At 66.1% G+C, this 55,929-nt stretch carries 52 protein-coding genes (2 of these 52 running past the window's edge); 28 read left to right on the forward strand and 24 right to left on the reverse strand.

The annotated features are described in order from the left end of the window. On the reverse strand, positions 1 to 290 hold the 5' portion of the coding sequence (locus ACTIF6_RS15640; RefSeq protein ID WP_439588843.1) for an MFS transporter. It extends 955 nt beyond the left edge of the window; the window shows 290 of its 1,245 coding nt (coding positions 1–290); the start codon lies at positions 288 to 290; its stop codon lies off the left edge, out of view. 161 nt (positions 291 to 451) lie between these two features. On the opposite strand from ACTIF6_RS15640, the gene ACTIF6_RS15645 reads away from it, so the two are divergent. Genes ACTIF6_RS15645 through ACTIF6_RS15660 form a run of 4 tightly spaced genes read left to right on the forward strand, consistent with a single transcriptional unit; the run spans position 452 to position 6,076 of the window. Then, entirely contained in the window at positions 452 to 2,422 is a 1,971-nt protein-coding gene (locus ACTIF6_RS15645; protein ID WP_439588844.1) for a DNA topoisomerase IV subunit B, read from the forward strand. Between the two features lie 12 nt (positions 2,423 to 2,434). Continuing rightward, entirely contained in the window at positions 2,435 to 4,789 is a 2,355-nt protein-coding gene (parC, locus tag ACTIF6_RS15650; protein ID WP_439588845.1) for a DNA topoisomerase IV subunit A, read from the forward strand. Between the two features lie 4 nt (positions 4,790 to 4,793). Further along, on the forward strand, positions 4,794 to 5,894 hold the full coding sequence (locus ACTIF6_RS15655; RefSeq protein WP_439588846.1) for a DNA glycosylase AlkZ-like family protein: 1,101 nt from the start codon (positions 4,794 to 4,796) through the stop codon (positions 5,892 to 5,894). Positions 5,895 to 5,896: 2 nt separating this feature from the next. Then, positions 5,897 to 6,076 (forward strand): hypothetical protein, encoded by a 180-nt coding sequence (locus ACTIF6_RS15660; RefSeq protein WP_439588847.1) that lies wholly within the window; start codon positions 5,897 to 5,899, stop codon positions 6,074 to 6,076. Positions 6,077 to 6,091: 15 nt separating this feature from the next. On the opposite strand, the gene ACTIF6_RS15665 is transcribed toward ACTIF6_RS15660, so the two are convergent. From ACTIF6_RS15665 to ACTIF6_RS15680, 4 genes are all read right to left on the reverse strand, one after another. Next, positions 6,092 to 6,559, reverse strand: coding sequence for a RidA family protein (locus tag ACTIF6_RS15665; protein ID WP_439588848.1), 468 nt, complete (start codon positions 6,557 to 6,559; stop codon positions 6,092 to 6,094). 51 nt (positions 6,560 to 6,610) lie between these two features. Continuing rightward, positions 6,611 to 7,573 carry a transglutaminase family protein gene (locus ACTIF6_RS15670; RefSeq protein WP_439588849.1) on the reverse strand — a complete coding sequence of 321 codons (963 nt, stop codon included), beginning with the start codon at positions 7,571 to 7,573 and terminating at the stop codon, positions 6,611 to 6,613. Between the two features lie 91 nt (positions 7,574 to 7,664). Continuing rightward, on the reverse strand, positions 7,665 to 10,265 hold the full coding sequence (locus tag ACTIF6_RS15675; protein ID WP_439588850.1) for a circularly permuted type 2 ATP-grasp protein: 2,601 nt from the start codon (positions 10,263 to 10,265) through the stop codon (positions 7,665 to 7,667). 91 nt (positions 10,266 to 10,356) lie between these two features. After that, entirely contained in the window at positions 10,357 to 13,863 is a 3,507-nt protein-coding gene (locus ACTIF6_RS15680; RefSeq protein ID WP_439588851.1) for a DUF2126 domain-containing protein, read from the reverse strand. Between the two features lie 33 nt (positions 13,864 to 13,896). On the opposite strand from ACTIF6_RS15680, the gene ACTIF6_RS15685 reads away from it, so the two are divergent. From ACTIF6_RS15685 to ACTIF6_RS15695, 3 genes are all read left to right on the forward strand, one after another. After that, positions 13,897 to 16,407: a DNA internalization-related competence protein ComEC/Rec2 gene (locus ACTIF6_RS15685; RefSeq protein ID WP_439588852.1), complete on the forward strand. Its 2,511-nt coding sequence runs from the start codon at positions 13,897 to 13,899 to the stop codon at positions 16,405 to 16,407. A 64-nt stretch (positions 16,408 to 16,471) separates the two neighbouring features. After that, positions 16,472 to 17,911, forward strand: a complete 1,440-nt coding sequence (locus ACTIF6_RS15690; RefSeq protein ID WP_439588853.1) for a circularly permuted type 2 ATP-grasp protein — start codon at positions 16,472 to 16,474, stop codon at positions 17,909 to 17,911. A 15-nt stretch (positions 17,912 to 17,926) separates the two neighbouring features. Further along, positions 17,927 to 18,886, forward strand: coding sequence for an alpha-E domain-containing protein (locus tag ACTIF6_RS15695; protein ID WP_439588854.1), 960 nt, complete (start codon positions 17,927 to 17,929; stop codon positions 18,884 to 18,886). On the opposite strand, the gene ACTIF6_RS15700 is transcribed toward ACTIF6_RS15695, so the two are convergent. Continuing rightward, positions 18,855 to 19,733, reverse strand: coding sequence for a LysR family transcriptional regulator (locus ACTIF6_RS15700; RefSeq protein WP_439588907.1), 879 nt, complete (start codon positions 19,731 to 19,733; stop codon positions 18,855 to 18,857). The two genes, ACTIF6_RS15695 and ACTIF6_RS15700, sit on opposite strands and share 32 nt — an antisense overlap. Before the next feature lie 89 nt (positions 19,734 to 19,822). On the opposite strand from ACTIF6_RS15700, the gene ACTIF6_RS15705 reads away from it, so the two are divergent. The 4 genes from ACTIF6_RS15705 to ACTIF6_RS15720 all read left to right on the forward strand — a co-directional run bounded on the left by ACTIF6_RS15705 (position 19,823) and on the right by ACTIF6_RS15720 (position 22,858). Next, entirely contained in the window at positions 19,823 to 20,752 is a 930-nt protein-coding gene (locus ACTIF6_RS15705; RefSeq protein WP_439588855.1) for a DMT family transporter, read from the forward strand. Positions 20,753 to 20,803: 51 nt separating this feature from the next. After that, positions 20,804 to 21,511, forward strand: a complete 708-nt coding sequence (locus tag ACTIF6_RS15710) for an AzlC family ABC transporter permease (protein WP_439588856.1) — start codon at positions 20,804 to 20,806, stop codon at positions 21,509 to 21,511. A gap of 4 nt (positions 21,512 to 21,515) precedes the next feature. After that, positions 21,516 to 21,827 carry an AzlD domain-containing protein gene (locus ACTIF6_RS15715; RefSeq protein WP_439588857.1) on the forward strand — a complete coding sequence of 104 codons (312 nt, stop codon included), beginning with the start codon at positions 21,516 to 21,518 and terminating at the stop codon, positions 21,825 to 21,827. Between the two features lie 161 nt (positions 21,828 to 21,988). Next, on the forward strand, positions 21,989 to 22,858 hold the full coding sequence (locus ACTIF6_RS15720) for a hypothetical protein (RefSeq protein ID WP_439588858.1): 870 nt from the start codon (positions 21,989 to 21,991) through the stop codon (positions 22,856 to 22,858). Positions 22,859 to 22,898: 40 nt separating this feature from the next. On the opposite strand, the gene ACTIF6_RS15725 is transcribed toward ACTIF6_RS15720, so the two are convergent. After that, on the reverse strand, positions 22,899 to 23,825 hold the full coding sequence (locus ACTIF6_RS15725; protein ID WP_439588859.1) for a 3-keto-5-aminohexanoate cleavage protein: 927 nt from the start codon (positions 23,823 to 23,825) through the stop codon (positions 22,899 to 22,901). Positions 23,826 to 23,917: 92 nt separating this feature from the next. Here ACTIF6_RS15725 and ACTIF6_RS15730 point away from each other — a divergent pair, with 92 nt between their 5' ends. From ACTIF6_RS15730 to ACTIF6_RS15760, 7 genes are all read left to right on the forward strand, one after another. Beyond that, positions 23,918 to 24,814: an MOSC domain-containing protein gene (locus tag ACTIF6_RS15730; RefSeq protein ID WP_439588860.1), complete on the forward strand. Its 897-nt coding sequence runs from the start codon at positions 23,918 to 23,920 to the stop codon at positions 24,812 to 24,814. Between the two features lie 173 nt (positions 24,815 to 24,987). Next, positions 24,988 to 25,773 carry a flavin reductase family protein gene (locus ACTIF6_RS15735; RefSeq protein WP_439588861.1) on the forward strand — a complete coding sequence of 262 codons (786 nt, stop codon included), beginning with the start codon at positions 24,988 to 24,990 and terminating at the stop codon, positions 25,771 to 25,773. A 43-nt stretch (positions 25,774 to 25,816) separates the two neighbouring features. Beyond that, complete coding sequence (locus tag ACTIF6_RS15740; RefSeq protein WP_439588862.1) at positions 25,817 to 26,803, forward strand: Bug family tripartite tricarboxylate transporter substrate binding protein; 987 nt, start codon at positions 25,817 to 25,819, stop codon at positions 26,801 to 26,803. Between the two features lie 5 nt (positions 26,804 to 26,808). Beyond that, a complete protein-coding gene (locus ACTIF6_RS15745) occupies positions 26,809 to 27,225 on the forward strand; it encodes a RidA family protein (RefSeq protein WP_439588863.1) in 417 nt (138 codons plus the stop codon). A 47-nt stretch (positions 27,226 to 27,272) separates the two neighbouring features. Continuing rightward, positions 27,273 to 28,001, forward strand: coding sequence for a Crp/Fnr family transcriptional regulator (locus ACTIF6_RS15750; protein ID WP_439588864.1), 729 nt, complete (start codon positions 27,273 to 27,275; stop codon positions 27,999 to 28,001). Between the two features lie 411 nt (positions 28,002 to 28,412). Beyond that, positions 28,413 to 28,742, forward strand: a complete 330-nt coding sequence (locus tag ACTIF6_RS15755) for a hypothetical protein (protein WP_439588865.1) — start codon at positions 28,413 to 28,415, stop codon at positions 28,740 to 28,742. Between the two features lie 43 nt (positions 28,743 to 28,785). Next, positions 28,786 to 29,595: a phosphatase PAP2 family protein gene (locus ACTIF6_RS15760; RefSeq protein ID WP_439588866.1), complete on the forward strand. Its 810-nt coding sequence runs from the start codon at positions 28,786 to 28,788 to the stop codon at positions 29,593 to 29,595. 11 nt (positions 29,596 to 29,606) lie between these two features. Here the strand turns inward: ACTIF6_RS15760 and ACTIF6_RS15765 are convergent, their stop codons facing one another. Then, entirely contained in the window at positions 29,607 to 30,155 is a 549-nt protein-coding gene (locus ACTIF6_RS15765) for a nucleotidyltransferase family protein (RefSeq protein WP_439588908.1), read from the reverse strand. Positions 30,156 to 30,219: 64 nt separating this feature from the next. On the opposite strand from ACTIF6_RS15765, the gene ACTIF6_RS15770 reads away from it, so the two are divergent. Then, positions 30,220 to 31,242, forward strand: a complete 1,023-nt coding sequence (locus tag ACTIF6_RS15770) for a pilin (RefSeq protein ID WP_439588867.1) — start codon at positions 30,220 to 30,222, stop codon at positions 31,240 to 31,242. 55 nt (positions 31,243 to 31,297) lie between these two features. Here ACTIF6_RS15770 and ACTIF6_RS15775 read toward each other — a convergent pair whose 3' ends face one another. From ACTIF6_RS15775 to ACTIF6_RS15785, 3 genes are all read right to left on the reverse strand, one after another. After that, positions 31,298 to 31,984 (reverse strand): hypothetical protein, encoded by a 687-nt coding sequence (locus ACTIF6_RS15775; protein WP_439588868.1) that lies wholly within the window; start codon positions 31,982 to 31,984, stop codon positions 31,298 to 31,300. A 17-nt stretch (positions 31,985 to 32,001) separates the two neighbouring features. Further along, complete coding sequence (locus ACTIF6_RS15780) at positions 32,002 to 32,646, reverse strand: hypothetical protein (protein WP_439588869.1); 645 nt, start codon at positions 32,644 to 32,646, stop codon at positions 32,002 to 32,004. 176 nt (positions 32,647 to 32,822) lie between these two features. Next, positions 32,823 to 33,839, reverse strand: a complete 1,017-nt coding sequence (locus ACTIF6_RS15785; protein WP_439588870.1) for a 1-aminocyclopropane-1-carboxylate deaminase — start codon at positions 33,837 to 33,839, stop codon at positions 32,823 to 32,825. Between the two features lie 202 nt (positions 33,840 to 34,041). On the opposite strand from ACTIF6_RS15785, the gene ACTIF6_RS15790 reads away from it, so the two are divergent. Genes ACTIF6_RS15790 through ACTIF6_RS15800 form a run of 3 tightly spaced genes read left to right on the forward strand, consistent with a single transcriptional unit; the run spans position 34,042 to position 36,267 of the window. Further along, entirely contained in the window at positions 34,042 to 34,554 is a 513-nt protein-coding gene (locus tag ACTIF6_RS15790) for an Lrp/AsnC family transcriptional regulator (protein WP_439588871.1), read from the forward strand. A gap of 4 nt (positions 34,555 to 34,558) precedes the next feature. Then, on the forward strand, positions 34,559 to 35,515 hold the full coding sequence (locus tag ACTIF6_RS15795) for an arsenic resistance protein (protein ID WP_439588872.1): 957 nt from the start codon (positions 34,559 to 34,561) through the stop codon (positions 35,513 to 35,515). A 47-nt stretch (positions 35,516 to 35,562) separates the two neighbouring features. After that, a complete protein-coding gene (locus tag ACTIF6_RS15800; RefSeq protein WP_439588873.1) occupies positions 35,563 to 36,267 on the forward strand; it encodes a hypothetical protein in 705 nt (234 codons plus the stop codon). On the opposite strand, the gene ACTIF6_RS15805 is transcribed toward ACTIF6_RS15800, so the two are convergent. From ACTIF6_RS15805 to ACTIF6_RS15840, 8 genes are all read right to left on the reverse strand, one after another. Continuing rightward, complete coding sequence (locus ACTIF6_RS15805) at positions 36,264 to 36,665, reverse strand: hypothetical protein (protein WP_439588874.1); 402 nt, start codon at positions 36,663 to 36,665, stop codon at positions 36,264 to 36,266. The two genes, ACTIF6_RS15800 and ACTIF6_RS15805, sit on opposite strands and share 4 nt — an antisense overlap. Before the next feature lie 80 nt (positions 36,666 to 36,745). Next, the gene (locus ACTIF6_RS15810; RefSeq protein WP_439588875.1) at positions 36,746 to 37,540 is read right to left on the reverse strand and encodes an SDR family NAD(P)-dependent oxidoreductase; all 795 of its coding nucleotides are present in this window, start codon (positions 37,538 to 37,540) and stop codon (positions 36,746 to 36,748) included. A gap of 4 nt (positions 37,541 to 37,544) precedes the next feature. Continuing rightward, positions 37,545 to 38,561 carry a ketol-acid reductoisomerase gene (gene ilvC, locus ACTIF6_RS15815; protein ID WP_439587308.1) on the reverse strand — a complete coding sequence of 339 codons (1,017 nt, stop codon included), beginning with the start codon at positions 38,559 to 38,561 and terminating at the stop codon, positions 37,545 to 37,547. A 13-nt stretch (positions 38,562 to 38,574) separates the two neighbouring features. Next, the gene (locus ACTIF6_RS15820) at positions 38,575 to 39,591 is read right to left on the reverse strand and encodes an alpha-ketoacid dehydrogenase subunit beta (protein WP_439588876.1); all 1,017 of its coding nucleotides are present in this window, start codon (positions 39,589 to 39,591) and stop codon (positions 38,575 to 38,577) included. Next, a complete protein-coding gene (locus ACTIF6_RS15825) occupies positions 39,582 to 40,574 on the reverse strand; it encodes a thiamine pyrophosphate-dependent dehydrogenase E1 component subunit alpha (RefSeq protein WP_439588877.1) in 993 nt (330 codons plus the stop codon). Before ACTIF6_RS15825 ends, ACTIF6_RS15820 begins: the two co-directional genes overlap by 10 nt. Positions 40,575 to 40,585: 11 nt before the next feature. Continuing rightward, positions 40,586 to 42,466 (reverse strand): TRAP transporter large permease, encoded by a 1,881-nt coding sequence (locus ACTIF6_RS15830; RefSeq protein ID WP_439588878.1) that lies wholly within the window; start codon positions 42,464 to 42,466, stop codon positions 40,586 to 40,588. Between the two features lie 54 nt (positions 42,467 to 42,520). Further along, positions 42,521 to 43,537, reverse strand: a complete 1,017-nt coding sequence (locus ACTIF6_RS15835) for a TRAP transporter substrate-binding protein (RefSeq protein WP_439588879.1) — start codon at positions 43,535 to 43,537, stop codon at positions 42,521 to 42,523. 57 nt (positions 43,538 to 43,594) lie between these two features. Then, on the reverse strand, positions 43,595 to 44,416 hold the full coding sequence (locus tag ACTIF6_RS15840; protein ID WP_439588880.1) for an SDR family NAD(P)-dependent oxidoreductase: 822 nt from the start codon (positions 44,414 to 44,416) through the stop codon (positions 43,595 to 43,597). A gap of 147 nt (positions 44,417 to 44,563) precedes the next feature. Here ACTIF6_RS15840 and ACTIF6_RS15845 point away from each other — a divergent pair, with 147 nt between their 5' ends. Beyond that, positions 44,564 to 45,364, forward strand: a complete 801-nt coding sequence (locus tag ACTIF6_RS15845) for an IclR family transcriptional regulator (protein WP_439588881.1) — start codon at positions 44,564 to 44,566, stop codon at positions 45,362 to 45,364. Between the two features lie 6 nt (positions 45,365 to 45,370). On the opposite strand, the gene ACTIF6_RS15850 is transcribed toward ACTIF6_RS15845, so the two are convergent. Continuing rightward, positions 45,371 to 46,336: a LysR family transcriptional regulator gene (locus ACTIF6_RS15850; protein ID WP_439588882.1), complete on the reverse strand. Its 966-nt coding sequence runs from the start codon at positions 46,334 to 46,336 to the stop codon at positions 45,371 to 45,373. 125 nt (positions 46,337 to 46,461) lie between these two features. Between ACTIF6_RS15850 and ACTIF6_RS15855 the strand changes: the two genes are divergently transcribed. From ACTIF6_RS15855 to ACTIF6_RS15875, 5 genes are read left to right on the forward strand one after another with little or no spacing between them, the layout of a single operon-like run. Continuing rightward, the gene (locus tag ACTIF6_RS15855; protein ID WP_439588883.1) at positions 46,462 to 47,157 is read left to right on the forward strand and encodes a 2-hydroxychromene-2-carboxylate isomerase; all 696 of its coding nucleotides are present in this window, start codon (positions 46,462 to 46,464) and stop codon (positions 47,155 to 47,157) included. After that, complete coding sequence (locus ACTIF6_RS15860; protein WP_439588884.1) at positions 47,154 to 48,626, forward strand: NAD-dependent succinate-semialdehyde dehydrogenase; 1,473 nt, start codon at positions 47,154 to 47,156, stop codon at positions 48,624 to 48,626. The genes ACTIF6_RS15855 and ACTIF6_RS15860 overlap by 4 nt, the downstream gene beginning before the upstream one ends. 28 nt (positions 48,627 to 48,654) lie before the next feature. Continuing rightward, positions 48,655 to 49,632 (forward strand): Bug family tripartite tricarboxylate transporter substrate binding protein, encoded by a 978-nt coding sequence (locus ACTIF6_RS15865; RefSeq protein WP_439588885.1) that lies wholly within the window; start codon positions 48,655 to 48,657, stop codon positions 49,630 to 49,632. A 15-nt stretch (positions 49,633 to 49,647) separates the two neighbouring features. Further along, on the forward strand, positions 49,648 to 51,186 hold the full coding sequence (gene betC, locus ACTIF6_RS15870) for a choline-sulfatase (protein ID WP_439588886.1): 1,539 nt from the start codon (positions 49,648 to 49,650) through the stop codon (positions 51,184 to 51,186). Positions 51,187 to 51,210: 24 nt separating this feature from the next. Further along, positions 51,211 to 51,537, forward strand: coding sequence for an NIPSNAP family protein (locus ACTIF6_RS15875; protein ID WP_439588887.1), 327 nt, complete (start codon positions 51,211 to 51,213; stop codon positions 51,535 to 51,537). An 18-nt stretch (positions 51,538 to 51,555) separates the two neighbouring features. Here the strand turns inward: ACTIF6_RS15875 and mltB are convergent, their stop codons facing one another. The 4 genes in view from mltB to ACTIF6_RS15895 are tightly spaced (at most 2 nt apart) and all read right to left on the reverse strand, a layout consistent with a single transcriptional unit that may run on beyond the window. Continuing rightward, complete coding sequence (gene mltB / locus ACTIF6_RS15880; protein ID WP_439588888.1) at positions 51,556 to 52,674, reverse strand: lytic murein transglycosylase B; 1,119 nt, start codon at positions 52,672 to 52,674, stop codon at positions 51,556 to 51,558. Further along, positions 52,641 to 54,662, reverse strand: a complete 2,022-nt coding sequence (locus ACTIF6_RS15885; protein WP_439588889.1) for a transglutaminaseTgpA domain-containing protein — start codon at positions 54,660 to 54,662, stop codon at positions 52,641 to 52,643. Before ACTIF6_RS15885 ends, mltB begins: the two co-directional genes overlap by 34 nt. Beyond that, positions 54,659 to 55,642: a DUF58 domain-containing protein gene (locus ACTIF6_RS15890; protein ID WP_439588890.1), complete on the reverse strand. Its 984-nt coding sequence runs from the start codon at positions 55,640 to 55,642 to the stop codon at positions 54,659 to 54,661. The genes ACTIF6_RS15885 and ACTIF6_RS15890 overlap by 4 nt, the downstream gene beginning before the upstream one ends. A gap of 2 nt (positions 55,643 to 55,644) precedes the next feature. Beyond that, positions 55,645 to 55,929, reverse strand: partial view of an AAA family ATPase gene (locus ACTIF6_RS15895; protein WP_439588891.1) — the 3' end only. Its footprint extends 636 nt past the window's final position; only the last 285 of its 921 coding nucleotides appear in the window; the start codon falls outside the window, past its right edge — the gene reads right to left on this strand; the stop codon is at positions 55,645 to 55,647.

Here is a 55,929-nt window from a genome sequence, read left to right on the forward strand (position 1 = left end):
GCGAGCCCCAGGGCATATGCCACCGCGCCGCCGATCAGCACCCGGAAGGCGCCGAAACGGTCGGCCGCCATGCCGGCAAAGATGCCGAACACGCCCCAGGAGAGGTTCTGGATCGCCAGCGCGAACGAGAAGGTCTCACGCGTCCAGCCCTGGGCCTGGGTGATGGGTTGCAACCACAGGCCGAAACCATGGCGGATGCCCATGGACAGGGTGACGATCAGGGCGCCGCAGGCCAGCACCTGCAGGGCGGAGAGGCGGGGCGGGCTGGCAAGGGTGGGGGTGGAGGACATCCGGGAACTGTAGCGAAGAAGGATGGGCTTTGCCTGTCGCGGCCATGGCTCCGGGGCTTGAAATTTTGCCCCGCCACTGATGAATCCCGTGCATCGCCTGGCCCCTTGCTGACGAAAAGTCTGTATTTGCATACAGTTTTCGGGGCATACAATCCGCCCCCATGGCGACCCAAACACCCAACGAATACTCCGAAGGCTCGATCCGCGTCCTCAAGGGGCTGGAGCCGGTCAAGCAGCGGCCGGGCATGTACACCCGCACCGACAACCCGCTGCACATCATCCAGGAAGTGCTGGACAACGCGGCCGACGAGGCCCTGGCCGGGCACGGCAAGAAGATCAAGGTCACGCTGCACATCGACCACTCGGTGAGCGTGGAAGACGACGGGCGCGGCATCCCGTTCGGCCTGCACCCCGAGGAAAAGGCCCCGGTGGTCGAACTCGTGTTCACCCGGCTGCATGCCGGCGGCAAGTTCGACAAGGGCAAGGGCGGCGCTTACAGCTTCTCGGGCGGCCTGCACGGCGTGGGCGTGAGCGTGACCAACGCGCTTTCCACCCGGCTGGAGGTGACCAGCTTCCGCGAAGGCCAGGTGGCGAAGCTGGCGTTCTCCGCCGGTGACGTGATCGAACCGCTGGTGATCAACCCCAAGGGCGCGGACGACCGCAAGCAGGGCACCACCGTGCGTGCCTGGCCGGACGCGAAGTATTTCGAATCCGCCGCGCTGCCCATGGCCGAACTCACCCACCTGCTGCGCAGCAAGGCGGTGCTGATGCCCGGTGTCAGCGTGACGCTGGTCAACGAGAAAACGAAGGACACGCAGACCTGGCTCTACAAGGGCGGCCTGCGCGACTACCTGCAGCAGACGCTCAACGGCGACCCCGTGATTCCCCTGTTCGAAGGCGAAGGTTTCGCCGACAGCGGGCACGACAGCTTTGCCGAAGGCGAAGGCGCGGCCTGGTGCGTCGGCTTCACCGAAGACGGCCAGCCGGTGCGCGAGAGCTACGTCAACCTGATCCCCACCAGCGCGGGTGGCACACACGACAGCGGTCTGCGCGACGGCCTGTTCCAGGCCGTCAAGAGCTTCATCGAGCTGCACGCATTGCTGCCCAAGGGCGTGAAGCTGTTGCCCGAAGACGTGTTCGCGCGTGCCAGCTACGTGCTGAGCGCCAAGGTGCTGGACCCCCAATTCCAGGGCCAGATCAAGGAGCGCCTGAACTCGCGCGACGCGGTGCGCCTCGTGGGCAGCTTCGTGCGCCCTGCGCTGGAGCTCTGGCTCAACCAGCACGTGGACTACGGCAAGAAGCTGGCGGAGCTCGCCATCAAGGCCGCGCAGTCGCGCCAGAAGGCGGGCCAGAAGGTCGAGAAGCGCAAGGGCTCGGGTGTGGCCGTGCTGCCCGGCAAGCTGACCGACTGCGAAAGCCGCGACCTGTCGCACAACGAGGTGTTCCTGGTCGAGGGCGACTCCGCCGGCGGCAGCGCCAAGATGGGCCGCGACAAGGAAAGCCAGGCCGTGCTGCCGCTGCGCGGCAAGGTGCTCAACACCTGGGAAGTCGAGCGCGACCGCCTGTTTGCCAACACCGAAATCCACGACATCTCGGTCGCCATCGGCGTTGATCCGCACGGCCCGAACGACACGCCCGACCTGAGCGGCCTGCGCTACGGCAAGGTCTGCATCCTGTCGGACGCCGACGTCGACGGCTCGCACATCCAGGTGCTGCTGCTCACGCTGTTCTTCCGCCACTTCCCCAAGCTCATTGAAACCGGCCACGTGTTCGTGGCGCGCCCGCCGCTGTTCCGCGTGGACATTCCCGCGCGCGGCAAGAAGCCGGCGGTCAAGCAGTACGCGCTGGACGAAGGCGAGTTGCACGCCATTCTGGACAAGAGCGCCAAGGACGGCGTGGCGCCTGAGAAGTGCCAGATCAGCCGCTTCAAGGGCCTGGGCGAGATGAGCGCCGAACAGCTGTGGGACACCACCCTCAACCCCGACACGCGCCGGCTCATGCCCGTGGTGCTCGGCGCCATCGACTTCGCCGACACCGAGGCCCTCATCACCAAGCTCATGGGCAAGGGCGAAGCCGCCTCGCGCCGCGAGCTGATGGAGTTACACGGCGACTCGGTCGAAATCGATATCTGAATCTGAACATCCATGTCCGATCTGAACACCCCTGAACTGCCGCTGTCCGAGCCGGACGACGACGGCATGAACCTCGCGAACTACGCGCAGCGTGCCTATCTTGAATACGCGCTCTCGGTCGTGAAAGGCCGTGCGCTGCCCGACGTGTGCGACGGCCAGAAACCGGTGCAGCGCCGCATCCTCTACAGCATGGACCGCATGGGTCTGGGCTTCAGCGGGCCGAACCGCAACACCGCGGCGCGCCCCGTGAAGAGCGCGCGGGTGGTGGGTGACGTGCTGGGCCGCTTCCACCCGCACGGCGACCAGGCCGCCTACGACGCGCTGGTGCGCATGGCGCAGGATTTCGCGCAGCGCTATCCGTTGATCGATGGCCAGGGCAACTTCGGTTCGCGCGATGGCGACGGCGCCGCGGCCATGCGCTACACCGAGGCGCGGCTGGCGAAGATCACCACGCTGCTGCTGGACGAGATCGACGAAGGCACGGTCGACTTCGTGCCCAACTACGACGGCTCCACCGTCGAGCCGAAACAGCTGCCGGCGCGCCTTCCGTTCAACCTGCTCAACGGCGCCAGCGGCATTGCCGTGGGCCTGGCCACCGAAATCCCCAGCCACAACCTGCGCGAGGTGGCCGACGCCTGCGTGGCGCTGGTGAAGAACCCGAAGCTGGCCGACGACGAACTGTTCGCGATGCTGCCCGGGCCCGACTACCCGGGTGGTGGCCAGATCATCAGCCCGGCGGGCGACATTGCCGACGCCTACCGCACCGGCCGCGGCAGCCTCAAGGTGCGCGCGCGCTGGAAGATCGAGGAGCTCGCGCGCGGCCAGTGGCAGCTGGTGGTGACCGAGCTGCCGCCGGGGGTGAGCACGCAGCGCGTGCTCGAGGAAATCGAGGAAATCACCAACCCCAAGGTGAAGACCGGCAAGAAGGCGCTCACGCAGGAGCAGACGCAGCTCAAGGCCAGCATCCTGATGGTGCTGGATGGCGTGCGCGACGAGTCGAGCAAGGACGCGCCGGTGCGCCTGCTGTTCGAGCCGAAGAGCAGCCGCATCGAGCAGCAGGAACTCATCACCGCGCTGCTGGCCCACACCAGCCTGGAAACCTCGGCGCCGATCAACCTCACCATGGTCGGCCTGGACGGCCGGCCGACGCAGAAGTCGCTGCGGCAGATGCTCACCGAGTGGATCGAATTCCGCCAGGGCACCATCACCCGCCGTTCGCAGCACCGCCTGAACAAGGTGCTCGACCGCATCCACATCCTCGAAGGCCGGCAGCTGGTGCTGCTCAACATCGACGAGGTGATCCGCATCATCCGCAACAGCGACGAGCCCAAGGCCGCGCTGATCGAGCGCTTCAAGCTCAGCGACCGGCAGGCCGAGGACATCCTCGAAATCCGCCTGCGCCAGCTCGCGCGGCTCGAAGCGATCAAGATCGAGCAGGAGCTCAAGGAACTGCGTGAAGAGCAGGGCAAGCTGGAAGACATCCTGGCCAACCCCGGCAGCCTCAAGCGCCTGATGGTGAAAGAGATCGAGGCCGACGCGAAGACCTTCGCCGACCCTCGCCGCACGCTGATCCAGGCCGAGAAGAAGGCCGTGGTCGAGATCAAGGTGGTGGACGAACCGGTGACGGTGGTGATCTCCAGCAAAGGCTGGGTGCGTGCGCGCACCGGCCATGGGCACGAGGCGGGCAGCTTCGCGTTCAAGGCCGGCGACGGCCTGTACGGCACCTTCGAATGCCGCACGGTGGACACGCTCATCACCTTCGGCAGCAACGGCCGCGTGTACTCGGTGCCGGTGGCCAGCCTGCCCGGCGCGCGCGGCGACGGCCAGCCCATCACCACGCTGATCGAACTGGAAAGCGGCACGCAGCCGCTGCACTACTTCGCCGGCCCGGCCAACGCCGCTTTGTTGATGAGCAGCTCGGGCGGCTATGGCTTCCTCGCGACGGTGGAGAACATGGTCTCGCGCCAGCGTGGCGGCAAGACCTTCCTCAACCTGGGCGAGGGCGAAACGCCCTGTGCGCCGTCGCACGCGGCCTTCACTTCCGGTGGCCTGCCGCTGGTGCCGGCCACGCACGTCTGTTGCGCGTCCACGGGCGGGCGCATCCTCACCTTCGAGATCGGCGAACTCAAGTTGATGGAGAAGGGCGGTCGTGGCCTGATGCTGATCGACCTCGAGCCCAAAGACACGCTGGCCGGTGCCGCTGCCTACACGCGCAGCGTGAAGATCGAGGGCATCGGTCGCGGTGGCAAGGAGCGAGACGAGACGCTGGAGATCCGCAGCCTGAACAACGCGCGCGCCGCACGCGCCCGCAAAGGCAAGGCAGCGGACCTTGGCTTCAAGCCGAACCGCATCACACGGGTGGAGTGAAACGATGGCGCGTTCGCCCACGCTGGACGAGCTGCGCCGCTACGCCATCGCGCGCAGCCTGTTCAAGCCCGTGACCTTGCCGGCGGCCATCCGCCGACTCGGCTTTGTGCAGGCCGATCCCATGCGTGCACCGGCCCGCGCGCAGGATCTCATCCTCTTCCATCGCGTGCGCGACTACCGGGCGGGCGAACTGGAGCGGCGCTACGAGCGCCTGGGCATTGAGGAAGACGCCTTCGTCAACTACGGCTTCATGCAGCGCGAGATGCTGGCCTTGTTGCACCCACGCACGCCGCGCAAGCCCTGGGACGCCGCCACGATGGAGCGCGCCAGGGAAGTGCTGGCCTTTGTGCAGGAGAGGGGCGCGGTGCATCCCCGCGAAGTGGGCGAAACCTTTGTTCATCACGGCCGCGTGGCCGGTTACTGGGGCGGTGAACTCAACGCCAGCACCCGCCTGCTAGAGCACATGCACCACCATGGCTGGCTGCGTGTGCGCCGACGTGAAGCGGGTACCCGTGTGTATGAGGCGATGAGCCACGTCGAGCAGGACGAGAGCCCGTCGGCGCGCCGGGCGCGTGCCGAGGCGCTGGTCGACGTCATCGTGGCGCTGTACGCACCTATCCCTTCGGCCAGCCTGGGGTACCTGGTGACATTGTTGCGGTACGGGGCTCCGCATCTGTCGGTAGAGACCCGTGCGGTCTTGAAGGCAGCCCGCGCACGGTATGGCCATGCCATGGTCGATGGCACCACCTGGTTCTGGCCGGCAGACGAGAACCCGGCTTCGCGCCGCCACCAGCCCGACGAGGGCGTGCGGCTGCTCGCCCCGTTCGATCCCGTGGTGTGGGACCGGCGGCGCTTCGAAATGCTCTGGAGCTGGGCCTATCGGTTCGAGGCGTATGTGCCCGCTCCGAAGCGCACCATGGGCCACTACGCCTTGCCCGTGCTGTGGGGCGAACAGATGGTGGGTTGGGCCAACCTGCGCATGGAGCGCGGGAGGCTCAGTCACGAGTTGGGGTTTGCGGTCACGCGCCCGCGCGATGCGGGTTTCCGGCGCGCACTGGACGAGGAGCTAGCACGCTTCGAGGTCTTCCTGAAACAAGAGAACTGAACATGGACAACGTCGAATGGACCGGGTTGGTGATCGCGGCGGCAGTGGCGGCGCTGTCTTTCGGTATCGCGCGCTTTGTCGTGCGCCACTTCGCAAGGCGCCGAGCGGCCAAAGAGGAAACCGTCGCCCTGGCAACCCAGAGCCGCCAGGTGCGGCGCGCTAGCGAACGCCGCAAGCGCTGACGTCTCAAGCGGGCGTCAGGCCAGCTCTGCGATCAGCTCGATTTCCACACAGGCCCCCATCGGCAACTGCGCCACACCAAAAGCACTTCTTGCATGCGCGCCCACCGGCCCGAACACCTGGCCGATGAGTTCGCTGCAGCCGTTGGTGACGAGGTGCTGTTCGGTGTAGGTTGGGGTGGAGTTGACCAGGCTGAGCACCTTCACGATGCGCTTGACGTCGTCCAGCGTCTTGCCAGCGGCGAGACACGCGGCCGACAGCGTGCCCATGAGGTCGATGGCCACGGCGCGCGCGGCGGCCTTGCCTTCGTCGGTGGTCATGGTCAGGCCGAGCTGGCCGACCCAGGGCTTGCCGTCCTGTCGGGCGATGTGGCCGCTGAGAAAGATCAGATGGCCTGTCTGCACGAAGGGCACGTAGGCCGCGGCGGGCACGGAGACGGGAGGCAATGTGATGCCGAGGCTTTTGAGCTTTTCGTGAACGGACATGGGAGACTCCTGAAGAATGAGCGGGCCATTCTATCGGCGCAGGCCCGGGCCTCAGGCCGGCGTGACTGAAGCGAGCTCGGCCAGTTCGTCAGGGGGCGCCACCGTCACCGCGACCGACAGCGTGTGGCGAGCGCCGCTCTGGATCACGCCACGCATGGGTGAGATGTCGCCGAAGTCCCGTCCGGTGGCCAGCGTCACGTAGTCCTCGCCCGGGCTGCCCCAGCCGCAGCGGTTGTTGGTGGGATCGAAGTCGAACCACGCACCGGCAGTGGCGGTGTTTTCGTCGCCCCCGGCAGTCAAAGGCACATAGACCGATACCCAGGCATGCGACGCATCCGCACCAATCAGACGGGGCCGGCCGGGTGGTGGGCGCGTGAGCAGATAGCCGCTCACGTAGCGCGCGGGCAAACCCATGCTGCGCAGGCAGCAGATCATGATGTGCGCGAAGTCCTGGCACACACCCTTGCGCTGTTCCAGGGCTTCGAGCGCCGGCGTGTTCACTTCGGTGCTGTCGGCCTCGTAAGTCAGCTCGGTGTGGATGTGTTCCATCAGCGCGCGTGCTGCTTCCAGCGCGGGCAGGCCCGGCTTGAAGACGGGGCGCGCGAAGTCCGCAAAGCGGTCGTCGCGTGGCGCATACGGCGACGGAAACAGGAATTCACTCGCGGGGTCGAACGGCGCCAGGGCGCGGTAGCGGAAATGCTCGCGAACGCGCTCCCAGCTCATGCCGCGCCAGGGCTGCCCGAGCGGCAGCGGCTCGGGTGCGTGCGTGCTCACCAGACTGTCGGCTTCCACCGTCAGCATCGAGTGATGCGCCTGCAGCGAGAAAAAGGTGCGCTGGTTGCTGAACACGTCGGTGGTGTCGCTGCGTGCGGCCGGCTCGGGGTCGATGCGCAGTTCGTGCTGCAACACCTGCTGGGTGGGCGTGTCCACCGGGCGCAGGTGCACCATGTGCTGCGCCAGGTCGATGGCGGCGTGGTAGCGGTAGCGCGTGCGGTGGACGATGCGCAGGAGCATCTCAGGCCCTCCGCCGGGCCGCCCCAAGGCGGGCCTGCACCCCCTTGGGGGGCAGCGACGACACGAAGTGCGGAGCGTGGGGGCTCATGTCTCAGGCTCCGAGGGATTGGTTGCGCTGGTCGGCATGACTGAAATGCAGGCGTGTCAATTCGTTCGACAACTCCACCGCTGCGGCCTCGCACTCTTCGAGCAAGGTCGCCAGATCGCTCCACGTGCGCAAGCCGTCGGGGCTGCGCTGCCAGTTGCTCAGATCGGGCAGCACCCAGGTGTCGGGATTGGGCAGGCTGCGCGCCAGCACCGCGTCTTGCGGCGTGGCGCTGTTGGCCAGCTTGGCCAGGCGCGAACGCAGCGTCTGCACCACCCAGGCCAGAGAGCGCGGGTTGTCGCGGTCCATCACCAACAGGTCGATCAGCGCCACCATGTCGCGCCGCTGCTGGTACTGCGCGTGGAAGGTGATGGTGCTGTCGAACAGGGCGATCACCGCTTCGAAGCCTGCCGCATCGTGCACGCAGCGGTGCTCCAGTCCCAGCGCCAGCGCGCGCGAGAGCGTGATCAGCCGTTCAATGTGCCGGCCCATGGAGAGCATGCGCCAGCCGTCGTCGCGCACCATGCGGTCGGTCTGCGAGCCGGTGATGGCGGCCAGCAGTTCGCTGGCGTTCTGCAGCGCGGTCAGCGCCTCGGCGGTGGCGTACTCGGCGTCGGTGGAGAGCGCGGCGCAATCGTGCGCAAAGGCGGCATCCACCCGCTCGATGAGGTTCCAGTGCTCTTGCGACAGCCGCTCGCGCACCTGAGAGGCCGATAGCTTGAGGGCGCGCAGGTTGAAGCCGACGCTGAGCGCCTGCAACTCCATGGGCGTGTCGGGATGGGGCGAGAGCGAGGCGATCAGGCTGCGTGCGAACACGCGCGGCGAGAGTGTGGCCGCGGGTACGTCGGGCAGCACCAGCGCGTTCTCGCGCGCCGTGTCGGACAACCACGCCATGAGCGGGCGCGAGCTGGGTTCCTCGCCGCCCAGGTGCGTCAAGGCGATCTGCGCCAGGCGGATGCTGTTTTCAGCGCGCTCGGTGTAGCGGCCCAGCCAGAACAGGTTCTCGGCCGCGCGGCTGGTCACCGGCTGTTTCTGCAACGCCATCGACAGGGTGGTGGGCGCCGCCTGCAGCAGGCTGGTGTGATCAACCGTGCCGTTGGTGACGACCCAGCAGTCGGCGCTGCTGCCGCCGCGCTGCATGGCCGCAATGAGTTCGCCGCGCGGCGCCAGCCTCACCAGACCGCCCGGCAGCACGCACCACGATTGGGGACCGTTGGCCAGCGCGAACACGCGCAACATCGCCGAGCGCGGGATCAGGCGCTCGCCCGACCACGTGGGTGTCTGCGAGAGCGGCAACCAGGACTGCACGGTGTAGTTGTCGGGGTGGCGCGCCATGCGGCCCGACCACTCATCCAGCTGGCGTTCGCCCAGGCTCTGGCCCATCACGGTTTCGAGTTCCGAGCGCGGGTAAGTGGGCTTGATCACACTGTCCTTGAGCAGCGGCAGGACTTCGCGCAGCGCCGCGTCTTCTCCGCACCACCAGGTGGCCAGCGAAGGCATGCTCAGTTCCTCGCCGAGCAGGTGGCGGCTGATGGCCGGCAGGAAACCCAGCAGCGCACTGGACTCCAGCGGCGCCGAACCCGGTGCGTTGGCCAGCAGCAGGTTGCCCGCACGCAGCACCTGCAGCAGGCCTGGCACACCGAGGCGCGAGTCCGAACGCAGTTCCAGCGGATCCAGCCACTCGTCGTCCAGGCGTTTGATGAGCGCGTGCACCGGCTCCAGGCCACCCAGGGTCTTCAGGAACAGGCGCTGGTCGCGCACCGTGAGGTCGTTGCCCTCCACCAGCGTGAGGCCGAGGTAGCGCGCCAGGTAGGCATGTTCGAAATAGGTTTCGTTGTACGGGCCGGGCGTGAGCAAGGCGATGCGCGCGTTCTCGCCTTCGGGCGCCATGCGCTTGATGCCGTCCATGAGCGCTCGGTAGCTGGCGGCCAGGCGTTGCACCTTCATGCCCGCGAAGGCCTTGGGGAACTGGCGCGAGATCGCGATGCGGTTCTCCAGCAGATAGCCCAGGCCCGAAGGCGCCTGCGTGCGCTGGCCCACCACCCACCACTGGCCGTCCGGGCCCTGCGCCAGGTCGAAGCCCACGATGTGCAGCCAGGTGTCGCCCGGCGGGCGCATGCCCTGCATGGCACGCAGGTAGCCGGGGTGGCCCTGCACCAGCGCGGCGGGCAGCAGCGCGCGCTTGAGCAGTTCGCGCTCGCCGTACAGGTCGGCCATCATGGCGTTGAGCAGACGGGTGCGCTGCAGCACGCCCACTTCGATGCGCGCCCAGTCCTGCGGGTCGATGATCTTGGGGAACAGGTCCAGCGCCCAGGGCCGTTCCAGGCCGCGCGCCTTGTCGGCGTAGACGTTGTAGGTCACGCCGTTGTCGCGGATCTGGCGTTGCAGGTTCTCGCTGCGGCGGTTCAAATCGGCGAAGCCGTCGGTGCCGATGTGGTCGAAGAAGTTGGCCCAGGTGGGCGCAAGTGCCGAGGCATCGGCCGCACCGTTCGCGCGCAACTCGTCGCGGTGACCGGCGTCGGCTGGCACCGCGAGCGAGAGCGCCAGGTCGCCAGGGGCGTCGGGGCGCAGTCCGTCAAAGAGGGATTCGGTCGGTTCGGGGTTCACTGGGCTTGAGTATGCCCGTGCAGGCGCTCGAGGCCCGGGGCCGTCGGAGTCGCCTTGTTGCATCCTTCACACAGCCCGGGTTTGCCCGGACTCAGGCACGCAGGTCGAGCGTGCAGGGGAATTCGCGGCTGCTGAATGCCGGTTCCACCACCATGCGCCCGGGCGTGTGGCCCATCTGGAAGAAGCGCGACAGACGGCGGCTCTCGGCCTCGTAGGCGTTGATCGGGAAGGTGTCGTAGTTGCGCCCACCCGGATGCGCCACGTGGTACTGGCAGCCGCCCAGCGAACGCTGCAGCCAGGTGTCGACGATGTCGAAGGTCAGTGGCGCGTGCGCGGGAATCGACGGGTGCAGCGCCGACGGCGGGCTCCAGGCCTTGTAGCGCACGCCGGCCACGTATTCGGACACGGTGCCGGTGCTCATCAGGGGCAGGGCACGGCCATTGCAGGTGACCACGTGCCGGCTTTCGTTCAGGCCCTTCACCCGCACCTCCACACGCTCCAGCGACGAGTCCACATACCGAACCGTGCCGCCCGGTGCGCCTTCCTCGCCCATCACGTGCCAGGGTTCCAGCGCACTGCGGATGGTGAGTTCGATGCCGCGCGCAGCCACTTCACCCACCAGCGGGAAACGGAACTCGAAGTGCGGCTCGAACCACGCCATGTCGAAGGGGTAGCCGATGTCGGCCATGTCGGCCAGCACGTCCTCGAAGTCCATGCGCACGAAGGTCGGCAGCAGGTAACGGTCGTGCAGTTCGGTGCCCCAGCGCGTCAGGCGGCCGTTCCATGGCTGCTTCCAGAAGCGCGCGATCATGGCGCGGAGCAAGAGTTGCTGCGCAATGCTCATGCGAGCGTGCGGCGGCATTTCGAACGCGCGCAACTCCAGCAGGCCCAGGCGGCCGGTGGGCGAATCGGGCGAATACAGCTTGTCGATGCAGAACTCGCTGCGGTGCGTGTTGCCCGTCACGTCGATCAGGATGTTGCGCAGCGTGCGGTCCACCATCCACGGCGGCATGTCTTCGCCGTAGGTCTGTCGGTTCTTCTCGATCTGCGCGAGCGCGATTTCCAGCTCGTACAACTGATCGTTGCGCGCCTCGTCCACGCGCGGCGCCTGGCTGGTCGGGCCGATGAAGAGGCCACTGAACAGGTACGACAGCGAAGGGTGGTTGTGCCAGTAGGCCAGCAGGCTGCCCAGCAGCTCGGGCTTGCGCAGGAAGGGCGAGTCTGCGGGCGTTGCGCCGCCCAGCACGAAGTGGTTGCCGCCGCCGGTGCCGGTGTGGCGGCCGTCGGTCATGAACTTCTCGGCGCACAGGCGCGTCTGGTGCGCGGCTTCGTACAGGAACTCGGTGTGCTCCACCAGTTCGCCCCAGTTGTGGGCGGGGTGGATGTTGACTTCGATCACGCCGGGGTCGGGCGTGACCTGCAGCATCTTCAGGCGCGGGTCGCGCGGCGGCGGATAGCCTTCCAGCACGATCGCCATGCCCAGCTTTTCTGTCGTGGCTTCCACGGCAGCGAGCAGATCCAGATAGTCCTCCAGCTGCACCATGGGTGGCATGAACACGTAGAGGTGATGGCTCGTGCCGCCGCCGGCCTTCTCGGCCTTGGGGCCATTGGCGCGGTGCGGATCGCGTGCTTCCACGCACAGCGCGGTGCGCGTGAGCCAGGCGGCCGATTCAGCGCGCTGCGGAAAACGCGACGACAGCGCCTGCGAGGGCGCCGAGCCCGGCCCGGGCTGACCAGGGCGCAGGCCTTCCACGGTTTCGGCATCGGGGTCGTAGTCCATGCCCTGCATCGACACGGTGCCGCCCTCTGCAAACCCCCCACCCACCTGATGAGGCGAAACCTGGTGCTTCACCGCCGCGCCGCGCGGCAGCGGGTCGCGCGCGGAATGGGGGTCCTGTTCGATGTGGTAGGGGTAGTCGCCCGCCGACACCCAGGGCAGCGAGTCCAGCGGCAGGCGGTAGCCCATGGGCGAATCGCCCGGAATCAGGTACATGCGCTCGTCGCGGAAGAACCAGGGGCCGGTGGACCACACCGTGCCCGAGATGCGCGGGTAGCTGGCTTTCCCGTTGCTGGAGAGCGCGCCGCTGGGTCCCGAGGCCTGCAGTGGCAGCACGTAGCCCACGGTGGCATCGAGCCCCTGCGTGAACACGCGGCGCAGGCGCGCGCGTTCCAGCTCGTCGTCGAGCTTGCTGTCGAACGGGTCCACGTTCACCGGCAGGCGGCGCTCGCGCCAGAGGTAGTACCAGGTGTCCTCGTAGCCCGGGGTGATGTACTGCGTGGACAGGCCCAGCTTGCGCGCGAGCGCCTGTGTGAAGCGGCGCGCGTCGTCGGCGGTGTAGTGGGCTTCGTCGCGCTCATCGGCGAGCAGGGCGGGGTTTTGCCAGATGGTCTCGCCATCGGCGCGCCAGAACATCGAGAGCGCCCAGCGCGGCAACTGCTCGCCGGGGTACCACTTGCCCTGGCCCATGTGCACGAAGCCACCCGCGCCGTACTGCTCGCGCAGCCGGCCGAGCAGTTCGGTGGCGTAGCCGCGTTTGGTGGGACCGAGCGCGTCGGTGTTCCACTCGGCGGCGTCGCGGTCTGCCGTGGCCACGTAGGTGGGTTCGCCTCCCATGGTCAGCCGCACGTCGTTCTTTTCCAGATCGGCATCCACCTTCTCGCCCAGCGCCAGCACACCGGCCCACTGGTCGTCGGTGTAGGGCAGGGTCACCCGCGGCGATTCGTAGATGCGCGTCACGCCCATGTGATGGCTGAAGGTCACCTCGCATTTGTCCACGGCGCCTTCCACCGGCGCGGCGCTCGAAGGTTGCGGCGTGCAGGCCAGCGGCACGTGGCCCTCACCGGCCAGCAGGCCCGAGGTCGGGTCCAGCCCGATCCAGCCGGCGCCGGGCAGGAACACCTCGCACCAGGCGTGCAGGTCGGTGAAGTCCTTTTCGGGGCCGTTCGGGCCGTCGACCGATTTCACATCGGACGTGAGCTGAATCAGATAGCCCGAGACGAAACGCGCCGCCAGGCCCATGTGGCGCAGGATCTGCACCAGCAGCCAGCCGCTGTCGCGGCAGGAACCGCTCTTGATCTTCAGCGTCTCCTCTGGCGCCTGCACGCCCGGCTCCATGCGGATGGTGTAGGCAATGTCGCGCTGCAGCCGCTGGTTGATGTCGACCAGGAAATCAATGGTGCGGCGCTCGCTGCGGTCCACCGCGTCCACGTAGGCCTTGAGCAACGGCGTCATGGGCGCGGTGGCGAGGTAGGGTGCGAGTTCCTGCAACTGGCTCGCGTCGTACTCGAACGGGAAGTTCTCGGCCGAGGGTTCCAGGAAGAAATCGAACGGGTTGTAGACCGCCATTTCCACCACCAGGTCGATGGTGACCTTGAACTCGGTGGTGGGCTCGGGAAACACCAGGCGGGCCTGGTAGTTGGCAAACGGGTCCTGCTGCCAGTTGATGAAGTGGACGCCGGGCTCGATGCGCTGCGAATACGAGAGCACCTTGGTGCGGCTGTGCGGCGCGGGACGCAGACGAACCACCTGAGGCCCCAGCTTGACCGGACGGTCGTACCGATAATGCGTGATGTGGCTCAGGGCAACGTGGATGGCCATGCGAAGCTTTCGACAGGGAAAAACAAAAAGACGATGGGTCTGCCGGTAAAGGCATTGCCGGCGCGGCTTGCAGGCATCCTAGCAAGTCTCGCGCCAAAGAAGAATGACAGGCCGGGCAACGGCCGCCGGGGCGCGGGCCAGGCGGGAACCTTGCTGGGTGGGGTGTTGGGGGTGGCGTTGCAGTTGCAGCAGGCCGAACTCTTTCCCCTCGGGTTCTATGGCGTGGCGCTGGCGTTGGCGCTTCTCCTGATGGTTGTGGCCTGGGTCTGGCGTCCCGCATGGCGCTGGGGTGTGGTCATCGCCCTGCTGGCGGGCGCTCTGGCCGGTTTCGGTTTGACCGGAGCACGCGCGGCGCACTTTGCCGCGGGCGCTCTCGACCCGGCCCTGCAGGGCCTCGATATCGAAATCACGGGCCGCATCGACTCGCTGCCTCAGCGCGGCGCGCAGGGTGAGCGCTTTGAATTCGCGGTGGAAGCCGCCCGGCTGCGCGGCGAACCGGTGCGCCCGCCACCGCGCCTGCAACTGAGCTGGTACGGCGGCCTGGACGCGGCGGGCGAGGGTGGCTGGTCCCTCGCGGCAGGCAGCCCCGGCCTGCGAGCAGGCGAACGCTGGCGCTTCACCGTTCGCCTGCGCAGCCCGCACGGCAACGCCAATCCGCACGGTTTCGACCGCGAGCTCTGGCTTTGGGAACGTGGCATCCAGGCCACCGGCTATGTGCGCAGCGGCCCGCGCGACCCTGCCCCGCAGAAGCTGGATGGCAGCCCATGGCATTCGCTGGACGCCGCGCGTCAGGCGGTGAGCGAACGCATCGATGCCCGCCTGGCCGGCGATCCGCGCAGCGCGGGTGTGATCGCTGCGCTGGTGGTGGGTGAGCAGTCGGCGATCGATCGCGCCGACTGGGACCTGTTCCGCACCACCGGGGTGGCGCATCTCATGTCGATCTCTGGTTTGCACGTGACCATGTTCGCCTGGCTCGCCACGGTGCTGGTGGCCGTTGCCTGGCGGCGCCTGGCGCGGGTTTGGCCGCCGGCCCTGCACGCCGTGCCCACGCCGCTCGCCTCTGGCGTGGGTGGTGTGGCGCTGGCGGCGGCCTACGCTTTGTTCTCGGGTTGGGGCGTGCCTTCGCAGCGCACGCTGATCATGCTGGCGGTGGTGGTGACTTTGCGCCTGGGCGTGCGCCGCTGGCCCTGGCCGGTGGTGTGGCTGCTGGCCATGGTGGCTGTGCTGGTGCTGGACCCGTGGGCACTGTTGCAGCCGGGCTTCTGGCTCAGCTTCGTGGCAGTGGGCATTCTGTTCGCCACCGATCCCGGTGGTCGCTGGCGCGCACAGGCGCCGCTGGGTGCGCTGCGCCGAGCGCTCCGGGCCATGGTGTCACTGGTGCGCGAGCAGGGCATCGTCACGGTGGCGCTCGCGCCGCTCACCTTGCTGCTCTTCGGCCAGTTCTCGCTGGTGGGCCTGCTGGCCAACCTGGTGGCCATTCCGCTCGTCACACTGTGGATCACGCCACTGGCCATGCTCGGTGTGCTGCTGCCGCCGCTGTGGGATGCAGCGGCCTGGGCGGTTCACGTCATGGCGCTGGGGTTGACCTGGCTGGCGCAGTGGCCCTGGGCAGCCATCTTCCGGCCCGTGGCGCCGTGGCCGCTGGCGGTGTCGGCGGTGGCCGGTGGTGTGCTGCTGGTGCTTCGTCTGCCGTGGGTGTTGCGGCTGGCCGGGCTCATGCTGGTCTGGCCCGCGCTGCTCTACACACCGCCGCGCCCGGCGCCGGGCGAGTTCGAACTGCTGGCGCTGGACGTGGGCCAGGGCAGTGCCGTGCTGCTGCGCACCGCCAACCACAGCCTGCTCTACGACACCGGCCCACGCTATGGCCCCCAGGCCGATGCCGCCGATGCGGGCGACCGCGTGGTGTTGCCGCTGCTGCGCGCGCTGGGTGAAACGCTGGACGCGGTGTTGGTGAGCCACCGCGACAGCGACCACGCAGGGGGTGCGGCCTCGGTGCAGGCAGCGCAGCCGCAGGCCCGGTGGCTCTCGTCATTCGACCCCGATCCCTTCCGCCGCTGCATCGCCGGCCGGCACTGGCACTGGGATGGCGTGGACTTCGAGATCCTGCACCCGCAACCCGCGCACTACCGCGAGGACGGCACGGGGCGACTGTCCAGCAACGCCATGTCGTGCGTGCTGCGCGTGTCCAACGGTCGGCACAGCGCCTGGCTGGGTGGCGACATCGACGCCACTCAGGAAGTGCGCCTGGCACTGGCCCGCCCTGAACTGCGCGCCACCGTCATGCTCGCCCCCCACCACGGTAGCCAGACGTCGAGCAGCCCGGTGCTGCTCAACACGCTCATGCCGCGCTGGGTGATCGTGCAGTCCGGCTACCGCAACCGCTTCGGCCACCCCGCCGAAACCGTGCTGGAGCGCTACCGGCAGCGCGGTATTCCGTGGGTGAGCTCCCCCGAGTGCGGCGCCGCCACCTGGCGCAGCGCTGAGCCCGACGCGATGGACTGTCAGCGCGAGATCCGCCGCCGTTATTGGCACCACCCCGGCTGAAATGGGCCCATGCTCGCAAACCCTGGCCCGGTCCTTGCTATGCTGTGTTCAGGAGAAAAAGCCCATGAGCAGACCCATGTTCGACGAAATGAATGCCTCGCCCAGCGAGGTTCGGGCCCACTATCAGAACTACGCGCGCTGGCTGGCCCAGCAGCCTGAAGAGGTGATGGCAGCCCGGCGCGAGGAGGCGGAAATGATTTTCCGCCGCGTCGGCATCACTTTCGCGGTGTATGGCGCCAAGGACGAAGACGGCTCCGGTACCGAGCGACTCATCCCCTTCGACCTGATCCCCCGCGTCATTCCCGCCCATGAGTGGCAGAGCATGGAAGAGGGCCTGGTGCAGCGCGTGACCGCGCTCAACCGCTTCATCCACGACGTCTATCACGAGCAGGAAATCATCAAGGCCGGCCTCATTCCCGCCGACCAGATCTTCCAGAACGCGCAGTTCCGTCCCGAGATGATGGGCGTGGACGTGCCGCACCAGATCTACTCGCACATTTCCGGTATCGACATCGTGCGCGCGCCCAATGCCGAAGGCGTGGGCGAGTACTACGTGCTCGAAGACAACCTGCGCGTGCCCAGCGGCGTGAGCTACATGCTGGAAGACCGCAAGATGATGATGCGGCTGTTCCCCGAACTCTTCGGCGAGAACCGCGTGGCGCCGGTCGCCCATTACCCCGACCTGCTGCTCGAGACCCTGCGCGCCGTGAGTCCGGCCACCACGGCCGAGCCCACGGTGGTGGTGCTCACGCCCGGCATGTACAACAGCGCCTACTTCGAACACGCCTTCCTCGCTCAGCAGATGGGCATCGAGCTGGTGGAAGGGCAGGACCTGTTCGTGAAGGACAACTTCGTCTACATGCGCACCACGCGCGGCCCCAAGCGCGTGGACGTGATCTACCGCCGCGTGGACGATGACTTCCTCGATCCATCGGTGTTCCGCCCCACGTCCACCCTGGGCTGCGAGGGCCTGCTCGGTGTGTACCGCAGCGGCAACGTGGCGATCTGCAATGCCGTGGGCACGGGAGTTGCCGATGACAAGTCGATCTACCCGTATGTACCGAAGATGATCGAGTTTTACCTGGGCCAGAAACCGATCCTGAACAACGTGCCCACCTTCATGGGCCGCGAGCCCGAAGACCTGAAATACATGATGGCCCACATGAAAGACCTGGTGGTGAAGGAAGTGCACGGCGCCGGTGGCTACGGCATGCTGGTCGGTCCCGCTTCCACCAAGGCCGAAATAGAGGACTTCCGCAAGGCGGTGGCGGCCAACCCCGGTGGTTATATCGCGCAGCCCACGCTCTCGCTTTCCACTTGCCCTACTTACGTGCAGAGCGGCGTGGCGCCGCGCCACATCGATCTGCGGCCCTTCGTGCTCTCGGGCAAGGAAGTGCAGATGGTGCCCGGGGGCCTCACGCGCGTCGCGCTCAAGGAAGGCTCGCTGGTCGTCAACTCTTCACAGGGTGGTGGCACAAAAGACACTTGGGTTCTGGAAGACTGATCAGGGGATACCACCATGCTTTCGCGCACCGCCGACCACCTTTTCTGGATGTCCCGCTACACCGAGCGGGCGGAGAACACCGCCCGCATGCTCGATGTGAACTACCAGACCTCGCTGCTGCCGCAGTCTGCTGCTGTGGCCCAGGTGGGCTGGGAAGGGCTGCTGACCATCAGCGAGCTGATGTACGCCTACACGCAGAAGTACGGCAAGGAAATCAAACCCCGCAACGTGCTCGACTTCATGGTGCGCGACGAGTCCAACCCGTCGAGCATCTACACCTGCCTGAAGGCTGCGCGCGAGAACGCTCGCGCGGTGCGGGGCGCACTCACCACCGAATTCTGGGAAACGCAGAACCAGACCTGGCTGGAACTCACGCGCATGCTCAAGGGCAAGAACTTCGAGCGCGACCCCGGTGAATTCTTCGAATGGGTCAAGTTCCGTTCGCACCTCTCGCGCGGCGTGGCCATCGGCACCATGCTGCAGGACGAGGCCTTCCACTTCTACCGCATGGGCACCTTCCTGGAGCGCGCCGACAACACCGCACGCCTGCTCGATGTGAAGTTCCATGCCGTGCACAGCGATTTCTTCGGGGCTGCCAGCGAGCTCGATCAGGAATACGACTTCTACCACTGGAGCGCCATCCTGCGCAGCGTGAGCGGCTTCGAGGTCTACCGCAAGGTCTACCGCGACGTGATCACCCCCGAGCGCGTGGCCGAGCTGCTGATCCTGCGCGCCGACATGCCGCGCAGCCTGGCCGCCAGCCTGAATGAAGTGGTGAACAACCTCGCCGTGGTGTCCAACGAACACAGCGGCGAAACCCTGCGCCGCGCCGGCAAGCTCAAGGCCGACCTTCAATACGCCCGCATCGACGAGATCCTGTCCACCGGCCTGCACGCCTTCCTCACGCAGTTCCTGGACCGTGTGAACGAGCTCGGGGGTCGCATCAGCCAGGACTTCCTGGTGCCTTCGCACTGAGCGTCTGCACCATCTGTTCGAACAGTGCGTCCACCGCTGGCAGGTTGCGAGATGCCTGGCTCCGATACACGGCCACCTCCATCGTCGACAAAGGCGGCAACCCCTGTCGCTCGCCCAGGATGGGCAGGTGCGATGGCACGCTGCAGCGCGTAAGCACCGCCACCGCCAGGCCACTTTCCACCGCTGCCAGTTGCCCGGCCAGGCTGGAGCTGTTGTAGACCATGCGGTAGGCGCGCCGCTGTGCCGTGAGCGCGGCGATGGTGGAGCGCCGCGCCTGGCTTGCCTGTTCGTACACCGCCAGTGGCAGCGGGTCGCGCCGCCAGGCTTCGAACGCCGCCGCGCCCACCCACTCCAGCGGCTCGTGAAACAGCAGCGTGCCGCGCGTGGGCTTGTCGCGTGAGACCAGTGCGATGTCGATCTCACCGCGTTGCACCTTGGGGATCAACGCGGTGGATTGCTCGCAGTGCAATTCGATCTCCACCCCCGCGTGGCGGCTCGCGTAGCTGCGCAGCACCGGCGTGAGGTAGGTGGCCGCGTAGTCGTCGGGCACGCCCAGGCGCACATGGCCGGACAGCACCGGCCCGTGCAGCGCTTCCAGCGTTTCGCCATGCAATGCCAGCAGGCGGCGCGCATAGCCCAGCAACTCCGCGCCCACGGGCGTTACCTCCAGATGGCGCGGCCCGCGCAGCAGCACCGCGCGGCCCACCGCTTCGTCCAGCTTCTTGATCTGCATGCTCACCGCCGACTGGGAACGGTGCAGCAGCGGCGCGGCCGCCGAGAGTGAGCCGCAGTCCACCACCGTGACGAAAGCGCGCAGCCAGTCAAGTTGAAGATCGGCGTGGTTCATGGCGTAGGTGCTCCAGTATTCGAAAACCGAATGCATGGGATTCTATTTATCCGCTGTACAGAAACATGCGGGCATCCGACCATCGGCGCATGAACTCCAGCACCACCACCTTGCCCAGCCCTGCCACGGAAGCCGCCAGCGCGCGTGAACGCGGCGGCATGTGGCTCATGGTGGCCGGTGGCCTGATGCTGGGTACGCTGGGCGTGTTCCTGGAAGAGGCCGGACAGAGCCCGCTCACGGCCGTGTGGTTTCGCTGTGCGTTTGGCCTGCTTGCCCTTACCGCCTGGTTTGCCGCCACACGCCGCTGGCGCGAGCTGCGCCTTTCGGGTGCGGCCCGCGTGGCGGCCGTGAGCGCGGGCGTGCTGGCGGTGGTGAACTGGCTGCTGTTCTTCGAGGCGATCGAGCGCACGTCCATCAGTGTGGCCACGGTGGTGGTGCACGTGCAGCCGTTCCTGGTGATGGCGTTTGGTGCCTGGTGGTGGAAAGAGCGCATCACCCGCGCGCAGGCCATGGCGGCGCTGGCCTCGCTCATCGGCCTGGCGCTCGCCTCGGGCTGGGTGGATGGCGCGCTCACCGGCGTGGGCTGGTCGTCCAGCTACCTCTGGGGCGTGGGGTTGGCGCTGCTCAATTCGGTGGGCTACGCCGCGCTCACCCTCATTGCCAATCGCGCGCGCGGCGTGAGCCCACTGGCGCTGGCTTGGTGGCAATGTGCCGTGGGTGCGGTGGTGCTGCTGTGGTGGCCGCTCACGCAGGGCTGGCCACCCGCCGGCCCGGCCTGGGCGTGGCTCGCGGGGCTGGGTGTGATCCACACCGGGCTGGCCTATGTGGTGCTCTATGCGGGTGTGGCGCGCCTCACGGCCGGACGCGTGGCGGTGCTGCAGTTCGTCTACCCCGCGTCTGCGGTGGCGGTGGACTGGCTGGTGTACGACCGCGCGCTCAGCCCCAGCCAGTTGGTGGGTGTGCTGGTGATGCTGGTGGCCCTGGTGGTGGTGGGCATGCAACGCGCCCGGCACACCTGAAAGAAGCTTCCGTGGTAATTTCCCCGGAGTCTTTTTTCTTTGCCCGTCTGCATGAACACCGCCGCCCATGAAGCCCCCGAAGCATCCGAAGCCACCCGCCGCCAGCACTGGCGCGAGGGCCTGATCACTGGCCTGGGACTGGGTGTGGGCGCATTCGCCCTGGCGGTGAGCTTCGGCGTGGCGGCGGTGGCCCAGGGCTGGCCCGCGTGGCTCGTGGTGCTGATGTCGGCCACGGTTTTTGCCGGCGGTGCGCAGTTCGCCATCGTGCTCGCGTTCGGCGGTGGCGGCGGTGTGATTGGCGCCGTCAGCGCGGCCACCCTCATCAACCTGCGCTTCGTGCCCCTGGCCATCAACGCTGCGCGCAGCCTGCGCGGTGGGCTCTGGCGGCGCTCGCTGGAAGCCCAGGCCGTGCTCGATGCCTCCTGGGCCACCGCCCGCTTGCCCGATGGCACGGTGAGCCGCGAAAAGATGATTGCCGCCACGCTGGTGCAGTGGCCGGCCTGGGTGGCGGGCACCGCCATCGGCGCTTACCTCACGCCATCGCCCGCGCTGGTCAAGCAATGGGGGCTGGACACCCTGTTCCCCGCCATGTTCCTCATCTTCGTGCTCGACATCTGGCGCGTGAACCCGCGCCAGCGCCCCGTCATCCTGCTGGCCGCTGCCATCGCGGGGGTGATGTGCTGGTTCGTGCCGCCCGGTGTGGCGCTGCTCTGCAGCGGCGTGGCCGGCTTTCTGGCCCTGCGCCGCAACGAGGGCTGAACGCATGAACCAGTCGATGCTGCTGGCCGTCGTGGCCTTTGCCCTCGTCAACTACGCCCTGAAGGCCGCGGGCCCCGTGATGCTGCATGGGCGCACGCTGCCGCCGCGCGTGGCCGCCGTCATCGATGCACTCGCCCCCGCCTTGCTGGCCGGCATGCTGGTGGGTTCGGTGGCTGGCCCTCAATGGAGCAACCTGGATCCTGCCTTGGTGGGTGGCATGGTGGCCGCCACACTGGCCTGGCTCGCCCGGGGCGGGCAGCTCGGCGGCGTGGTCGCGTGCATGCTGGTCACGGCACTGCTGCGCGCCCTGCTGTGAAACCGGGGCGGAAAAAATCACGCTGAGCCCCTTGGCGTTGCCCCAAAGCGGATCAAAAGTCACATACCCGGGCAAGGTGCACGGGTCAAAACGCCAGACGCGGCTATGCTGGCCGAGGGCCCGTTCAAGGAGACGGGCCGCATGCCATCAACGGAGACGAAATGGCCAGTGATCTGGATACGGTGAGGGTGTTGCGAGCCCTGTTCAACGACATGCCGCGGGCGCCTCAGGGCTTGACGCCCGAAGAAACGCTGGCGTGGGTTCAGCAGTCCATCGACCAGTTCGGCGGTGGCGACATGGCCTACATGCTTGAGCACGTCACCCGCAGTTCCATGCTCGACATCGTGCTGCGCCTGCGCGAAGACGGCTACCTCAAGGACGACATCGCCTTCGAGCAAATCATCGAACAGCTCGGCACCCCGGAAGGCCGCAAGACCTTCATGGACCGCTGCATCACCGCCCAGAAAAGCGCCGACGCCACATCGCGCCTGATCCACCGCGCCAAGCGCGCGTGGAGCGACCCGCCTCCACTGTTCAGCTCAGACCCGGGCCTGCTGCAACGCTTCGTGCGCGGCGAACTCACTGGCCCCGGCCCGCTGTACGCCGAATACAAGGCCCGCGAAGACGTCACCGAAATCGGCGTGCTCGCCGAAGCACCCGATGGCATCCACGAATTCAGCTGGGGCTTTGTGGTGGAAGACCAGGGCGCCTGGCACTTCTACATCAGCGACGTCTGGCGCAAAGGCACCGTGGGTTGCTTCGAACGTTTCTTCAGCGCCTGGCAACAAGCCACCGTGAGCCACCCCGTGGACGACCAGGGCCACCTGCTGCCGCCCGTGCCTTCCGGCCTGCTCATGGAAGACGGCATCGAAAGCTTCAGCAGCCTGACCCTGCATGGCAGCACCGACACCCCTGATGTGGCCCTGCGCCAATGGATCGGCAAGGTTTTCATCGACCGCATGCTGCCGCTGATGGCGGCGCGGGTGGTGGATGAGCACTACGACTTTCCGGTGGGGTTGCAGGCGCATTGAGTGGCGCGACTGCTTGGCAGCGGTTGCTGCAGCGTATCCGCTAGAAACCGACCTCGCTCGACCCTTTGAGCTTCAACATCGTACGCGCCTCGTCCGGCGTGGCGACTTCCAGTGACAGGCCTTCGATCAACAGGCGCACGCGCGCTACCTGGTCCGCGTTGGAGCGGGCAAGCCGGCCCGGTCCGTCCCACAGGGAGTCCTCAAGACCCACGCGACAGTTCCCGCCCAACGCCAGGGACGCTGCGGCGACGGGCATCTGCGCCTTGCCCGCGCCCAACACGGACCAGACATACGCGTCCCCAAACAATCGATCGGCCGTGCGCCTCATGTGCGCGATGTCTTCTGGATGGGTGCCGATACCACCGAGGAGACCGAACACGGACTGAACGAAGAAAGGAGGCTCGATCAGGCCGCGGTCGGCAAAGTGGGACAGGGTGTAGAGATGACCGATGTCGTAGCACTCGACCTCGAAGCGTGTGCCGTTGTCGGCGCACGATGAAAGGATAAACGCGATGTCCTTGAAGGTGTTGCGGAAGATACGATCCTCGGACTGCTCGAGGTAGGGGCGCTCCCAGTCATGCTGGAAGGTCTCGAATCGCCGCAGCATGGGATAGAGGCCGAAGTTCATCGAGCCCATGTTGAGCGACGCGACCTCTGGCTTCAGCACGAGGGCCGGCCTGACACGCTCCTGGACGTGCATCGTGGGCGCCCCGCCGGTGGTCAGGTTCAGGACCGCATTGGTGCGTTCCTTGATGGCAGGCAGAAAGTCGAGGAACCGTTCCGGATCCTGGGTCGGCCGACCGTCGCTCGCCTCGCGAGCGTGCAAGTGCACGATCGCTGCGCCCGCCTCCGCAGCCGCCACTGCCTCCTGCGCGATCCGGTCGGCGCTGACCGGAAGATAGGGCGACATGGACGGCGTGTGGATGGCGCCCGTCACGGCGCAGGTGATGATGACTTTCCTGCTCATTGGATGCTCCTTTTGTGTCCCGTCATGATCGGATTGGAGCCTCACCGCAAATGTCATCGTGATGACAGAGTTGGATGCGATGGTGCCGGACCATGGCTGCACTCAAACTCGATGACGCAGACATGAGCCACATCGCAAGTCTCTATCGGTATCCGGTCAAGGGGTTGTCGCCGGAGTCCCTGGACGCAGTCACACTGGCGGCCGGATCAGGATTTCCATGCGATCGTCGGATGGCGATCGCCAACGGCAGGTGGACCTTCGAGGCCGATCGGTATGTCGCCCGCCCGAAGCTGGACTTCCTGGCGTTGATGAACCATCCTCGGCTCGCGCTGCTAAAGACGCGGTTCGACGACCTGACGCGCATCCTGCACGTGCAGGTTCCAGGTGCCGACGCTCAAACGGTCGATATCGACTCGTTCGAATCCCGAGCGGAGTTCGGACGATTCCTGCGCGACTACCTCGCCCTTCCGGGCGATGAGATGCCCGCTCTTGTGGACGCACGCGAATGCGCGTTCACTGAGATTGCGGTCGTGGGCGACGAATTGAAGACAATGGTCTCGCTGATCAACCTGCAGACCGTGCGGCGCCTGGGCGAACAGCTCGGCACCGATATCGACCCGCTGCGATTCCGTGCCAACTGCTATGTGGACGGCATTGAGCCTTGGGAGGAGATGCGCTGGCTCGGTCAGACGATCACGATAGGCGGCGTCCAGGCTCGCTGCACGTTGAGAACCCGGCGATGCGCCGTGCCATCCGTCGATCCAACGACCGGTGAACGGAACCTCGGTGTCATCCAGTCGCTGGTGAAGTTTTATGGACACCAGGACCTCGGCATCTATCTGACGGTGGAGTCAGGCGGCATGCTGAAGGTCGGCGACTCGCTGCAGGCCCCGAGCATCAACGCACCGCGCAGCGCATTCAGGACAATGAGGTGGAACGGCATCGACTTCGAAGTCTTCCGCGACGTCAGCCCTCGTAGCGCAGCCTGAGGCCAGAGATGGAACTGGTCATCCACCACGTCGAAGCCCGTGGCTCCCACGTGAGGCGGTATGTTCTCGGTCGACGGGATGGTTCACCGCTCCCTCCCTTCTCGGCGGGCTCCCATGTCCGCGTCGGCGATCGACTGGCGTCTGGTCGCGAGGAATCTCGCCGGTACTCGCTGATGAACTACGGGCTGGAATCGCCCACGTTCTACGAAATATCGATCCTCAGGCAGGATCGCGGCACTTTCTCAACGCATGCCCATCGCTGCTGGGATGTCGGCACCTCTCTTCAGGTCAGCGAACCAGCCAACGAATTCGAGATGCATCGCGGTGCGGGCAAGCGCTTCCTGGTCGGGGGTGGCATCGGCGTGACCCCAATTGTCGGCATGGCGACGCAAGCTAGCCGGCACTGCGAGGACTTCGAGGCGCTGTATGTCTGCGGTGAACGCAGGAGTGCGGTCTTCGAGGAGGAACTGCTGCGGCTGACGGAGGGTGCGTTGCGGCTCTGTCTGACGCGGGATATCTCTGTCGTTGCTGCCGAGGTGGGTCACTTCCTGGCGCAGGTTGGCCCCGAAGACCATGTGTACGTATGCGGCCCCCAGGGCCTGATGGAGACGGTCCACGACGTCGCCGCCGCGCTCGATGTACACCCGTCTCGGGTCCACCGCGAATTGTTTGCACCGGTGACTCGCGCCGATAGTTCCTTCGAGGTGGTGCTCCAACGAAGCGCGAGATCCATCCGGGTTCATGCGAACCAATCCTTGCTCGATGCCTTGATCGCAGAAGGAGTTTCGATCGCATACGACTGCCGCATCGGTTCCTGCGGGGCCTGCCTCGTGCGCGTAGTCGAAGGCGCCATCGAGCACCGCGACACGGTGTTGATGCAGGAAGACCGGGATGCCGGCAACGTCGCCTGTGCCTGCGTGTCCAGAGCCCAGGACGGACACCTGGTGCTCGATCTCTGAATCTCTTCGATCCCCCCATTTTTTAGCCAACAGGAGCACACCCATGAAGGATCTTTTCTCAGGACTCAACATGCGCGCGACAGCACTCAGGGCCGCCGCCAGCGTCATCTTCGCAGCGACATGCCTGTCTGCAGGCGCCGAGGCATTTCCCTCGGCACCAATCAAGCTCGTCATCGGCTTTGCCCCAGGCGGCGCCACCGATGCGGTCGCCCGCCTGCTATCCCGCAGCATGATGGCCGAACTGGGCCAGCCCGTCGTCGTGGACAACAAGCCCGGTGCCGGCACCATCGTCGCCACCGAGACGGTCATGCGTGCGAAGCCGGACGGCTACACCTTGATGCTGCATGCGTCAGAGATATCGAGCGTTCCGGCCCTGAAGAAGCGCTCCCCCTGGAACCCGACCGCGGACCTGACGCCAATCGCCCTGGTAGCCCGCTCGTCGCTCGTCTATGTGGTCAATGCCAAGGTCCCGGCGAAGAGCTTGCAGGAATTTGTCAGCTACGGGAAGTCGAAACCAGGCGAGTTGAACTATGGATCTTCGGGCATCGGGTCGATCCTGCACTTCGGTGCGATCGAGCTGGAGACTGAGAGCGGCCTGTCCATGAGCCACATTCCCTACAACGGCGGCGGGCCATTGATGCAGGCACTGATGGGCGGACAGATCGAGATGGCCGTCCTGACTCCGATCAACGTCCCGACCTCATCGATGCTGCACGCGCTGGCGCAGACGGGGAATGCGCGCCATCCGCTGTTGCCCGATGTGCCCACGACCAGTGAGGCCGGTTTTCCATCGGTGAACCAGTCCGTCACCTTCACGCTCGTGGGCCCCAGGGGACTGCCGCAGAACCTGGTGCTCCGACTTCAGGACGCACTGCAGAAGATCTCCTCGGATGCGGCCTATCAGGCCGCGATGATCAAGGCAGGAGCCCAGGTTGACTACAAGGCCGGCACCGAAGTAACGAAGATGCTGGCGGATGGCTTGCAGCGAGCTCAGCGGCTCGTGAAGGTCGCGAACATTCCGCTGGAGTGATGGACATGAGCACGCCCGTCTCAGAGAGGACCATAGAGGTGAGAGCGCATCCGCTCGCCCTGCCTATCGGCCCCTACTCACAGGCCTTGCTCGGCAAATCCCAAGGCCGGTTGCTGGCAATCTCCGGACAAGGCGGCTTTGACCGGAGCGGAAAACTCGTGGCCCTCGGTCCGGACGCGGTGGGGGCGCAGGCCGACCGGATCTTCGAAAACATCCGCTGCCTGGTCGAAGCGGCTGGTGGATCGATGAACGACCTGATCTCGCTGACCGTGTACCTCAGGACGGCCGCTGGCTACCCTGCATTCAACGAGTCACGCCAGCGTCACCTGCGCCACCCTTACCCTGCCAGCGCCACGGTCACCGACGTGGGATTCGTGGTCGACGGCATGGAGATCGAGATTTCCGCGTTGGCCGTGGTCTGACCCTGCGCGAGAGGGGAGCCCCGGCATGAATATTGCAAAATGGCGGCATGTCTTCGGATGGTTCGGCGCACCCCCCGCAAACCTCTGGCTACCCGGGCGTGGTCGGGTTTCTTCACGACACGACCTGGTTCGGGACGCTTGATGCAGACGTCCGGCAGATGGTGCTTTCGCGGCTGACCGAGCGCACGATCAGGAAGAACCAGAGCCTGTCGCGCCATGGCGAGCGACCTCTGACCGGCTATTTCATCCTGAGTGGCCTGCTCACGTGGTCGGATACGTCCCTTGACGGAAGGACGGTTTCGTTCGCGAACTTCACTGCGGGCGCGATCTTTGGCTTTGGGAGCATGCTGAACGGGCGGGCTCGGGCCGGCAACGTGGTCGCAGTCAAGTCGGCGCGCGTGGGCTGCGTGCCGAAGGACGTGTTCGAACATCTACTCCACACGAGCATTCCGTTCAATCATGCATTGATGCACGACTTCAATGAGCGCCTGCTCTGGTTCCGCGGCAACCTGATGGCTGTGGGGGCCGCGGCCACCGATCTGCAGGTGGTGCGGGCCATCGTCAGCAGTTTCCACCCGACGCTGAACCCTTTGCTGCAAAGCGAAGTCCGGATGACGCAAGAGCAGGTGGCAAGTCTGTCGGGTGTTTCTCGGCAGCGGTGCAACATGGCGATCAAGCGCCTGCGTGCAAAGGGGTTGATTGATACCTCGTACGGCGGGATCCGTGTGCTCGATCTGGCCGCCCTTCGGGTGCTCTCGACGGGGCTCGAAGCGTAGGAGCGGGTGAGTCCGTTCGTCTGCCGCATCGAGTCCGGAAGGCATCCGGTCGCTCTCACCCCAACGTCCTCCAATATACCGTCACCGGTACTGGTACCCTGACCGGCCGCAAGCCAGCAGCCCCTTCGGACGCGCTTTACCCCTCGCTATACTGCGCCTCGTCACGTCAAAAAAAGGCGTGATCGGGTTGGGAAGCCCGTGCCATCCGGATGCGACGCAAGCCGCATCTCTGTCCGCAGTAGCTCTGCGGCTTGCCTGTTCGTGCCTCAGTTTTGGCGGCTCGATCAGGGAGCTGCAAAGCTCGCCGGTTTCGCGCATGCGGGTGCCCGGTCTTCCCACCTGTTCGAGCCGCCGCCCTCGTTGGGAAGCGAGTGCGGCGGCGAATGCAAACGCACTCGCAGGGAGGCCAACATGGCTTTGTTCTCACGGGGCGGCGCACGCGCTCGCACCCATCACCCACCCAAAGGCGCTTCTTCTTCACAACTGAGGGTGCTCACCCTCGCCACTCAGGCCGCCGAGCAGGCTTCTTTGTTGATGGTGATGCTGGACACCTTTGTGGCGCTGGAGAAGCTGATCCAGCATGACCGTGCCGACGACGCGCAGGCGCTGGCGGCGAAGCGGGACGGGTTGTGTTCGCTGATGCGTTCGCTCAATGGCGAGATGGCGCGGCAGGTGGATGGCCTGGTGGTGACCACCGGTGTGCTGTTGCAATGCGTGGTGGAGGGGGAGGGCATGCGGTGACAAGCACAATTCACCCTTTCGCCCGGTACAGGAGAGCTTGACGATGGACGACGACGCAGCGCGAGTGCTGGCCTGGGCCGAGTGGCTTGGGAGTCATGCCGTTCCGGTGTTCTCGGTGGTTCTGGTGGCGCTGCTCTTGGTGGCCACCATGGTGCTTGTCGTTGCCAGGCGCTACGGCGGACGCATGGTGGTCGGCCATCTTTCGCGCACCGTGCTGTTGAGCATCTGCCTGGTGGTGGGTGCTGGGATGCTGATGGCGATGGCCGCTGTGTTTGCCGAGATGATGGAAGTCTTTCAGGCGGACGAGGAGATCGGCCTTTTCGATTCGCGACTCACCGAGACGCTGTCGCGCGAACTGTCGGCTTCCACCTTGCGCGTGTTCGGCACGCTCACCCACCTGGGTGACCCGATCACGCTGACCTTGCTGGTGGTGGTCATTGCCGTTCTGTTGCTGGTGCGCCGGCAAGTCGCGCTGGCGTTCGGCTGGGCCGTGGCTTGCGCGGGCGGAGCGGTGCTGAATCGGGTGCTCAAGCAGATTTTCGAGCGGGTCCGCCCCGAGCACGACCACGGATTCGCCGTCGCAGACGGCTACAGCTTTCCGAGCGGGCACACCTCCGGGGCGGTGGTGGTGTATGGAATGCTGGCTTACCTGTGCATTCGTTTGCTGCCCTCCCGCTGGCATGTTCCCGCCGTGCTTCTTGCCACGGCGTTCGCCTTCAGCACGGGGTGGAGCCGCGTGTTTCTGCAAGTGCACTGGGCGAGCGACGTGGTGGCCGGATTCGCATCGGGGCTCTCCTGGTTGACGGTGTGCATCGTGGCGATGGAAATCGCCCAGCGAAACCCTCGCACCTGACTCAACGTGGGCTAAACCACGCGCAGCCACGGCCAGCGCGATCGGTACGACTCGGCTTTCTTCAGGAAGAGTTCTCGGTGCGGCGTGAGCGGGTTCATGCCGAGCACGCCTTCGTACATCAATTCCAGCCCATTGGGCGCATACAACTCGCCAGGTCGCACGCCCACGCAGGTGGCGGGCACCAGAAAGCGGTCGATGCCTTCGCGACTGTTGCGCAGCGCTTCGTAGGGCTGGCCGAAATACGTCTCGTACCAGAGGTGCACGCGCGCCTGGTTCGATGCTTCCACGGCGACGCCCAGGTCACCCAGTGTGTGGTTCACATGAGCCTGCACCTGGCGTTCGCCGGCTTCGGTGGGGTCGGTGGCATCGAAGTAGAAGAGGTCGTAGTCCTCGATGCCAGCCTCGGGCGCGTGGCCGCTGCGCAGGTTCCACACGGTCTGGAAAAGGCAGCCCGCCACGAGCCAGCCGTCTGGCAAGGCCAGGGATGACCATCGCTCCAGAATGGCGCGGTTGTGGCGGTTGGTGAGAATGTTGGCAAAGAAGCGGTCTGGCGTGGGCAGCAAAGGGAAAGGCTTTCAAAAAAGTCGGTACATTCGCCGGGTTCAACCAACGGAGGGAGTTTCGATGTTCTGCACGGAATGCGGCAAGGAAAACAACAACACCGCCCGATTCTGCGTGGCCTGCGGCACGGCCATTCAAGCCAGTGGCGATTTTCAGGAAACCCAGCCGGTCCTGAAGACGGGCCGCCGGGAGCCATCTTTCGAGGCATCAGCATCTGCCAAGCCGCTCAGCCGGGTGGGGGCTTTCAGCGCGGATGAACCGTTGTGGCGCGCGGTGATCGGACCGAAGAAGGCCGACAGTTACCTGCCCCTGTTTGCCGAGTTCTCCGTGACCGGCAAGCCCACGGCCAGTTGGAACTGGCCTGCATCGCTCATGACTTTCTTCTGGCTGCTGCACCGCAAGCTGTGGTCGCGTGCGCTGGTGTATTTCATCGTGCCGTTCCTCTTTGTGGTGGTGGTGTCGGCGGCGCAGGAGGGTGCGGGCGCGAGCAGTGCGGGCCTGTTCCTGATGATCTGGCTGGTGTACCTGCTGGCGCTCTACCTCGTGCCTGGCCTGTATGGCACCGGCTGGCTCTACAAGAAATACCAGGCCATCATCGCCGAGGCCAAGACCAAGCACAGGACACCGGAAGCGCAGGTGGCCTACCTTTCGGCGGTGGGTGGCACGGGCAAGGCGGCGGTTGTTTATGGTCTGCTGCTTTTCTTCGTCGTCATCTTCGGCATCCTCGCTGCTGTGGCGATTCCGGCCTACCAGGACTACACCGTGCGCGCCAGGATGTCGCAAGTGAACCTGCACACCATGGCGGTCAGGAGCCAGTTCCAGGAGGTGTACGAACGCACCGGCCGCATTCCCACGCACGCAGAGATCGCACAGGTGGGCATGCCGACCCCGCTGGTGCGCGAGTTCGTGGTGACGAACAGCGGCGCCATCCAGATCGTGCTCGGCTTCGAGCCGGTGGCCGGCAAGCGCTTTGTGCTCGAGCCCACGCTGGACACCAACAAGCAACTGGTCTGGACCTGCACGCCGGGAGACGTGCCGGTGAGGTTCATGCCGAGCAGTTGCCGGGGAACGGCGACGAGCCGCTAGCGGTGAAGTCTCAATGGCGCGTGTGGAATGTGTTCGCTTGCCGCCAGGACGCCATTCAGCGCGTGCATTGGTAGCTGTACCGCACGCCGTCCTTGATGTCCATGTACGGCACAGTACCCGCGGGCTCACGCCAGGGCGCGTTTGACGCCATGGGCAGCCGTTCAGGTTGTACTCCCGGCTTCAGGGCCACTGTGGTTGAGGTCGATTGCGGGTCGCCGGGTTCGGGCGAGCAGGACACGCATTTGGAATTCGCGGCGCACCAGCTTTTCATGACTTCGGACTTGTGTCCGCGAGCGGGTCCGATGTGGAAATTCTGCAGGGCCTGGTCGTTGGATGCCAGATAGACGCGGAACGCGTCGACGTCAGAACCCCACTGATCGACGATCTGGCCAAGCGTGGAGGGCCCGATGTCGGATTGGTTGCGATCCACGACAACCGTTCCCTTGATTGCCTGGATGCATTGAAGGAAGCCCGTGGTTTGAAGGTGGTTCTGCGCGCCCTGGGATTGAGTCTCGGAGGTGACGTCTATGGTCGAACTCAGGCCCTGGAACTTCAGCCCAATGCCCGCCTGGGTGTTGGCAGGGAGAACGGCGAGGCACATGCGTATCGGCAGCAGGTGCAAGGCCACGAGCGCGATACCTGCCAGCGCCACGACGACGAACGCGGCAATGGCCAGTTTCGGCGCGGTCCAGAACGAGGCTACCCTCTTGGAGGATCTATTGGGTGATGGGGGTGGGGACATCGGTCGGGCCTTCCTTTTCACTCGCACTGTGGCGAATGGCGTGCCGGGGACCAAAATGCCTTGTACATGTACCACTTGCCACCGGCCCGAACGGAGGCACATCCGGTGGAGGTGACGAGGTCGCCCATGCGCTCCACGTTAAGGGGTTTCGGTGGAGCGCTGCCTTGCAGGGTACGGGAGCCGGCATTGAAGGCTTCGGCGTTGAAGGCGGTGATGACCTTGTTCTTTCGGGAGAAGTCTCCGATCACCGCTCTGTGAAGGTCACGGGCGTCCGATGCCGAGAAGCTGTCATCTCGGGCTGCCGCTACAGCCATGTACACCAGAATCGCTTCAGCAATCTGGTCGCCGCTCAAGGTGGTCGCGAAGACTGTGTTGGCCTGGTGGGGTGGCATGTTCGGTGCACCGTCGAATCCCCGCACCTTGATTCCAGCGTTCGAAAAAATCTGCTCGACTTTGGCTACTTCGGTCTGTGCAAACTGGTTGTATTCGATGCGGCATCGCTGCGACGACTCATTCGAGGAGCACGACGAACTGCCGAATCCATCGGCCTTGATCGAAGGGCAGGAGCATTGGGTCTTGTTCTGGGCAAATGCCGTGCTCGTCAACATCAACATGGCAGCGAGCCAACCTGCCAGGTAGAAAGGCGCATGACTGCTTGACACGGTTCCCTCCTCAGCTCAAACGGAGTTGATGACATTCACGACCTGCGTTCGGTCAGACCCGCCCAAAGTTCACCAAGGGATTCTGATCATTGCGGCGAATGTTGAACAGTGCATGCCCTCCCCAATTTGTTCAGTTCGAGAAATTGATGGCCCGTGCCCCTTTCGCAAGCCGGGCTTCACCCGTTGCGGAACAGGAAGCTGTACGCATTGAGCGCCGGTACCCCACCGAGGTGCGCGTACAGCACCTTGGACCCCGGCGGAAATTCACCGAGCTTCGTCTTCTCGATCATGCCGTGCATGGACTTGCCTTCGTACACGGGGTCGGTCAGCATGCCTTCCAGACGTGCGCACAGGCGAATCGCTTCCAGCGTGCCTTCGTTGGGCAGACCGTATTCCGGGCCCCCGAAGCGGCGGTCGAGCACCACGTCGTCGGCGGTGATGGGGCGGCCGAGTTCCACGAGGTCGGCCGTGCCCTGGGCGATGCGCAGGATCTGGTCGAAGGTCTGTTGTGGTTTGGCCGATGCGTCGATGCCGATGACGCGGTCGGCGCGCCCGTCGGCCGCGAAGCCCACCACCATGCCGGCCTGCGTGCTGCCGGTCACCGAGCAGGTGACGATGTAGTCGAACTTGAAGCCGAGTTCCTTTTCCTGCTGGCGCACTTCTTCGGCAAACCCCACAAAGCCCAGGCCGCCGCGTGGGTGCTCCGAGCAACCCGCAGGAATGGGGAAGGGTTTGCCGCCGGCTTTGCGCACGTCGTCCATGGCCTGCTCCCAGCTCTTGCGGATGCCGATGTCAAAACCGGCGGCGTCCAGGCGAACGTCGGCGCCCATGATGCGCGACATTTCGATGTTGCCGACACGGTCGTACACGGCGTCCGAGTAGTTGACCCAGTTCTCCTGCACCAGCACGCACTTCATGCCCAGGTGCGCGGCCACCGCGGCCACCTGGCGCGTCTGGTTGGACTGGATGCCGCCGATGGAGACGAGCGTGTCGTAGCCGCCTTCGATGGCTTCGGGGATCAGGTATTCGAGCTTGCGCGTCTTGTTGCCGCCAAAGGCCAGGCCGCTGTTGCAATCTTCGCGCTTGGCGTAGAGCTCCACCTGGCCGCCCAGGTGGGCACTGAGCCGCTTGAGCGGCTGGATGGGCGTGGGGCCGAAGGTGAGCGAATGGCGGGGAAACTTCTTCAGATTCATGGAAACGGCTCCAGGTGTCAGGACGGGAATCCATGCTTCAAGGCTGGCGAAGAGGGTGGGCATCGCGATGGACTTGTGGACATGGGCTGGGTCAAATGGTAGAAACTTGTTCGAGAAACAGGGTTGCGAATTTCGACGTTGATTCAATAAATGCAACACAAGAAACTCGAAGTCTTCAAGAATTAATTTGATGAAGAACGCCATGAACGCAACAAAATTGCGCCGTAAGAGCGATGCGCAAGTGATGTCGATGACCGACACCCTCGACCGCACCGACAAGGCCATCCTTCGCGCCTTGCAGCGCGATGCTTCCATCTCCAACGTGGCGCTGGCGGCCAAGGTGAGCCTGAGCGCGCCGGCCTGCCTGCGCCGCGTGGAACGGCTCAAGGCCTCGGGCGTGATCAAGGGCTATGTGGCTCTGCTGGAACCGCGCGCGCTCGATGCCGGCATGCTGGTGATGATCGGCGTGGTGCTCGACCGCTCCACGCCCGAATCGTTTGCCGACTTCGAGAAGTCGGTGCAGAAGGTGTCGGGCTGCATGGAATGCCACGTGGTCACCGGCGAGTTCGACTACGTCATGCTGGTGCGCACCAAGGACCACGACAGCTTCAACCGCCTGCACGCCGACCAGTTGCTCTACCTGCCTGGTGTGCGGCAGGTGCGCTCGTTCATGGTGCTCAAGCAGGTGCTGTCGACCACGCAGTTGCCGCTGTAGTTGCATGAACCGCCTTGCGCTGGAGCGTCATCAGGTCTGGGTCTATCTCGTTGCGATTGCCGCCGGCTTGAGCGCGGGCAGCGCGTGGCCCGGGCTTCGCACCGCATTCGAAGGCCTGCTGTGGCCCGCGCTGGCGTTGCTCATGTTCGCCACCTTCCTGCAGGTGCCGCTGCTGCAGGTGCGCGATGCGCTGCAAGACCGGCGCTTCGCTGTCGCCGTGCTGGTGGGCAACTTTGTGCTGGTGCCCGTGGTGGCGTGGGCGCTGGTGGTGGCCTTCGATCTGTCGCCTGTCATGCGGCTGGGCGTCTTGCTCGTGCTGCTGGCGCCGTGCACCGACTGGTTCATCACTTTCAGCCAGCTCGGCCGGGGCGATGTGCCGCGCGCGATCGCCATCACGCCCTTGAATCTGGTGCTGCAACTGGTGTTGCTGCCGCTGTACCTTTGGGGCATGACGGACCTGCAGGCGATGGGTTCCCGCGACTGGACCGCGCTCGCAGCCGCAGTGCTCGTGGTGATGGCACCGCTGGTGCTGGCGGTTCTGGTCGAACGGTGGATGCGCGTTCGCCCGCAGACCGAGCGCGTGCGGGAGGTGCTGGGCTGGTGGCCGGTGCCGCTGCTGGCGCTGGCGCTGGTGGTGTTCCTGATCGCCGGTGCTCAGGTGGGCACGGTGCTCGGCGCGCTGGCCGAGCTGTGGGCCGTGGTGCCGGTGTTCGTGCTGTTTCTGGTGGCGGCGGCGTTGCTGGCCAAAGCCCTGGGCGCTGGTTTTCGCCTGCCTGCCGAGCAAGGGCGCACGCTGGCCTTCAGCCTCGGCACGCGCAACTCTTTTGTGGTGCTGCCGCTGGCGCTGGCGTTGCCGGCGGGCTGGGAAGTGGCGGCCGTGGTCGTGGTGGTGCAGTCGGTGGTGGAGCTCTTCGGCATGGTGGTCTATGTGTGGGGTGTGCCCAGGCACCTGTTCCGCTGACCGGGTGCGATACTGAAGCTCCACTGCTCTGTGAAGGGACACGCACCATGCGCGGCATGCTCGATTTCAGCTCCTGGTACGCGATCTTCACCACGCTCTTTGGCCTGGTGCTGGTGTCGCTGGTGTTCGTGGGCATCCGCCTGGTGTTCATGCAGACCTTCCAGCGCAGGCGCGAGCGCGAGAACCGGCAGATCAATGAACGCCTGAAGGTGCTGATCGCGGCCTACAAGACGCTCGGTGGTTCGTTCACCGGCGTGCTCACGGTCGACCCCGCGCACCTGCGCGACTTGCGGCGCGATGCCGAAGCCGATGACGAGGCGGACATCGACAGCATGGCCAGCGCGTCCGAGCGCCGCCGCCGCATCCGCGATGCGGTGGAGGCTGCGCTCTCGGACATCATCCTGCTCGGTACCGAAGAGCAGGTGCGCCTGGCCGCAGAGGCTGCTAACGAAATGGTGGCAGGGCGCAACGTGGAGGTGGCTGCGCTGGTGGTGTCGCTGCGCAACTTCATCCGCCAGGCGCTGGACCTCACGCCGGTGCCGGCAGACATGGCGGTGCCGAACCAGGGCCCGCTGCGGGTGAGTGCGACGGGGAGCGCAGTTCGGCGTGGTGGTGGTGCCGAGGCGCGAGGAGGACGTGGTGGCGGAGGAGGAGGTGCCGGAGGCGGTGGTGGAATGGGTGTGGGCTTGGGCGTCGGGGTCGGCGGTGGTGCGGCCGCCGCCGGCAGTGCGCAGGCCAGCGACCCGCCCTAGCCGTCCAGCGCCAACCGCGCCGCGTCTTCCACCGACAACGCCGCCCCTTCGGTAAGCAGCGCCGAGACGAAGTAGGCCGGCATGGCTTCGCGCAGCGCATCCAGGGTGGTGTCGTGCGCGAGTTGCTCGTCAATCTGGCGCACAGCGCCACGGCGGGCGAACTCGGCGTCTGCGCAGCCAAAGGCCAGGGCCGCATCACCCAGGCGGCCGCGCTTGCCGGCGAGGTAGGCAAACGCATCGAGCATCAGCCACAGCGTGTCGTCCCGCAGGCCTTCTTCCAGTGCCTGGCGCGCAGCATGCAGCGCCTCGTCGAGCTCGTTGCGCTCGGTGAGCGTCAGGCAAAGGCCGACCCGTTGCAGTTGCAGCGGGTGGCGGGACGAAGGGACAGATGCTTGCACGCGGCTCCCCTGGGGTAGATGGCAAAGCTGAAGCAGTCTAGCCAAGTTGCTGCAGCGCAGCAAGCCTCCCGACGGCCGGTTCAGACGTTGCTGAAATCGCGCCGCAAGGTCGGCAGTCCCACGCCGGCCGCATCGAAGCCACCGTCCACCGCCAGCACCTGACCGGTGACGTAGGACGCCTCGGGCGAGCAGAGAAAACCGATGCCGGCGGCGATTTCTTCTTCGGAGCCGTAGCGCGCCAGCGGAATCGCGGCGTGGTAGTCGGCGCGGATTTCCGGTGTGTGCACCTGTCTGGCCATGGCCGTTTCCACCGGCCCGGGGGCGATCACGTTGCAGCGAATGCCCAGGCCCGCCAGTTCCACTGCCTGCTGCTTGGTGAAGTGGATCAGCGCCGCCTTGCTGGTGCCGTAGGCCACGCGCAGCGTGCTGGCGCGCAAGCCGGAGATGGAAGCGATGTTGACGATGGCACCGCCCTGGCGGCGCAGCAGCGGCACGCAGGCCTGGCTGCACAGGAACGCGCCGTCGAGGTTGGTGGCCATCACGTAGCGCCACTCCTCGAAGCTGGTGGACACGAGGGGCTTGAACACGGCCACGCCAGCGTTGTTCACCAGGGCGTCGATGCGGCCCCAGGTGGTGTTCACCCGGGCCACGAAGGCGTTGACTTGCGCGGGGTCCGACACATCGCACGCCTGCGCGATCGAGCGTCCCGGCGACTCGCGTTCCAGCTCGGCGTGCGCGGCGGCCAGCGTGGGCGCATCCTTGTCGAGCACGACCACGCGCCAGCCGCGCGCCAGGAACCAGCGCGCGCTGGCCAGGCCGATGCCGCGCGCAGCGCCCGTGATGACCGCGACCCGTTGCGAAGCTTCGTGTGCCATGCGATCAGTTCCGCGTCTGGTCCACCAGCTTGTTCTTGGCGATCCAGGGCATCATGGCGCGCAGCTGCGCACCCACCACCTCGATGCTGTGCTCGGCCGTGTTGCGCCTCCGTGCCGTCATGCTCGGGTAGTTCGTGCGCCCCTCGGCGATGAACATCTTGGCGTAGTCACCGTTCTGGATGCGCTTCAAGGCGTTGCGCATGGCCACGCGCGACTGCTCGTTGATCACCTCGGGGCCCGTCACGTACTCGCCGTACTCCGCGTTGTTCGAGATCGAGTAGTTCATGTTGGCAATGCCGCCTTCGTAGATCAGGTCCACGATCAGCTTCAGCTCGTGCAGGCACTCGAAGTACGCCATCTCCGGCGCGTAGCCCGCTTCCACCAGCGTTTCGTAGCCCATCTTGATGAGCTCGACCGCACCGCCGCACAGCACGGCCTGCTCGCCGAACAGGTCGGTCTCGGTCTCTTCCTTGAAGTTGGTCTCGATGATGCCGGCCTTGCCGCCACCGTTGGCCATGGCATAGGACAGCGCCAGGTCGCGCGCCTTGCCCGACTTGTCCTGGTGCACCGCCACGAGGTGGGGAACACCGCCGCCCTGGGCGTAGGTGCTGCGCACGGTGTGGCCCGGGGCCTTGGGCGCGACCATCCACACGTCCAGATCGGCGCGCGGCACGACCTGGTTGTAGTGCACGTTGAAGCCGTGGGCAAAGGCCAGCGAGCCGCCTTGCTTGATGTTCGGTTCCACGTTGTTCCTGTAGACCTCGGCAATCTGTTCGTCGGGCAGCAGGATCATGACGACATCGGCCGATTTGACGGCCTCGTTGACTTCGAGCACGTTCAGCCCGGCCTTGCCGACCTTGTCCCACGAAGCGCCGCCCTTGCGCAGGCCAACGACGACCTTCACGCCGCTGTCGTTGAGGTTCTGTGCGTGCGCGTGGCCCTGGCTGCCGTAGCCGATGATGGCGACCGTCTTGCCCTTGACCAGGGACAGGTCGCAGTCTTTGTCGTAGAAAACTTTCATGGTCTTGTGACTTTCAGAGGGAGTGGGAAGGGACTTCTTCGCCCGGCTCGATCCGGACAGAAGGGTGGGTGGACAGGAGGTTGAAGGCGGCCTGCACCACGGCGGCAGGCGTGATGCGGGCCACGCTTTCGAGGCGCGTGGCGTAGCCGACGGGAATGCGCGGGGCGCCCAGGCGCGCCACGCGGCAGCCCGTGGCTTGCGCAGCGGTGGCCGCGATCTCGGCGCCGAACCCGCCGGCCTGCACGGCGTCGTGCACCACCAGCAGATGGCCGGTGCGGGCGCAGTCGTCGAGCACGGCTTCGCGGTCCCAGGGCCAGAGGGTGCCGAGGTCGATCACACTCGCCTGCACGCCTTGCTCGGCGAGTTGCGCAGCGGCGGCCGAAGCGGTGTGCACGGCGGCGGACCAGCTCACCAGCGTGAGGTCGTCTCCACGGCGCAACACGTTGGCGCGGCCGGGCACGCAGACGATGGACTCGTCCACCTCGCCCTCCAGCGTCCAGAGTTCCTTGTTCTCCATGTAGATCACCGGGTCCTCGCCCTGCAGGGCCTGGGTGAGCATGGAGAAGTTGTCCTGTGGTGTGGCCGGGCACATCACCACCACGCCGGGCAGGTGCGCGAACCAGGCTTCGAGGCTTTGCGAATGTTGCGCGGCCGAGTTGGACCACAGGCCGATGGGCATGCGCATCACCAGCGGCACACGGCCCTGGCCACCGAACATGTAGCGGTTCTTGGCGGCCTGGTTGACGATTTCGTCCATGGCGCACATGGCGAAGTCGACCACGCGCAGTTCGACCACCGGGCGCATGCCCACCAGTGCCATGCCCACGCCTGCGCCCACGATGGTGGCTTCCGAGATGGGCGTGTCGACCACGCGATCCGGGCCGAAGCTGGCTTGCAGCCCTTTGTATTGCCCGAAGATGCCACCGCGCCCAACGTCTTCGCCAAGCACCACCACGCTCGGGTCGCGTTGCATGGCGTTGGAGACGGCACGCACGGCGGCCTCGGCATAGGTCATGCGGTTCAGTGCCATGTGCCGGCTCCGGTGGTCTGAATGTCGGTGAAGGCATGCTCGGGATCGGGCGCGGGCGAGGCGTTGGCGAACGCCACGGCGTCTTCGATCTCGATCTGTACCGCGGCGTCCACCGCGTCCAGTTCGGCGGCCGTGGCACCACGGGCGAGCGCGCGTTCGCGCGCCTGGCGCAGCGGGTCGGCTTCGACTGCGCTGCGCAGGTCTTCCGGATCGCGGTAGCCCTGCTGGTCCACCGACACGTGGCCGCGCACGCGCCACGTGAGGGCGTGCAGCAGCTGCGGCCCCTGCCCCGAACGCACCTGGGCGACCAGACGGCCTGCGGCCTCGAACACGGCTTCGATGTCGTTGCCGTCCACCGACTCGCCGGGCACGCCCAGCGATTCCCCACGAGCCACCACGCCCGGTCCCGCGGTGAGACCCGACGTGGCGGTGGTGGCCGAATAGCGGTTGTCCTCGCACACGAACAGCACCGGCAGGCGGTACACGGCGGCCCAGTTGAGCGCTTCCAGGAATGGGCCACGGTTGGTGGCGCCATCGCCGAAGAAGCACACCACGATGTCGGGCTTGCCCTGCAGCTTGAGCGCTTGCGCCGCGCCGCAGGCAATCGGCAGACCGGCGGTGACCACGCCATTGGCGCCCAGCATGCCCACCGAGAAATCGGCGATGTGCATGGAGCCACCCTTGCCACCGTTGTTACCGTCGGCGCGGCCGAACAGCTCGGCCATCATGCGGCGCATGTTGCCGCCCTTGGCCAGCGTGTGGCCATGGCCCCGATGGGTGCTGGTCAGCAGGTCGGTGCGGGTCAGGTGGGCACACACGCCCACCGCCACCGCTTCCTGTCCGATGGACAGGTGCAGCGGCCCACGCACCTTGGCGCGGTCGTTCATCTTCGCGCCGAACACTTGCACGCCGCCCTGGCTGGCCACTTCGGCCGCGAGTTCGAAGGCGCGGATGCGCGCCATGGTTCGGTAGAGATCGATCATGGGGTAAGCCTTCACAAGGCCATGGCGGTGATCTGCGGGAAGGCCGCGATGATCAGCACGCCCACGAGCAGGGCCACAAGGTAGGGCCAGATGGCGCCGATCACCTCGTCAGGCGGCGCATTGCCGATGCGGCAGGCAATGTAGAAGCCCACGCCGATCGGCGGCATCATCAGGCCGATATTCATCGCGCAGACGATGACCATGGCGTAGTGGATGTCGTTGATGCCCAGCGACTTGGCAATGGGAAACATGATGGGCGCGAGCAGCAGCACCGCAGGCAGGCCTTCGAGCAGGCAGCCCAGCGCCACGAACACGAGGATGGTGACCGCCATGAACCCGACCCAGCCACCGGGCAGCGAGGTCATGAACACCGAGAGTTGCTGCACCACGCCGCTCTGGGTGATGGACCATGCCATGGCCGAGGCCGCACCCAGCACCAGCAGCACCACGCCCGACAGCGCAGCCGTTTCCACCAGCATGTCGTAGAACTTGCGCAGGCCGATGCCGCCGTACATGACCTGTCCCACGAAGAGCGCATACAGCACGGCGACGGTGGACACCTCCGTGGCGGTGGCAATGCCTTCGCCCACGGCCGCGCGGATCAGGAAAGGCAGCACCAGCGCGGGGGCGGCGATGAGCAGGAAGCGGCGCACCATCGACAAGGGGGCGCGCTTCGCGTCGTGCATGTCTTCGTTGCGCGCCTTCCAGCGCGCCAGCACCAGCAGCACGGCCAGCAGCACCATTGCGATGACGAATCCCGCCTGGAACAGCCCCGCGATGGAGACGCCTGCCACCGCGCCCAGCACGATGAGCACGATGCTCGGCGGCACCGTGTCGGCCATGGCCGCGCCGGTGGCCAGCAGGGCCACCATCTCGCGAGGCTTGTGGCCACGGCGCTTCATCTCGGGGAAGAGGGCGGGGGCCACCGTGGCCATGTCGGACACCTTGGAACCCGAGATGCCGGAGACAATGAACAGCGAGCCCAGCAGCACATACGACATGCCGGCCTTGATGTGCCCCAGCAGCGAGGCGAGGAAATCGACGATGGCCTTGCCCATGCCGGTGGCATCGAGGATGCAGCCGAGCAGTACGAAGATGGGCACGGAGACCAGCACCAGGCTGGACATGCCTTCGTCCATGCGGCCGATGACCACGGTGAGCGGCACATGCGTGGTGAAGGCGAGGTAGCACACCGCGCCCACCCCGAAACAGAAGGCGATGGGAACGCCGGCCACCAGGCACACGGCGGCGAAGCCGATGAGGAAGATGCCGATGTTGGCGGGCCCCAATTTCATGAGCTGGGGCGAGAAGTGCCAGCAGGCGAGGGCCACGGCGCCCACGATGAGTGTGGCCAGCACCAGATCGAGTTTGCGTGCGGAGCGCCCGGCGTACATCAGGATCAGGGCCAGCATGGCGATGAAGCCAAAGGCAATGGAGCTGACGCGGAAGGTGTTGGGCAGGTCCAGCGCTGGCGTGTGGATGAACCACTCGTCCTTCGCGTAGTCGACGGCGGGCCCGATGAGCGCCAGCAGCAGGGCGGCAATGGCCACCAGCGCGAAGGCATTGACGAACTCGCGCGCACGCGGTGGCAAGAGGTCCACGAACAGGCCCAGGCGCAGGTGCTCGTTGCGGTGCACGGCAATGGCCGCGCCCAGCATGGTGAGCCAGATGAACGAGATCGAGACGACCTCGTCCGACCACACCAGGGACTTGTTGAACAGATACCGGGAAATCACGCCCACCAGCAGCAGCACCGTGATGTTGAGCATCAGGAGGGCCGAGACGGCCTCCAGGGGCTTGAGCCAGAGCGGACTGCGGCGGGTGTCGTGAAGGACGGTGCCCTTGAAGGCACCGTCCGCGTCGGCAGATGTGCCGGCGATAAGTTCGGCCATAAAGATCTCTCAGGTGGCGCGGTGCGCCACGTCAGCGGCGCGCGTTCGGGTGGTTCAACCCAGCTTGCCCGTGTATTTCTCCATCACCGCCCAGGCCTCGTCACCGAACTTGCCCTTCCACTCGGCGTAGAAGCCGGCGCTGCGCAGCTTGTCGCGGAAGGGCGCGGTGGCGGGCGTGTTGAAGACGATGCCCTTGGCCGTGAGGTCTTTCTGCAGCGTGGCCTCATTGGCCGCCACGTCGACGCGCTCCTTCATGGCGGCCGCGTTGATGTGCTTGGTCACGATGTCCCGCACATCGGGTGGCAGACGGTCCCAGGCGCGCTTGTTGATCAACGTCCAGAAGCCGTCCCACATGTGGTTGGTGAGCGAGCAGTACTTCTGCACTTCGTAGAGCTTGAAGTTGGAGATGACCGCGAACGGATTCTCCTGGCCGTCGGCCACCTTGGTCTGCAGGGCGGTGTACATCTCGGAGGCGTTGATCGAGATCGGCGAGGAGCCGAAGGCCTTGAACATCGAGGTCCACATGGGCGAGACCGGCACGCGGATCTTGAAGCCTTCCAGGTCGGCCGGCGTGTTGATCGGCTTGGTGGAGGTGGTGGTCTGGCGGAAGCCGTTGTCCCAGATGCGGTCGAGCGTGTGCAGGTTGGCCTTGGCGATCTGCGCGCGGATGTAGGCACCGACGTCGCCGTCCATGGCTTTCCACACGGCGTCGTAGTTGGGGAAGGCAAAGCCCAGGCCGTTGAGCGCGGCGGGCGTCACCAGGGTGGAGAGGATCAGGCCGGAGAGGTTGAACATCTCCACGCCACCCGAGCGCAACTGGCTCAGCGTGTCCGTGTCGGAACCCAGCTGGTTGCTCGGGAAGATCTGGATGTCCATGCGGCCGTTGGTTTCCTTCTTGATCGCCTCCACCGCTTCCTTGGCGCGCACGTTCATGGGGTGCGCGGGCGGCTGGTTGTTGGCGTACTTGAAGGTGAACTCGGCACTCTGGCCGTAGGCGAGCTTCAGCGGCGCGGCGCAGCTGGCCACTGCAATGCCCGTGGCCTTGATGAGGGTGCGGCGGGAAAAGGTCATCGTCTGTCTCCTGTCGTTGTGGTGCGGGGTGAAAAAAGCGGTGGCGTCCGGGTTACATCATGCGGCCAGACCCTGAGCCGGCGTGGCTGCGGGAATCTCGAAAAGGTTGCGGATGAACAGGCCACTGGCCAGGAAGCCGCCATCGACGCCCAGCGTCTGGCCCGTGATGAAGGCGGCGTCTTCGGAGGTGAAGAACAGCACCGCGTTCGCGACCTCCTGCGCGGAGCACAGGCGGTTCATCGGGCAGGCAGCCAGCAACGTGGATTGTTTTGAACTGCCATGCAAGGTGCGGATCATGGGCGTGTCCACGAAGCCCGGCGCGATCGCATTCACGGTCACGCCCCACTCGGCCACCTCGATCGCGAACTGGCCGGTCATGGCGATCAGTGCGGCCTTGGACGTGCCATAGGCCAGGCGGCCTGTGCCCGCGCGCACGCCGCTGATGGACGACACATTGACGATGCGACCCCAGCCCCTGGCCTTCATGCCCGGCAGCACGTGCTGCGTGAGCACCATGGGCGCGGTCACGTTCACGGCGAGCGTGGCGTTCCATTGGGACAACGCGACGTCGGTGGCGGGCTGCGTGAGCACGATGCCGGCGTTGTTGATCAGGATGTCGATCACCGGGTGGCGCTGGGCCAGTTGCTCGAGCAGGGTGTTGACCGCGCCCATGTCGGCGAGGTCGACCACGAAAGCCTGCGCCTGCCCACCCGCATCGACGATGGCTTGCGCCGCTTCCTGCGCGGCGGGGCCGTTGCGGTCGACGATGCACACGGTGGCACCCTGGCGAGCCAGGCCGTGGGCAATGTCGAGGCCGATGCCACTGGCCGCGCCGGTGACCAGGGCGACTCTTCCGGAATGCGGCCTCGGGTTGTTCATCTTGTTCCCGCCAGGGGTTTTAGTTCAGTATGTGAAGCGTTTGGGTGATGTTGGCAGGATGCCCATCGTTCAGGGAAGAGGGCCGCTGCCAGGTCGCTCCAGAAAATGGTTCACCATGTAGACCAACCACCACGGGTTTCCACCAAGATGACCGAGACAGGACTTGCCACCGGCGAGACACCCGGCGCCCAGACGCTGCGTCGCGGACTGGCCATTCTCAAACTGCTGGCCCGCAACCAGCCCGACGGCATGCGCATCAGCGACATCGGCCGCCGGCTGGGTTTGAGCAAGGCCACCGCGGTGCGGCTCACGCAGACGCTGGTGGACGAACGCTTTGTCGTGCACGACCCGGCCTCGCGCTGCTACCGCCTCGGCCCCGAGACCTTTGCCGTGGGCCTGGCGGCAGAACCCAGCTACACCCTGCAGCGTCTGGCCATGGTCTCGCTGCGCGCCCTCGCGCTGGAGACCGGCGACTGGGTCTTCTTTTCGGTGGTGCAGGGTTTCGAAGCGATCTGCCTCTCGCGCGAAACAGGCGATGTGCCGATCCCGCCCGATGCGCTGCGTGTGGGCGACCGGCATCCGCTCGGCGTGGGCGCCGGTGGCTTGGCCATTCTGGCCGCGCTGCCGGAAGACGAAGCCGAAGCGGCGCTGCGCGCGAACGGGGCCTACATCGACCGGCACTATCCGAAGTCAGCCGTGTCGGTCATCCGTCCGCTGGTGCAGGAGACGCGCGAACGCGGCTACGCCATCATTCCCGGCATCGTGGTGCCGCATTACTGGGCGCTGGGCGTGCCGCTGCTGCGCCAGGATGGTCGCCCGGTCGCTGCCATCGTGCTGGTGACCAGTGAAGCGCGGTTGCACCCGATGCGAAGGGCGGTGCTGGGCGAGCGCATGCTTCGCGTGAGCCGCGACGTGATGAGCCGGGCGGAGCAGGAGGGGTCGGTGTAAAGGGCGTCAGTCCCGGCTGGAACGTGGGAGGCCTTTGCCGGTCGATGATTTCTGAAGCTCCTCCACGAAGGCTTGCGCCGCAGGCGACAGCGCGCGACCCCTGCGCGTGATCAGGGCAACCGGTCCGAACAGGTCGTTCAGGGGAACGGGCAGGATCGAGAGCAGCTTGCTCCGGGCGAAGTGCCGGGCGATGTCGGCCGGCATGACGCCCAGCATGTGACCCTCCTGGATCATGCGCAGATTGGTCAGCAGCGAGACCGATTCCACCGCGTGGCGCGGTCGGCTTTCTGCCTGCGACATGAACAGGATGTCCAGGCTTTGGCGCAAGGGCGCTGAGGAGGGCGGCAGGACCCAGCGCTCGTTCACCAGCGCCTTCAGCGTGAGTTTGCGCGAACGCGCCAGGGGGTGGTCGGGGCCGCTGACGATGCAGAAGTCGTCGCGGTACATCACCTGGTGTTGCAGGTCGTCCATCTCGGATCCACCCATGACCCTGCCCAGCATGAGGTCCAGGCCGCCGGCCTTGAGCGTGGTCACCAGCATGGCATGCGTGCCCTCGACGATGGAAATTTGCAGGTTGGGGTGCCGAGCCGTGAGTGAGGCGACGGCCCTTGGCAGGACCACGGATGCCGTGGAGGCCATGGCGCCAATGGCGAGCGTGCCCGTCGCGCCATGCACCAGAGCCTGGATTTCCTCGCGCGCCGCATCAAGGTCTGCCAGCAAGCCACGGGCATGGCGGATCAGCGCCAGGCCATAGACGGTGGGTGCCATGCCGCGTTTGGATCGCTCGAACAGGGTCACGCCCAGAGTGCCTTCGAGCTCCTGCAGCAGCTTGGTGGCTGTGGGTTGCGTCATGGCCAGGCGCGAAGCCGACTTGTGCAGGTTGCCCAGTTCACCAAGGGTGGTCACCAGCAGCAATTGCCTCAGCTTGAGTCTGCTCTGAACAAACCATTCGCTGCGAGGTGGCGGGCTCATCGTTGCATCCTTTTGATTCCATTAATGGAATCATGTTATCCAGAAATACGATTATTCAGGAATCGATATCCGCTCTATCTTCCGGGCTGCCGATCAAAGGCTTCGTGCAAAAAAGAGGAGACAAATTGAACCTGACACCGATGACTGTGGACGCCTATCTGTCGTTCCGCAGCCCGTACAGCTACCTGGCGATCGATCGCATGCAAGCCATGGCTGCGCGGGGTGATGTGCAATGGAATGTGAAGTTCGTCTCTCCTCTGGCGGTTCGCCTGCAGGAACATTTCAGACGCTCCGATTCGCTGGCCCGCCCGTACTTCTTTCGCGACTCTGCCCGGGTGGCTGCGTTCCATGGCATCGCGTTCCAGCGGCCACAACCGGACCCGATCGTCCAGGACCCGAACACCCTCGAGATCGCCAGCGTGCAGCCTTACATCCGTGGCCTCACTCGGTTGGGCGCTCTGGCCACCCGGCGCGGGCTGGCGTTTCGCTTTGCGCAAGAGGTGATGCGCATGCTGTGGGATGGCAGCGTGGTCGGCTGGGACCAGGGTGATCACCTGCACCGTGCGGTGGGTCGCGCCGGCCTTGATCTTGACGACATGTTGCGCGAGATCGCAGCAGACCCGGCGCCTCTGGATGCGTTGATCGAACGGCACGAGCACGAGCAACGAGAAGCGGGTCACTGGGGTGTGCCGCTGTTCGCGTTCCAGGGCGAACCCTTCTTTGGCCAGGACCGGATGGATCACCTCCAGTGGCGACTGGACCAGCACCGTGCCGCCTCTGCGCTCACCCATACCACCCGACTCTCCGAGGAAACCCCATGACCGATGTCCGGCCGGATGACCAGGCCCACAACCCTTTCGACAAGCTTGCCCTTCTGATCGATGGCGCATGGACGCGCGGCACCAGTGGCAAGGAAGAACCTGTCATCAACCCCGCAACGGGGCAGATGCTGGGCATGTTGCCGCACGCTTCCGCGGCCGACATCGAGGCTGCGGTCCAGGCCGCTCAGCGAGGTTTCCTGGTCTGGTCGCGTGTGCCTGCCATGGAGCGTCGTCGCGTGCTGCTGGAGGCCGCACGGTTGCTGCGCGAGCGCACGCCATGGTTGGCCCAGGTGCTCACCCTGGAGGAAGGCAAGACCCTCGATGAATCGCGCGCCGAGCTCGCTTCGGCCATTGACGTGTTCGAGTGGTACGCCGAGGAAACGCGGCGCCTGTACGGTCGCCTTGTCCCATCGCGTCAGGCTGGGGTCGTTCAAGCCGTGGCGCAGGAGCCCATCGGCATTGCAGCGGCTTTCACGCCCTGGAACTTTCCGGCCCTCACACCGGCGCGCAAGATCGCAGGCGCCATCGCGGCCGGTTGCAGTTGCGTGATCAAGGCATCGGAAGAAACACCGGCCACCTGTATGGCCCTGGCAACCGCCTGCATGGATGCCGGTCTCCCACCAGGTGTTCTCAACGTGGTGTTCGGTGTTCCTTCCGAAGTGTCGCAGGCTCTGCTGGAGCATCCACTGGTGCGCAAGGTGTCTTTCACTGGCTCCATTGCGGTGGGAAAGCACCTGAGCATGCAGGCCGCCGTGCACGGCATGAAGCGATGCACCATGGAACTCGGCGGACACGCCCCGGTGATCGTGTTCGAAGATGCCGATGTGGACCGTGCTGCAGACATCTGCGCGGCAGGGCGGTTCCGCAATGCCGGCCAGGTGTGCGTGGCGCCCTCGCGCTTCTACGTGCAACGAAGCGCCTATGGCCGGTTTGTCGATCGATTCGGGCAGGCTGCGGATCGCCTGGTGCTTGGCGATGGTCTGGAGAAGACCACCACCATGGGGCCACTGGCCAGCGAGCGCCGCATGTCCGTCATGAAGAGCTTTGTGGAAGACGCGTTGGCCCATGGGGCCCGGGTGGTCAGCGGGGGCAGTGCGATGCCGCGCGAAGGCTTCTTCTGGCGGCCGACGGTGCTGGCCGACGTACCCGACGAAGCGCGTGCCATGCGCGAAGAAACGTTCGGCCCGATCGCACCGATCGCACCATTCGACACGATGGAGGAAGTGCTGGAACGCGCGAATGCCTTGCCATTCGGGCTCGCGGCGTTCGTGTTCACCCGATCGGGCCACAAGGCCGCCCAGGTGTCCAGCGGGCTGGCGGCCGGCATGGTCGGCGTGAACCACCTGGGCATCTCCATCGCAGAGGCGCCGTTTGGCGGCGTCAAGGAAAGTGGCATCGGTTCCGAAGGCGGTGTCGAAGGCCTGCAGGCGTATCTGGTGACCAAGTTCGTTTCTTCCATGCAGACGTGAGCGACGCTGCACCATCCAAGGAGTCTTCATGAAAACGTTCATCTCTCGCAGCAAGTGCGCTCTGCTGTTGTGCCTGTCCTGGTGCCTCGCCGGTGCGGCGCATGCGGAGTACCCGGACAAGCCGATCCGTATCGTCGCTCCGTTCGCTGCCGGGGGCCCGGCCGACGTGCTGGCTCGTCTCGTGGGCAAGGGACTGAGCAGCCGGCTGGGTACCACGGTGCTGGTGGAGAACCGTGCCGGAGCGGGCGGCAACATCGGTACGGATGCCGTGGCCAAGGCCCCCGCTGATGGGTACACGCTGCTGCTCGGCTACATCGGGCCGCTGGCCGTGAATCCTCACTTGTTCAGCACATTGCCGTTCAACCCCGAGACGGACTTCGCGCCGATCGGGCTGATTGCCGACAACCCGCTGGTGCTGGTGGTGCATCCGAGCCTGCCCGCCCGATCGGTGAAGGAGCTGGTGGCGCAATTGCGCGCGAGCAAGAGCCCACTGGCCTATGCCTCCGGTGGCAGCGGTTCGGCCAACCACCTGGCCGCCGAACTGTTCAAAGCGGCCGAGCAGGTGGAGATGACCCACGTCGCCTACAAGGGCATTGCCCCGGCAACGAGCGACCTGCTGGGCGGGCAGGTACCCATCATGTTCAACGGTGTCTCCGTGGCGCTGCCGCACATCAAGGCCGAGAAGCTGCGCGCCCTGGCGGTGACGACGAAGAACCGCATTCCCGCGCTGCCCGATGTGCCGACCATGCAGGAGGCCGGCCTGCCGGGTTACGAGATGTCGGCCTGGTTTGCCTTGCTGGCGCCAGCGGGCACGCCACCGGCCATCGTCCAGCGCCTGGAGGCTGCGCTCATGGACACCGTGAGATCGCCCGAGGCCGAGGCCACGCTGTCTTCTCTGGGCATGGTTCCCCGGCCCGCAGGCTCTCAGGCGTTGCGCTCCCTCGTCAAGAGCGAGCTGCAGGTCTGGGGCAAGGTGGTCCGCCAGGCCGGCATCAAGGCGGAATGAGGTCGGCCCATCATCATGCGCAGCCAGCCCCACGTATTGCTGATCATGGCGGACCAGTTGACCGCAGGGGCGCTGCGCGCCTACGGCAACAAGGTCTGCCAGACGCCGAACCTGGATCGACTCTTCGCCCGTGGCACGCTGTTCGAGCAGGCCTATTGCAACTTTCCGTTGTGCGCTCCTTCCCGCGCTTCGATGCTCACAGGGCGTCTGGCCAGTCGGGTGGGCGTGTACGACAACGCCTGCGAGTTTCCTGCGCAATCGATCACCATTCCGTATTGCCTGAGCGCGCTCGGCTACAGCACCACGCTGTCTGGAAAGATGCACTTCGTGGGCCCGGACCAGTTGCATGGCTACCGTGAGCGACTGACGACCGACATCTACCCTTCCGATTTCGGCTGGACACCGGACTGGCAGCAGGCCATTCCGGTGGCGGCAACGGGGCTGAACCTGCGCAGCGTGGTCGAGTCCGGCGTGTGCCGGCGCAGCCTGCAGCTGGAGTACGACGACGAGGTGGTGTTCAAGGCCGTGCAGAAGCTTCGCGAGGTAGGGCGCGTGCCCGATGCGGAGCCGTTCTTCCTCACGGTCTCGCTCACGCACCCACACAATCCCTACGTGATTTCCAATGAGTACTGGGATCGGTACGAACACGCGCACATCGACCTGCCCGTCACACCGGCCCTGCCGCTGGACGAACTCGATCCTCACAGCCTGCGCTTGCGGCAGATCTACAAGTTCGATCAGTACGACATCAGCGAGGCGGACATTCGCCGGTCCCGGCATGCGTACTACGCGATGGTCAGCTATGTCGATGACCAGGTGGGCGTGTTGCTGGACACGCTGCGCGAAATGAACCTGGAAGAAGACACCGTTGTCGTGTTCACCTCGGACCATGGAGACATGCTCGGCGAGCGCGGCCTTTGGTACAAGTGGATGTTCTTCGAAGGCGCCATGCGCATTCCGCTGGCCATTGCGGTCCCTGGCCAAAGGCCGTCCCGTGTGTCCGAGCCGGTATCCCTGGTGGACTTGCTGCCCACCCTCGTGGGCATCGCCAGCCAGGGGCGGGAGCCGCTGGACGCCGTGGCCCCGCGGGATGGGATGGACCTTCTGGCCGAGTTGCCACCCGGGCGGCCGGTGTTTGCCGAGATGACTGGCGACGGCGCGTTCAGCCCCTGCCTGATGGTGCGCAAGGGTCGGTGGAAGTACATCTTCTGCGAAGACGATCCTCCCCAGCTCTACGACCTGAACGACGATCCACAGGAGCGCGTCAACCTTTGCGGCCAGGTGCGCGTGCAAGACATCGAGCAGGAGATGGCCGATCATGTGCATGCGCATTGGGATGTGCGTGCGCTCAAGGAGGCGATGGCTTCGAGCGCCCGGCAAAGGCTGTTCATCCAGAAGACGCGCCTGGGAGGGGATTTCACCGGCTGGGACTACGAGCCGCGGCGAGATCCCGCAAAGCAGTTCGTTCGCAGCGGCGGGGCGGTGTCCGCCACCATCGTCAAAGGCCTGGCCCGCTTTCCCTTTGTGTCACCCAAACCACCGGACCGGCCCTAGAAGGCCTGGAGAAAGGCGTCCCACATGATCCACGAACTCCGCATTTACCACTGCATGCCCGGTCGATTGCCGGACGTCAACAAGCGCTTCCAGTCCATCACGCTGCCGCTGTGGGAGAAGCATGGCATTCGATCCGTGGGGTTCTGGACCACGGCGGTGGGTGCCAGCAGCAACGATCTCCACTACCTGCTGGAGTGGAAGGACTTCGCCGATCGGGAGCAGCGCTGGAACGCGTTTGCCACCGATCCCGACTGGATCTCGGCACGGGCCCGGACCGAGGAGAACGGGCCACTGGTCGAGCGCATCGAGAACATGCTGTTGTCGCCCACCGCGTACTCACCGATCCGCTGACCCGCGCGGCGCGGGAATTCACCGCGAGGTGATCATCGATTCCACGGCCTGCCCGAGCTCGATCACTGCCAGCGCGTAGTAGCTGCTCCAGTTGTAGCGTGTTACCACGTAGAAGTTTTCGGTGCCAGCCACGTAGCTGGACGGCGCTCCGGCGTTCTCCAGTTCCACCAGGGCGAGCTTGCCGGTGTGCTGCAGGGCGGGGCCCTCCAGGATCAGGCCCTTGCCGGCCATGCTTTCCGCACTGAAGCTGGGCAGGATGTCGGGGGCGAGCAGGGCGTCGAGGTCTTCCTTGCTCTGGTTCGGGTCGAAGCGCACGGGGTAGTGCGTGGGCATGCCGGTCTGCCAGCCGAAGGCCTTGAAGTAGTTGGCCACCGAGCCGATCACGTCGGCCGTGCTGTTGAAGAGGTCGACCTTACCGTCGGCGTCGAAGTCGATCGCGTACTTCACCCAGCTGCTGGGCAGGAACTGCGGCCAGCCCATGGCCCCGGCGTAGCTGCCCAGCAGGCTTTGCGGGTCGGTGCCCGTGCGCTCGGTGAAGCTCAGGTACTGCTCGAGTTCGCTGCGAAAGAATTCGCTGCGCACGGCCGCGCGCGGATGGCTGGCAGGGAAGTCGAAGGCAAGGGTGGTGAGCGCATCGATCACCTTGTGCGTGCCGGTGTGTCGGCCGTACAGCGTTTCCACGCCGATCACGCCGACGATGAGGCTGGCGGGTACGCCGTACTCGGCTTCGGCACGCGCCAGCGTTTCGCGGTTCGCTTCCCAGAACTGCTGGCCAGCGCGCAGGCGGATGGGTTCGATGAAGCGCGCGCGGTACGCGGCCCAGTTCTTGGGCGTGCCGCTGGGCGCGGGCTGCATGAGGCGGATGACCACCGGCAGGCGCTGGGCCTGGCCGATCTGCTGGCGCACCCACGCGGGGTCGAGGTCGCGGCGCTGGGCGAGATCGGTGGCGAAGGCCATGGCGGCTTCGCTCTGCGCGTAGAAGAAGGGCCCGGACGTGGGCCGGGCGCCCGGCCGCGTCTTGGCCGGGCTGCCACTGCCTTGCGCCCAGGCGCTGGAAGCGAAGGTGAGGGTGATCGCGGCCGCCGCGAGGAGGGCGGCCTGCGTCAGGAAGCGGGGGTGGAGTCTTTTCCGGGCCATGCCAGTTGCCTGAACTCGCGCTGCAAGGCGGCGAGGGTGATGGGGTTCTTGGAGTCGGGGCGGCTGTAGCGCTGGGCTTCGAGCCGGATCAGCCATTGTGCAATGCCGGCCTGGGGGCCCCAGCGTTGCTGCACCTGACGCGCGAGTTCGCGTGGTGGGGTGTGGTCGGCGCTGGGGATGCCCAGGGCCTGCAGGCGCACGCGCGCGCGCCGCAGCAGGCGCAGCCAGGGGTCGTGCTGCTGGCGTTCCCACAGCGTCCAGGCAGCGCCGATCAGGCTGGCGAGCACCACCACGCCCAGCAGCACGGTGACGAGGTCGGTCCAGTTCGGCGACTGGAATCCCAGGTTCCTGAGCAGGTCGAGCTGGCGACCCTGGGTGTAGTTCAGCACCCACTGGCTCCAGCGGTTGTTCACGGCTTCCCACACTTCGCGCATCTGTGTGAGCAGGGTGGGGTTGAAATTGCGCAGCGCACCGGCCAGCGCGCCTTCGGGGGCGGCCAGGCGTTCAAGCGAGCCGATGCGCCCGGGCGCCACCGCCGAGGTGGGGTCCACGCGCACCCAGCCCTGGCCTTGCAGCCAGACTTCGGCCCAGGCATGGGCGTCGCGCTGGCGCACGGTCCAGAATTCATCGAAGGCGTTGAGCTCGCCGCCCTGGTAACCGGTGACGATGCGCGCCGGAATGTCGAGTGCCCGCATGAGCACCACGAAGCTGCTGGCAATGTGCTCGCAGAAACCCTGGCGGCGGTCGAACCAGAATTCATCGGCCGTGTGCTGGCCGAACACGCCCGGCTCCAGCGTGTAGGTGTAGCCACCCGTGCGCAGGCGGTCGAGCACGGCGTCGATCAGCGCCCGATTCGAACGGCCATGCTGGCGCCGAAGCTCCTGCGCCAGCGCCAGCGTGCGCGGATTGAAGCCCGGCGGCAGTTCGACATGGTCCTGCAGCGCCACGGCGGGTTCGAGCGGTCCGTGCTGGAAGCTGGTATGGCTTTGTGCGCGGTAGCGAACCTGGGTGCCGATGGGGCGGTCGGTGACCCATTGCAGTTCTCGCGTCATGCGCACGCGCACGCCAGGCACATCGGGCGCCTGCGGGGCGGCTTCCAGCAGGAACAGCCAGGGTCGCCGGTTGGCTTCCATCGTCACTTCGTAGCGCACCGCTTCGCCCGAGACCACGAGGTCGGATGGCAGCGCCAGCGCGTCGGGGAAACCCGAGCGCAATGGCCGCCACTCGGCGCCATCGAAATCGCTGAGCACCGGACCGCGGAAATACAGCTGCCCCTGCGGCGGCAGCGGGCCGTCGAACTTCACGCGAAAGGCGATGTTCTCGTCCAGGACGAGCTGGGCGATCTGTCCCACGCGCATGCTGTTGGAGAGCCCGCTGCGCCCGGCCGCGTCGTCGCCCGGCATGCCCCACAGCGGCGAGAGGCGCGGGAACAGCAGGAACAGCACCAGCATGATGGGCGCGCCCATGAGCGCCATGCCGCCGGCAATGCGCGCCGCCTGCCCCAATGTGGGGCGCCCCACCGGCATGTGGGCATTGACCAGCGCGGTCAGCAGCGCCATGAGCGCCACGAGGATGCCGACGGCCGTGAGCAGCGTCTGCGAGTAGAAGAAGTGCGTGAGCAGCATGAAGAACGAGAGGAAGAAGATGACGAAGGCATCTCGCCGCGCCCGCATCTCCAGCGTCTTCAAGGCCAGCAGCACCACGATCAGCGTGACGCCTGCATCGCGCCCCAGAATGGTGCTGTGCGTGGCCCAGGTCGCGCCCAACAACAGGGCGAGCAGGCCGAATCGCCATGGCCAGCCGGGCAGGGGCAGGCCGCGCAACGTGAGGGTGGTGCGCCAGACCAGCACCCCGACCGTGAGCAACCCGCACCACCAGGGAATGTGGCCCACCTGCAGGAACACCACCCAGCCGATGACGGCGAGCAGGAACAGGGTGTCGCGCGTTTCGCGGGGCAGGCTGGTCACCCTCTGATGAAGCTGGTTCAACACAGCGCCAGTGCCTCCAGGCAGCGTGCGCGGTGGGCGGCGCCCTGGTCAGGGGCGATCTCGCGGCCGGGCACGTGCAAGCCGTAGTCCAGCCCGAGGCGGTCGGCCATCAGCACCCAGGCCGTCAGGCGCGAGAGGCGGGCCTCCACGTTGCCGGCACCACATTTCGCATGGTCCAGCCAGAGCTGCTGGCGTTGGCTGGACAGCGCGTCGCGGCTCACCAGATCATCGCGCCCCGACGCAAAGGCCTGCGCGGCCTTTTTCCACACCACCGCCTTCATGGGGTCGCCGCGCTGGTAGGCGCGCACGCCATCGAACTCGCCCGTGCTCTGCACGCGCGCCAGGCCCGAGCTGCCCGCCTGCGGCTCGCCGGGCGGCAGTGGCGGTGGGTGGCTCTCAGGCTCGGGATAGACCAGCACGGGCGACGCCGGGCGCCACACGGTCCACACGCGGAAGGTGCCGAGCGGAAACAGCGTGTGCGCGGTCAGCGGTGCCAGCGTGTGCAGGCCCCGGTGGGTTGCGGGCCAGCTCACCTGCAGTGTGGTGTTGCCCTGAGCGGGCACGTCGGTCCAGGCCAGCGGGGCATGGGCCGCATCAACACCGATCACGCCCATGCCGATGCCATAGCGCGTGCGCCGGCGTTCGCTGGAGAGGCGCACGTCGAGCAGCGCGGCCTGCCCCGCGTGCACCGGCTCGGGTGGGTTCAGGTGCAGGGTGGTGCCACGCAGGTTGCCGTGGCACACGTGCATGCCCACCGCTGCCGTGCCCGCGAGCAGGAAGGTGAGCAGGTAGCCCAGGTTCAACTGGTAGTTGATGCTGGCCAGCAGCAGGATGAACAGCGTGAGGCCCAGCATCCAGCCCGCCCGCGTGGGCAGGATGTAGACGTTGCGCTGCGTGAGGGTGAGGGTGTCGGTGCGCGGCAGGCGGCTGTGCCACCAGCGCTGCGCACGCTCGCGAAACAGGCGGATGGGGTTGTCCATCCCTAGGGGAGAGGAATGGCTTCCAGCATCGCGCGGACCTGTTCGACCGGGCCACGCCCTGCATCCCGCACGGGAATCAACCGATGCGACACCGTCTGCGGCAGGATGGCCGCAATGTCGTCGGGCGCCACGTAGTCGCGGCCATTCAGGTAGGCCTGCGCCTTGGCCGATCGCACCACGGCCAGCGCCGCGCGCGGTGAAAGGCCTTGCGCAAACCAGCGCCCGCTGCGCGTGGCAGCCACCAGGTCCTGCAGGTATTCGAGCACCGGCTCGGCGGTGTGCACCTG

Source organism: Hydrogenophaga sp., assembly GCF_051860785.1.
GTDB lineage: Bacteria > Pseudomonadota > Gammaproteobacteria > Burkholderiales > Burkholderiaceae_C > Hydrogenophaga.

Coding starts and splice junctions, on each gene's coding strand:
- ACTIF6_RS15670 (WP_439588849.1), bottom strand. CDS start 7,573: ATGCTCCTGCGCATCGTCCACCGCACGCGCTACCGCTACCACGCCGCC.
- ACTIF6_RS15705 (WP_439588855.1), top strand. CDS start 19,823: ATGAACTCCAGCACCACCACCTTGCCCAGCCCTGCCACGGAAGCCGCC.
- ACTIF6_RS15770 (WP_439588867.1), top strand. CDS start 30,220: ATGTTCTGCACGGAATGCGGCAAGGAAAACAACAACACCGCCCGATTC.
- ACTIF6_RS15845 (WP_439588881.1), top strand. CDS start 44,564: ATGACCGAGACAGGACTTGCCACCGGCGAGACACCCGGCGCCCAGACG.
- ACTIF6_RS15735 (WP_439588861.1), top strand. CDS start 24,988: ATGAACTACGGGCTGGAATCGCCCACGTTCTACGAAATATCGATCCTC.
- ACTIF6_RS15875 (WP_439588887.1), top strand. CDS start 51,211: ATGATCCACGAACTCCGCATTTACCACTGCATGCCCGGTCGATTGCCG.
- mltB (WP_439588888.1), bottom strand. CDS start 52,674: ATGGCCCGGAAAAGACTCCACCCCCGCTTCCTGACGCAGGCCGCCCTC.
- ACTIF6_RS15720 (WP_439588858.1), top strand. CDS start 21,989: ATGGCCAGTGATCTGGATACGGTGAGGGTGTTGCGAGCCCTGTTCAAC.
- ilvC (WP_439587308.1), bottom strand. CDS start 38,561: ATGAAAGTTTTCTACGACAAAGACTGCGACCTGTCCCTGGTCAAGGGC.
- ACTIF6_RS15665 (WP_439588848.1), bottom strand. CDS start 6,559: ATGTCCGTTCACGAAAAGCTCAAAAGCCTCGGCATCACATTGCCTCCC.
- ACTIF6_RS15830 (WP_439588878.1), bottom strand. CDS start 42,466: ATGGCCGAACTTATCGCCGGCACATCTGCCGACGCGGACGGTGCCTTC.
- ACTIF6_RS15795 (WP_439588872.1), top strand. CDS start 34,559: ATGAACCGCCTTGCGCTGGAGCGTCATCAGGTCTGGGTCTATCTCGTT.
- ACTIF6_RS15685 (WP_439588852.1), top strand. CDS start 13,897: ATGGGTCTGCCGGTAAAGGCATTGCCGGCGCGGCTTGCAGGCATCCTA.
- ACTIF6_RS15745 (WP_439588863.1), top strand. CDS start 26,809: ATGAGCACGCCCGTCTCAGAGAGGACCATAGAGGTGAGAGCGCATCCG.
- ACTIF6_RS15760 (WP_439588866.1), top strand. CDS start 28,786: ATGGACGACGACGCAGCGCGAGTGCTGGCCTGGGCCGAGTGGCTTGGG.
- ACTIF6_RS15890 (WP_439588890.1), bottom strand. CDS start 55,642: ATGGACAACCCCATCCGCCTGTTTCGCGAGCGTGCGCAGCGCTGGTGG.
- ACTIF6_RS15850 (WP_439588882.1), bottom strand. CDS start 46,336: ATGAGCCCGCCACCTCGCAGCGAATGGTTTGTTCAGAGCAGACTCAAG.
- ACTIF6_RS15695 (WP_439588854.1), top strand. CDS start 17,927: ATGCTTTCGCGCACCGCCGACCACCTTTTCTGGATGTCCCGCTACACC.
- parC (WP_439588845.1), top strand. CDS start 2,435: ATGTCCGATCTGAACACCCCTGAACTGCCGCTGTCCGAGCCGGACGAC.
- ACTIF6_RS15825 (WP_439588877.1), bottom strand. CDS start 40,574: ATGATCGATCTCTACCGAACCATGGCGCGCATCCGCGCCTTCGAACTC.
- ACTIF6_RS15660 (WP_439588847.1), top strand. CDS start 5,897: ATGGACAACGTCGAATGGACCGGGTTGGTGATCGCGGCGGCAGTGGCG.
- ACTIF6_RS15810 (WP_439588875.1), bottom strand. CDS start 37,540: ATGGCACACGAAGCTTCGCAACGGGTCGCGGTCATCACGGGCGCTGCG.
- ACTIF6_RS15860 (WP_439588884.1), top strand. CDS start 47,154: ATGACCGATGTCCGGCCGGATGACCAGGCCCACAACCCTTTCGACAAG.
- ACTIF6_RS15655 (WP_439588846.1), top strand. CDS start 4,794: ATGGCGCGTTCGCCCACGCTGGACGAGCTGCGCCGCTACGCCATCGCG.
- betC (WP_439588886.1), top strand. CDS start 49,648: ATGCGCAGCCAGCCCCACGTATTGCTGATCATGGCGGACCAGTTGACC.
- ACTIF6_RS15785 (WP_439588870.1), bottom strand. CDS start 33,839: ATGAATCTGAAGAAGTTTCCCCGCCATTCGCTCACCTTCGGCCCCACG.
- ACTIF6_RS15820 (WP_439588876.1), bottom strand. CDS start 39,591: ATGGCACTGAACCGCATGACCTATGCCGAGGCCGCCGTGCGTGCCGTC.
- ACTIF6_RS15840 (WP_439588880.1), bottom strand. CDS start 44,416: ATGAACAACCCGAGGCCGCATTCCGGAAGAGTCGCCCTGGTCACCGGC.
- ACTIF6_RS15700 (WP_439588907.1), bottom strand. CDS start 19,733: ATGAACCACGCCGATCTTCAACTTGACTGGCTGCGCGCTTTCGTCACG.
- ACTIF6_RS15690 (WP_439588853.1), top strand. CDS start 16,472: ATGAGCAGACCCATGTTCGACGAAATGAATGCCTCGCCCAGCGAGGTT.
- ACTIF6_RS15715 (WP_439588857.1), top strand. CDS start 21,516: ATGAACCAGTCGATGCTGCTGGCCGTCGTGGCCTTTGCCCTCGTCAAC.
- ACTIF6_RS15725 (WP_439588859.1), bottom strand. CDS start 23,825: ATGAGCAGGAAAGTCATCATCACCTGCGCCGTGACGGGCGCCATCCAC.
- ACTIF6_RS15740 (WP_439588862.1), top strand. CDS start 25,817: ATGAAGGATCTTTTCTCAGGACTCAACATGCGCGCGACAGCACTCAGG.
- ACTIF6_RS15790 (WP_439588871.1), top strand. CDS start 34,042: ATGAACGCAACAAAATTGCGCCGTAAGAGCGATGCGCAAGTGATGTCG.
- ACTIF6_RS15680 (WP_439588851.1), bottom strand. CDS start 13,863: ATGGCCATCCACGTTGCCCTGAGCCACATCACGCATTATCGGTACGAC.
- ACTIF6_RS15865 (WP_439588885.1), top strand. CDS start 48,655: ATGAAAACGTTCATCTCTCGCAGCAAGTGCGCTCTGCTGTTGTGCCTG.
- ACTIF6_RS15755 (WP_439588865.1), top strand. CDS start 28,413: ATGGCTTTGTTCTCACGGGGCGGCGCACGCGCTCGCACCCATCACCCA.
- ACTIF6_RS15835 (WP_439588879.1), bottom strand. CDS start 43,537: ATGACCTTTTCCCGCCGCACCCTCATCAAGGCCACGGGCATTGCAGTG.
- ACTIF6_RS15730 (WP_439588860.1), top strand. CDS start 23,918: ATGGCTGCACTCAAACTCGATGACGCAGACATGAGCCACATCGCAAGT.
- ACTIF6_RS15775 (WP_439588868.1), bottom strand. CDS start 31,984: ATGTCCCCACCCCCATCACCCAATAGATCCTCCAAGAGGGTAGCCTCG.
- ACTIF6_RS15800 (WP_439588873.1), top strand. CDS start 35,563: ATGCGCGGCATGCTCGATTTCAGCTCCTGGTACGCGATCTTCACCACG.
- ACTIF6_RS15750 (WP_439588864.1), top strand. CDS start 27,273: ATGTCTTCGGATGGTTCGGCGCACCCCCCGCAAACCTCTGGCTACCCG.
- ACTIF6_RS15645 (WP_439588844.1), top strand. CDS start 452: ATGGCGACCCAAACACCCAACGAATACTCCGAAGGCTCGATCCGCGTC.
- ACTIF6_RS15710 (WP_439588856.1), top strand. CDS start 20,804: ATGAACACCGCCGCCCATGAAGCCCCCGAAGCATCCGAAGCCACCCGC.